At 28.3% G+C, this 57,671-nt stretch carries 53 protein-coding genes and 9 tRNA genes (1 of these 62 only partly in view); 18 read left to right on the top strand and 44 right to left on the bottom strand.

The genetic code is table 11. The features are described 5' to 3' along the window. Nucleotides 1-100 precede the first annotated feature (100 nt). From CRU95_RS09985 to CRU95_RS09975, 3 genes are all read left to right on the top strand, one after another. Nucleotides 101-733, top strand: a complete 633-nt coding sequence (locus tag CRU95_RS09985; protein ID WP_129100989.1) for a hypothetical protein — start codon at nt 101-103, stop codon at nt 731-733. A 65-nt stretch (nt 734-798) separates the two neighbouring features. Beyond that, nucleotides 799-883, top strand: a tRNA-Tyr gene (locus CRU95_RS09980). 5 nt (nt 884-888) lie between these two features. Continuing rightward, a tRNA-Phe gene (locus tag CRU95_RS09975) sits at nt 889-964 on the top strand. Nucleotides 965-1,043: 79 nt separating this feature from the next. Here CRU95_RS09975 and CRU95_RS09970 read toward each other — a convergent pair. After that, nucleotides 1,044-1,120, bottom strand: a tRNA-Arg gene (locus tag CRU95_RS09970). A gap of 170 nt (nt 1,121-1,290) precedes the next feature. Between CRU95_RS09970 and CRU95_RS09965 the strand changes: the two genes are divergently transcribed. After that, on the top strand, nt 1,291-1,647 hold the full coding sequence (locus CRU95_RS09965; protein WP_129100988.1) for a sirohydrochlorin chelatase: 357 nt from the start codon (nt 1,291-1,293) through the stop codon (nt 1,645-1,647). A gap of 33 nt (nt 1,648-1,680) precedes the next feature. Here CRU95_RS09965 and CRU95_RS09960 read toward each other — a convergent pair whose 3' ends face one another. Further along, nucleotides 1,681-4,236, bottom strand: a complete 2,556-nt coding sequence (locus tag CRU95_RS09960; RefSeq protein WP_129100987.1) for a methyl-accepting chemotaxis protein — start codon at nt 4,234-4,236, stop codon at nt 1,681-1,683. A 177-nt stretch (nt 4,237-4,413) separates the two neighbouring features. Between CRU95_RS09960 and thiD the strand changes: the two genes are divergently transcribed. From thiD to CRU95_RS09945, 3 genes are all read left to right on the top strand, one after another. Then, nucleotides 4,414-5,187: a bifunctional hydroxymethylpyrimidine kinase/phosphomethylpyrimidine kinase gene (gene thiD / locus CRU95_RS09955; protein ID WP_129100986.1), complete on the top strand. Its 774-nt coding sequence runs from the start codon at nt 4,414-4,416 to the stop codon at nt 5,185-5,187. Between the two features lie 94 nt (nt 5,188-5,281). Beyond that, the gene (locus tag CRU95_RS09950; protein ID WP_129100985.1) at nt 5,282-5,545 is read left to right on the top strand and encodes a hypothetical protein; all 264 of its coding nucleotides are present in this window, start codon (nt 5,282-5,284) and stop codon (nt 5,543-5,545) included. After that, the gene (locus CRU95_RS09945) at nt 5,542-7,077 is read left to right on the top strand and encodes an AarF/ABC1/UbiB kinase family protein (protein ID WP_129100984.1); all 1,536 of its coding nucleotides are present in this window, start codon (nt 5,542-5,544) and stop codon (nt 7,075-7,077) included. The genes CRU95_RS09950 and CRU95_RS09945 overlap by 4 nt, the downstream gene beginning before the upstream one ends. Nucleotide 7,078: 1 nt before the next feature. Here CRU95_RS09945 and hemH read toward each other — a convergent pair whose 3' ends face one another. The 16 genes from hemH to CRU95_RS09865 all read right to left on the bottom strand — a co-directional run bounded on the left by hemH (nt 7,079) and on the right by CRU95_RS09865 (nt 23,535). After that, nucleotides 7,079-8,011 (bottom strand): ferrochelatase, encoded by a 933-nt coding sequence (gene hemH, locus CRU95_RS09940; RefSeq protein ID WP_129100983.1) that lies wholly within the window; start codon nt 8,009-8,011, stop codon nt 7,079-7,081. Continuing rightward, nucleotides 8,008-8,463, bottom strand: coding sequence for an SRPBCC family protein (locus CRU95_RS09935; RefSeq protein ID WP_129100982.1), 456 nt, complete (start codon nt 8,461-8,463; stop codon nt 8,008-8,010). Before CRU95_RS09935 ends, hemH begins: the two co-directional genes overlap by 4 nt. Then, a complete protein-coding gene (locus CRU95_RS09930; RefSeq protein ID WP_309109218.1) occupies nt 8,460-8,993 on the bottom strand; it encodes a glutathione peroxidase in 534 nt (177 codons plus the stop codon). Before CRU95_RS09930 ends, CRU95_RS09935 begins: the two co-directional genes overlap by 4 nt. Nucleotides 8,994-9,059: 66 nt before the next feature. Next, on the bottom strand, nt 9,060-9,770 hold the full coding sequence (locus tag CRU95_RS09925; protein ID WP_129100981.1) for a LytTR family DNA-binding domain-containing protein: 711 nt from the start codon (nt 9,768-9,770) through the stop codon (nt 9,060-9,062). Beyond that, nucleotides 9,767-10,756: a sensor histidine kinase gene (locus CRU95_RS09920; protein ID WP_129100980.1), complete on the bottom strand. Its 990-nt coding sequence runs from the start codon at nt 10,754-10,756 to the stop codon at nt 9,767-9,769. The genes CRU95_RS09925 and CRU95_RS09920 overlap by 4 nt, the downstream gene beginning before the upstream one ends. Beyond that, nucleotides 10,743-12,161: an NAD(P)-binding protein gene (locus tag CRU95_RS09915; RefSeq protein ID WP_129100979.1), complete on the bottom strand. Its 1,419-nt coding sequence runs from the start codon at nt 12,159-12,161 to the stop codon at nt 10,743-10,745. Before CRU95_RS09915 ends, CRU95_RS09920 begins: the two co-directional genes overlap by 14 nt. Continuing rightward, entirely contained in the window at nt 12,148-13,479 is a 1,332-nt protein-coding gene (locus tag CRU95_RS09910) for a deoxyribodipyrimidine photo-lyase (protein ID WP_129100978.1), read from the bottom strand. Before CRU95_RS09910 ends, CRU95_RS09915 begins: the two co-directional genes overlap by 14 nt. 46 nt (nt 13,480-13,525) lie before the next feature. Further along, nucleotides 13,526-14,677, bottom strand: coding sequence for a PepSY domain-containing protein (locus tag CRU95_RS09905; protein ID WP_129100977.1), 1,152 nt, complete (start codon nt 14,675-14,677; stop codon nt 13,526-13,528). Between the two features lie 14 nt (nt 14,678-14,691). Further along, on the bottom strand, nt 14,692-15,789 hold the full coding sequence (locus tag CRU95_RS09900; RefSeq protein ID WP_258238676.1) for an alpha-hydroxy acid oxidase: 1,098 nt from the start codon (nt 15,787-15,789) through the stop codon (nt 14,692-14,694). 1 nt (nt 15,790) lies between these two features. Continuing rightward, nucleotides 15,791-16,471, bottom strand: coding sequence for a Fe2+-dependent dioxygenase (locus tag CRU95_RS09895; protein WP_129100976.1), 681 nt, complete (start codon nt 16,469-16,471; stop codon nt 15,791-15,793). Nucleotides 16,472-16,518: 47 nt separating this feature from the next. After that, entirely contained in the window at nt 16,519-18,798 is a 2,280-nt protein-coding gene (locus tag CRU95_RS09890; RefSeq protein ID WP_129100975.1) for a TonB-dependent siderophore receptor, read from the bottom strand. Nucleotides 18,799-18,917: 119 nt separating this feature from the next. Then, on the bottom strand, nt 18,918-19,052 hold the full coding sequence (hemP, locus tag CRU95_RS09885) for a hemin uptake protein HemP (protein ID WP_129100974.1): 135 nt from the start codon (nt 19,050-19,052) through the stop codon (nt 18,918-18,920). A gap of 123 nt (nt 19,053-19,175) precedes the next feature. Further along, nucleotides 19,176-20,387, bottom strand: a complete 1,212-nt coding sequence (locus CRU95_RS09880) for an ABC transporter permease (RefSeq protein WP_129100973.1) — start codon at nt 20,385-20,387, stop codon at nt 19,176-19,178. Next, nucleotides 20,387-21,091 (bottom strand): ABC transporter ATP-binding protein, encoded by a 705-nt coding sequence (locus CRU95_RS09875; protein WP_258238675.1) that lies wholly within the window; start codon nt 21,089-21,091, stop codon nt 20,387-20,389. The genes CRU95_RS09880 and CRU95_RS09875 overlap by 1 nt, the downstream gene beginning before the upstream one ends. Then, nucleotides 21,084-22,343, bottom strand: a complete 1,260-nt coding sequence (locus CRU95_RS09870) for an efflux RND transporter periplasmic adaptor subunit (protein ID WP_129100971.1) — start codon at nt 22,341-22,343, stop codon at nt 21,084-21,086. Before CRU95_RS09870 ends, CRU95_RS09875 begins: the two co-directional genes overlap by 8 nt. 4 nt (nt 22,344-22,347) lie before the next feature. Continuing rightward, nucleotides 22,348-23,535, bottom strand: a complete 1,188-nt coding sequence (locus CRU95_RS09865; protein WP_129100970.1) for a TolC family protein — start codon at nt 23,533-23,535, stop codon at nt 22,348-22,350. Between the two features lie 217 nt (nt 23,536-23,752). On the opposite strand from CRU95_RS09865, the gene CRU95_RS16615 reads away from it, so the two are divergent. From CRU95_RS16615 to CRU95_RS09840, 6 genes are all read left to right on the top strand, one after another. Then, nucleotides 23,753-23,917, top strand: a complete 165-nt coding sequence (locus CRU95_RS16615; RefSeq protein WP_164969764.1) for a hypothetical protein — start codon at nt 23,753-23,755, stop codon at nt 23,915-23,917. A 149-nt stretch (nt 23,918-24,066) separates the two neighbouring features. After that, complete coding sequence (locus CRU95_RS09860; RefSeq protein ID WP_129100969.1) at nt 24,067-25,416, top strand: imelysin family protein; 1,350 nt, start codon at nt 24,067-24,069, stop codon at nt 25,414-25,416. Continuing rightward, nucleotides 25,400-26,686 (top strand): di-heme oxidoredictase family protein, encoded by a 1,287-nt coding sequence (locus tag CRU95_RS09855; RefSeq protein ID WP_129100968.1) that lies wholly within the window; start codon nt 25,400-25,402, stop codon nt 26,684-26,686. The genes CRU95_RS09860 and CRU95_RS09855 overlap by 17 nt, the downstream gene beginning before the upstream one ends. Further along, complete coding sequence (locus CRU95_RS09850) at nt 26,686-27,573, top strand: imelysin family protein (protein ID WP_129100967.1); 888 nt, start codon at nt 26,686-26,688, stop codon at nt 27,571-27,573. The genes CRU95_RS09855 and CRU95_RS09850 overlap by 1 nt, the downstream gene beginning before the upstream one ends. Nucleotide 27,574: 1 nt before the next feature. Further along, nucleotides 27,575-28,480: a sterol desaturase family protein gene (locus tag CRU95_RS09845; RefSeq protein WP_258238674.1), complete on the top strand. Its 906-nt coding sequence runs from the start codon at nt 27,575-27,577 to the stop codon at nt 28,478-28,480. After that, nucleotides 28,477-29,589, top strand: coding sequence for a cytochrome-c peroxidase (locus CRU95_RS09840; protein ID WP_129100965.1), 1,113 nt, complete (start codon nt 28,477-28,479; stop codon nt 29,587-29,589). The genes CRU95_RS09845 and CRU95_RS09840 overlap by 4 nt, the downstream gene beginning before the upstream one ends. A 21-nt stretch (nt 29,590-29,610) precedes the next feature. On the opposite strand, the gene CRU95_RS09835 is transcribed toward CRU95_RS09840, so the two are convergent. The 7 genes from CRU95_RS09835 to CRU95_RS09805 form a co-directional block, all read right to left on the bottom strand. After that, nucleotides 29,611-32,388, bottom strand: coding sequence for a DEAD/DEAH box helicase (locus CRU95_RS09835; protein ID WP_129100964.1), 2,778 nt, complete (start codon nt 32,386-32,388; stop codon nt 29,611-29,613). Between the two features lies 1 nt (nt 32,389). Next, the gene (locus tag CRU95_RS09830; RefSeq protein ID WP_129100963.1) at nt 32,390-33,586 is read right to left on the bottom strand and encodes a glucose-6-phosphate isomerase; all 1,197 of its coding nucleotides are present in this window, start codon (nt 33,584-33,586) and stop codon (nt 32,390-32,392) included. Between the two features lies 1 nt (nt 33,587). Beyond that, nucleotides 33,588-34,421, bottom strand: a complete 834-nt coding sequence (gene galU, locus CRU95_RS09825; protein ID WP_129100962.1) for a UTP--glucose-1-phosphate uridylyltransferase GalU — start codon at nt 34,419-34,421, stop codon at nt 33,588-33,590. Between the two features lie 130 nt (nt 34,422-34,551). Next, a complete protein-coding gene (locus CRU95_RS09820) occupies nt 34,552-36,465 on the bottom strand; it encodes a methyl-accepting chemotaxis protein (RefSeq protein WP_129100961.1) in 1,914 nt (637 codons plus the stop codon). Nucleotides 36,466-36,474: 9 nt separating this feature from the next. Continuing rightward, on the bottom strand, nt 36,475-37,263 hold the full coding sequence (locus CRU95_RS09815; protein WP_129100960.1) for a carbonic anhydrase: 789 nt from the start codon (nt 37,261-37,263) through the stop codon (nt 36,475-36,477). Nucleotides 37,264-37,337: 74 nt separating this feature from the next. Then, nucleotides 37,338-38,018: a response regulator transcription factor gene (locus CRU95_RS09810; protein WP_129100959.1), complete on the bottom strand. Its 681-nt coding sequence runs from the start codon at nt 38,016-38,018 to the stop codon at nt 37,338-37,340. A gap of 2 nt (nt 38,019-38,020) precedes the next feature. Beyond that, nucleotides 38,021-42,286 (bottom strand): PAS domain-containing hybrid sensor histidine kinase/response regulator, encoded by a 4,266-nt coding sequence (locus CRU95_RS09805; RefSeq protein WP_129100958.1) that lies wholly within the window; start codon nt 42,284-42,286, stop codon nt 38,021-38,023. Between the two features lie 122 nt (nt 42,287-42,408). Here CRU95_RS09805 and CRU95_RS09800 point away from each other — a divergent pair, with 122 nt between their 5' ends. After that, entirely contained in the window at nt 42,409-42,678 is a 270-nt protein-coding gene (locus CRU95_RS09800) for an acylphosphatase (RefSeq protein ID WP_129100957.1), read from the top strand. Between the two features lie 7 nt (nt 42,679-42,685). On the opposite strand, the gene CRU95_RS09795 is transcribed toward CRU95_RS09800, so the two are convergent. From CRU95_RS09795 to proV, 10 genes are all read right to left on the bottom strand, one after another. Next, entirely contained in the window at nt 42,686-43,972 is a 1,287-nt protein-coding gene (locus tag CRU95_RS09795; RefSeq protein WP_129100956.1) for an aminotransferase class V-fold PLP-dependent enzyme, read from the bottom strand. 26 nt (nt 43,973-43,998) lie between these two features. Continuing rightward, complete coding sequence (locus tag CRU95_RS09790) at nt 43,999-44,634, bottom strand: RraA family protein (RefSeq protein ID WP_129100955.1); 636 nt, start codon at nt 44,632-44,634, stop codon at nt 43,999-44,001. 3 nt (nt 44,635-44,637) lie between these two features. Continuing rightward, nucleotides 44,638-46,140: a tripartite tricarboxylate transporter permease gene (locus tag CRU95_RS09785; RefSeq protein ID WP_129100954.1), complete on the bottom strand. Its 1,503-nt coding sequence runs from the start codon at nt 46,138-46,140 to the stop codon at nt 44,638-44,640. Further along, on the bottom strand, nt 46,140-46,613 hold the full coding sequence (locus CRU95_RS09780) for a tripartite tricarboxylate transporter TctB family protein (protein ID WP_129100953.1): 474 nt from the start codon (nt 46,611-46,613) through the stop codon (nt 46,140-46,142). Before CRU95_RS09780 ends, CRU95_RS09785 begins: the two co-directional genes overlap by 1 nt. A gap of 62 nt (nt 46,614-46,675) precedes the next feature. Continuing rightward, nucleotides 46,676-47,647: a tripartite tricarboxylate transporter substrate binding protein gene (locus tag CRU95_RS09775; RefSeq protein ID WP_129100952.1), complete on the bottom strand. Its 972-nt coding sequence runs from the start codon at nt 47,645-47,647 to the stop codon at nt 46,676-46,678. 242 nt (nt 47,648-47,889) lie between these two features. Further along, on the bottom strand, nt 47,890-48,666 hold the full coding sequence (locus CRU95_RS09770; RefSeq protein WP_164969763.1) for an IclR family transcriptional regulator C-terminal domain-containing protein: 777 nt from the start codon (nt 48,664-48,666) through the stop codon (nt 47,890-47,892). A 111-nt stretch (nt 48,667-48,777) separates the two neighbouring features. After that, nucleotides 48,778-48,854: transfer RNA gene (locus tag CRU95_RS09765), tRNA-Met, on the bottom strand. 121 nt (nt 48,855-48,975) lie between these two features. Further along, entirely contained in the window at nt 48,976-49,944 is a 969-nt protein-coding gene (proX, locus tag CRU95_RS09760; protein WP_129100950.1) for a glycine betaine/L-proline ABC transporter substrate-binding protein ProX, read from the bottom strand. After that, on the bottom strand, nt 49,941-50,966 hold the full coding sequence (gene proW / locus CRU95_RS09755; protein WP_129100949.1) for a glycine betaine/L-proline ABC transporter permease ProW: 1,026 nt from the start codon (nt 50,964-50,966) through the stop codon (nt 49,941-49,943). Before proW ends, proX begins: the two co-directional genes overlap by 4 nt. Next, entirely contained in the window at nt 50,959-52,083 is a 1,125-nt protein-coding gene (gene proV, locus CRU95_RS09750; protein WP_258238673.1) for a glycine betaine/L-proline ABC transporter ATP-binding protein ProV, read from the bottom strand. The genes proW and proV overlap by 8 nt, the downstream gene beginning before the upstream one ends. Nucleotides 52,084-52,417: 334 nt before the next feature. Between proV and CRU95_RS09745 the strand changes: the two genes are divergently transcribed. Continuing rightward, complete coding sequence (locus CRU95_RS09745; RefSeq protein ID WP_129100947.1) at nt 52,418-52,777, top strand: hypothetical protein; 360 nt, start codon at nt 52,418-52,420, stop codon at nt 52,775-52,777. Between the two features lie 90 nt (nt 52,778-52,867). On the opposite strand, the gene CRU95_RS16610 is transcribed toward CRU95_RS09745, so the two are convergent. The 6 genes from CRU95_RS16610 to CRU95_RS09720 all read right to left on the bottom strand — a co-directional run bounded on the left by CRU95_RS16610 (nt 52,868) and on the right by CRU95_RS09720 (nt 53,653). Next, nucleotides 52,868-53,008 (bottom strand): hypothetical protein, encoded by a 141-nt coding sequence (locus CRU95_RS16610; protein WP_164969762.1) that lies wholly within the window; start codon nt 53,006-53,008, stop codon nt 52,868-52,870. 69 nt (nt 53,009-53,077) lie between these two features. Further along, nucleotides 53,078-53,154: transfer RNA gene (locus tag CRU95_RS09740), tRNA-Met, on the bottom strand. Nucleotides 53,155-53,251: 97 nt separating this feature from the next. Next, a tRNA-Leu gene (locus tag CRU95_RS09735) sits at nt 53,252-53,336 on the bottom strand. A 59-nt stretch (nt 53,337-53,395) separates the two neighbouring features. Further along, nucleotides 53,396-53,472: transfer RNA gene (locus CRU95_RS09730), tRNA-Arg, on the bottom strand. A gap of 14 nt (nt 53,473-53,486) precedes the next feature. Then, a tRNA-His gene (locus tag CRU95_RS09725) sits at nt 53,487-53,563 on the bottom strand. A gap of 12 nt (nt 53,564-53,575) precedes the next feature. Continuing rightward, nucleotides 53,576-53,653, bottom strand: a tRNA-Pro gene (locus CRU95_RS09720). Nucleotides 53,654-53,807: 154 nt separating this feature from the next. On the opposite strand from CRU95_RS09720, the gene CRU95_RS09715 reads away from it, so the two are divergent. The 3 genes from CRU95_RS09715 to CRU95_RS09705 are packed head-to-tail and all read left to right on the top strand — an operon-like array spanning nt 53,808 to nt 55,663. After that, the gene (locus CRU95_RS09715; RefSeq protein ID WP_129100946.1) at nt 53,808-54,635 is read left to right on the top strand and encodes a helix-turn-helix domain-containing protein; all 828 of its coding nucleotides are present in this window, start codon (nt 53,808-53,810) and stop codon (nt 54,633-54,635) included. Nucleotides 54,636-54,681: 46 nt separating this feature from the next. Beyond that, complete coding sequence (locus CRU95_RS09710; RefSeq protein ID WP_129100945.1) at nt 54,682-55,365, top strand: AzlC family ABC transporter permease; 684 nt, start codon at nt 54,682-54,684, stop codon at nt 55,363-55,365. Beyond that, nucleotides 55,358-55,663, top strand: coding sequence for an AzlD domain-containing protein (locus CRU95_RS09705; RefSeq protein ID WP_129100944.1), 306 nt, complete (start codon nt 55,358-55,360; stop codon nt 55,661-55,663). The genes CRU95_RS09710 and CRU95_RS09705 overlap by 8 nt, the downstream gene beginning before the upstream one ends. An 11-nt stretch (nt 55,664-55,674) precedes the next feature. On the opposite strand, the gene CRU95_RS09700 is transcribed toward CRU95_RS09705, so the two are convergent. The 3 genes from CRU95_RS09700 to CRU95_RS09690 form a co-directional block, all read right to left on the bottom strand. After that, a complete protein-coding gene (locus CRU95_RS09700; RefSeq protein ID WP_129100943.1) occupies nt 55,675-56,454 on the bottom strand; it encodes a thiazole synthase in 780 nt (259 codons plus the stop codon). Nucleotides 56,455-56,525: 71 nt separating this feature from the next. Continuing rightward, nucleotides 56,526-56,837: a divalent-cation tolerance protein CutA gene (gene cutA, locus CRU95_RS09695; protein ID WP_129100942.1), complete on the bottom strand. Its 312-nt coding sequence runs from the start codon at nt 56,835-56,837 to the stop codon at nt 56,526-56,528. After that, nucleotides 56,834-57,671: the 3' portion of an NAD(P)H-hydrate dehydratase gene (locus CRU95_RS09690; RefSeq protein ID WP_129100941.1), read on the bottom strand. Its footprint extends 548 nt past the window's final position; the window shows 838 of its 1,386 coding nt (coding positions 549-1,386); its start codon lies beyond the right edge, outside the window; its stop codon occupies nt 56,834-56,836. Before CRU95_RS09690 ends, cutA begins: the two co-directional genes overlap by 4 nt.

The raw sequence follows: 57,671 nt of genomic DNA, 5'->3' as shown, positions 1-57,671 counted from the left end.
TTCCCCTTTTCTAATCACATAAAAGGATTTTATTATTTATCTAATAGATGAGGAAATAATTTCCAATGAACAAATATTAAGAAATCATATTTATCCAAATATGAAAGAGAATTACTATGCCTGTGAGCACTTTTCTCCTTCTTTATATATAAAGTTAGCCCAAGCAGGTTTTATTAGCACTACTGCTACTTTAGCAAACAATAAAAGCTATTTACTTCCAGAACTTCAGTTTGAATATGCCGTTTTGTACTTTGAAAATCTTCATATAAGTAAAAAAATAAAAAAGTTATTAAAAAAGAATACTTATTTATTTGTCAAAAATAAAGATATAAATCAAATTATAGAAAAAATAAATCAATTTCACAAAGATTCATGGATAAATGAAGATTATAAAAATATGCTTTTAGATATATTTTCTAATAAGCATGAGAATTTTGAATTATTGACTTTTGAATTATATGATAGCAAGAATGATACATTAATTGCAGGTGAAATCGGGTATAAAGTTGGCAAAGTGTATACAAGTCTAAGTGGGTTTTCAAGTAGAGATAAAAAGTACAATAATTATGGTAAACTGCAATTAGTTCTTTTAGGACAACTACTTGAAAAAGAGAACTATGAGTTTTGGAATTTAGGTCATGCATGTTTGCAATATAAGCTTGATTTAGGCTCTATTATACTAAAAAGAGATGATTTTTTGAACCAATGGTTAAAATTTACGAAAAAAGACTGAACTTATACTCAAATTTCATATAACTTTAATCTTTTTTTGAATATTATTACGCTCTTCAAACAAAAGGTGAGGTTGGAGAGTGGTCAAATCCTGCGGATTGTAAATCCGCCGCCTACGGCTTCGAAGGTTCAAATCCTTCCCTCACCACCACTAGTGGCTCGGTAGCTCAGTCGGTAGAGCAAAGGACTGAAAATCCTTGTGTCGGCAGTTCGATTCTGCCCCGCGCCACCACTAGTTCAATCTACATTTTAATACAATCAAATTAAACAATTATCAACAATATATTTTATAAGTTTTCGGAATCTAAAAGTGGTACTCCCTAATGGATTCGAACCATTGGCCTACGCCTTAGAAGGGCGTTGCTCTATCCAGCTGAGCTAAGGAAGCATTTAAAGGTACAAATTATATCAAATATCTCTTATAATGTAATTAATGAAATTAAACAAGCCTATTAATTTAACACTAAGCTTTAATACATATTATATGAATTTATTTTATCATATTTAGCAAATAAATAAAAGTTGCTACAAAACATCTATTATTAAAAAAGGAAAACAATGAGAGCATTATTATTAGTAGCGCATGGCAGTAAAAAAGACAAATCAAATGAAGAGTTTAGACATTTAGTAAAAGAAATAAAAGTACTTAATTCAAACAAGTATGAAAAAATAAAAAATGCTTTTTTAGAATTTGCAGAACCTTCTATTGAAGAAGTTGTAAAAGAACTCTCTATAGAAAATGTTATTGAAATTAGTATTTATCCTTATTTTTTAAATTCTGGAAAACATGTGGTAAGTGATATTCCAAATATATTAATAGCCTTAGAAAATAAATATCCAAATATAAAATTCAAACTATTTCCACACTTTGGTTCATCACAAAAAATAAGCACAATAATATCAGAAGAGATATAGATCTATTTTATATCTCTTCGTAATTATTAGTTATTAAAAACTTTCCCATTCATCATCAGAACTACTCTGACTTTTGATTACTTCAACTTTTGGTTTAGATTCTTTTAAAGTAGTAGTCTCTTTTTTTACTTCTTTATTTTTATCAGAAGATTTTTCTACTTTTTTTACTTCTATTTTTTTTACAGGCACAGTAACTTTTGGTGTCTCATAATTAGAAATTTTTGCTTTTAAATCATTTTTCCCTCTAAACTCTTTTTCATTTGTAACTGTAACAATAAGTTTAGCTAACTCATCAGTTTCAACAGCAATTGAGTGAGTTGTATTAGATATAGCAACATTTTCTTGTGTTTGTTGGTCTAATCTGTTAACAGCATCATTTATTTGCTCAATACCAGCTCTTTGCTCTTTTGATGACTCTTCAATTGATTGTATTGTTTCTGATGTTTTTTTGATATTAAGATGTAAGATTTCATAACCTTTAATCATCTTATCAGTTCCTTCTTTACCAGCATTAGTTTTTTGTGTTGCATTTTCAACTAAGGCTTTTATCTCTTTAGCTGCATCTGCACTTCTTGATGCTAGGTTTCGAACTTCTGCTGCAACAACTGCAAATCCTTTTCCAGCTTCTCCTGCTGTTGCCGCTTCAACTGCAGCATTTAGTGATAAAATATTTGTTTGGAAAGCTATTTGGTCAATTAAAACAATAGCATCAGCAATTGCTTCTGTTTGAGTATTGATTTCATCCATTGCAATAACAGTTGATTCAGCTAAAGTTTTACCTACATTAATTGATTCAACCAATTCATTAGAATATGTTGCCATTGTAGAAATATTATTTGTATTGCTAACAATTGCAGAAGTTATCTCTTCTAAAGCTGCTGCTGTTTCTTCAAGTGATGCAGCTGTTGAAGTAGAATTTCTGTTTAATATATCAACATTTTTGAGTAGAACATCAGAACTTGCATCTAATGTTAAACCATTTTGTTTATTCTCTTTTAGCATATTATTAATAATATCTGACAACTCATTTATAGCTACTTCAACTTTTCCTTGAGCATTTTTTATATTATCTCTAAAGTCAAGTTTTCCATAATTTGCTAGACAATCTAATATAATATTTGTATCTTTCCCAATATTAGTCTCAAGATTATCTAACATTTCATTTAGTTTATTTTGAAGTTTTTGTAAAGACTCATTTTCTGTTCTTTTTTCAACTCTATTGAATAAATACCCTTTTTCAATCTCTCCAACTACTCTTGTAACATCTTGAATTAACTCATCATCTTGTCTTATTAAAGATTTTGTTTTATCTAAATTTTGGTTTATTATCTTAGCCATTGCACCAATCTCATCATTTGCTGAGTCATCAAGATTATCAACATCAGGTTGTTCTTTATTTAAATATTTAAAGAATCCTAATAATCCATCTTGAAATTTATTTAAAGGTACAAAAATAGATCTATTAGATAGCATTCCCATAATTATCGCTAAAATAACCATAATAATAAAGATTATTATACAATTTCTAATAATTACTGCTTTGATTTGAGCTTCAGTTTCATCGTGCATTTGTAAAATTTTATCTTCGATATCATCTACATAGGCACCTGTTCCTATAATCCAATCCCAAGGTCCAAACTTTTGTACATAAGAGAACTTAGGTTGAGCACCTTTTTTACCTGGTTTTGGCCATGTATATTTAACTAATCCACCCTCTTCTTTTGCATTAGCAGCTTTTACAATTTCTCGATATAAATACTTACCATCTGAATCTTTAAGATCATACATATTTTTACCCTCTAAACTCGGTTTTATAGGGTGTAATATAACAACATGATTTGAGTCATTAATCCAATAATAACCATCTTTACCATATTTCATTTGACCGATTGCTTTTAAAGCCTCTTTTTTTAATTTATCAGTAACATTATCAACATATTCACCTGTTCCTATAACCCATCCAAATGGTTCAAAAAGTTTTACAAAAGATACTTTTTCTTGTGGTTCTTCAAACCCTGGCTTTGGCCAAACATAATCAACAAAGCCAGAACCTGATTTTTTTGCAACTTGGGCAAATTCATAAAAAATTCTTTTTCCACCTTTATCTTTGTATTCAGACATATCTTTGCCATCTAAGGCTGGTTTTATTGGATGCATAATAATTTTTGCATCTAAATCATTTATCCAAAAATAACCAGTATTACCATATCTTGCTTTTTCTACTGAAGTTCTAATGATATTTTTCAACTCATCATCTGGAACTGTCCCTTTATATTTATCATACTCCCCTTGCATGATAGATAGCATAAATTCAGTTTGTTCTTTTAATTTAGCTTGAACTTCAACTTTTATTTTTTCAGGAGCTGTTCTTGCATGATAAGATTCTACTGTTTTCATGACCAAAGAGACATAGTTTTTTAACTCTTCATTTTTTGTAGCATAAGCATTCTCTTTAAATTTTTCTATTACTGTAGCAGATGTTTCTTGTAAAGAAATAACTGATTGCACAAGCATAACAGCAGAAACAATAACTATTGAACTTATAACTATAAGTAAAAGTCTTGCTTTTATAGATAATGATTTTAACATTAAATCCCCTTTTATTCTTTCTTCATAATTTGTAGCCAAATTGTAGCATAAAAACCTTTCCTTTTATTAAAATAACTTTAATGATTATTCTTACTATATTTTCTTTATTTTTTGTACTTAATTATCCTAACATAATGATAAATCCAATAGAATTAGGAACTAAATAAAGGAATTAAATTGAAAGTAGTATTAACCATAGCAGGAAGTGATTGTAGTGCAGGAGCTGGAATTCAAGCTGACTTAAAAACATTTGAAGCATTTGGAGTTTTTGGATGTAGTGTAATCACAGTTTTGACTTCACAAAATACAAAAGGTGTGACAAATGTTCAAGAAGTAAGTCCATCTTTTATAAAAGACCAAATTGATGCAGTTTTGGATGATTTTGATGTAACTTGCATAAAAATTGGTATGCTTTTTTCAAATGATATTATTGATGTTGTCAGAGATTCTATAAAAGATTTCAACATTCCTATAGTTTTTGATCCTGTTTTTATATCAAAAGCTGGTTCAAAACTTTTAAATGAGGATGCAATTGAAAATTTAAAAACTCTATTTCCATATTCAAAAGTTACTACTCCAAATTTATATGAAGCAAAAGAACTTTTTGGAAAGGATGCTTTAAAAAAGATTTCTAATATACCTTGTGAAGTTTTAATAAAAAATCATACAGAACAAATTGATAATAAAAAAGTCTCTATAGATATATTATTTTATAAAAATGAGCAAAAAAAGATTTTTCAATCTGATTTTATAGATACCTCAAATACCCATGGTACAGGTTGTAGTTTTTCAAGTGCAATTGCAGCAAATTTAGCTCTTGGAAAAACACTTGAGGAATCAATTAGTATCTCGAAAGAATTTATTTTCCATGCAATAAAAAATGCACCAAATTTAGGTGCAGGGAAAGGTCCAATTGCCCATAAGTTAGCAGGTGAAATTATTAGTATTTAGTTAACTTTAAAATACTAATTAACATTTTTTTACTACCAAGGTATATATTATTATTTTATAATATACAATAATAAAAATCTAAAAGGATATCAAAATGCTAAAAGAGTTATTAAATACAGGCTTTGGAGCAGCAGCCATTATCAGAGAAAAAGTTGAAGAAGAGATAAAAGCCTTAGAAGAAAAAGGTAAATTAAAAAAAGATGATGCAAAAAGCTTTTTAGAATCCCTTGAACAAAAAGGTAAAGATGAAGAACAAAAAGCAAAAGATGAAATGAAAAGAATATTAAAAGAAGTAATTGATGAACTAGGACTTGCGACAAAACAAGACTTAGAAAAACTAAAAGAGGATTTAAAATAAATAATTATTCACCAAAAAGAATACTAAGTGTATTTCTTTTTTTATTAACTATTTATTTAGTTATAAAAAGAAAAGATAGCTTTTTATTTTTAAAACCCCTTAAACCAAAAAAATTAAAAAATACTATTGTTGATTTGGGAGCTAGTTTTATAAAATTAGCTCAAGTATTGGCTACTAGATCTGATTTTTTCTCACAAGACTATCTTGATGAATTAAAAAATCTTCATGATCAAATCCCACCAATGAATGAAAAAAGTTATGAAAAGATTTATAATAAAGCCTTTAAAAATCTTACTTTCAAGAGCTTTGATAAAAATGCCATAGCTTCTGCCTCTATTGGACAAGTTCATGTGGCATATTTAAATAGTGGAGAAAAAGTTGCTGTAAAATTAAGAAGAGATGGCATAAAAAAACAAATTTTAGCTGATATAAAAATCATAAGCTTTTTTAATTTTTTATTTAAACCCCTATTTTCACACTATACTAAAAACTCTATAGAAGCTGTTATTGTAGAATTTTCAAAAATGATTAAAGAAGAAGTTTCACTAAATAAAGAGTTATCAAATCTAAAAAAATTTTCCCATGTATATGAAAATAGTGGTATAAAATTTCCTAAACCATATGAAGAGTATTGTAGTGATGATGCTATTGTTATGAGTTATGAAGAAGGATTTAGATTTGATGATAAAGAAAATATCTTTAAACATAAAATTGATTTTAAAAAAATAATTGCCAATTTGGTTGATTTTTATACTACTCAAATGCTTATAAATGGATACTTTCATGCAGACCCCCACCCTGGGAATTTACTTGTAAATAAAAAGGGTGAACTTATTTTACTTGATTTTGGTATGGTAAAAACTGTACCAAACGATAAAAGAATCGCAATAATTGAGTTAATTAAAGCAGCCAATGAACAAAATTATGAACTCTATATTGCTGCGAGTAAAAAACTTGGAACCATATCATATGAAGCCCCTACTTCCGAACTTGCAGAATTTACTTCAAATATGTTTGATATATTTTCAAATGATAATTTAAGTAGTGAATCTATGCAAAAACTTGCCTTTGAGATTTTAGAAACAACTAGAAATATGCCTTTTAAACTACCAAGTGATGCGATTTATATCTTAAGAGTTAGTGCTATTGTAGAAGGTTTAGGAACTACTTATATAGAAAATTTCAATGGAATAAAAGATATTCTACCAATCTTGCAAAATAATCTTCCTAAAGCTCTTGGGGCAAAAGATACAATTACAGAGACAATTATTGATGAAGTAAAAGATTTGCCATTTTTTGTAAAAGAGTTAAAAAATGTAGTAAAAAAAGCTAGTGAGGGAACTTTACAAATTGAAGTTTCAAATAATCAAATTGAGTATTTAGCAAAAGAGTTAAAAAGTTATGTAAAAGGAATCACAAACTCTTTAATTCTAATTCTATCTAGCTTTTTTATTCTTTTGTATGATAAAGATTTAAAAAGCTTTGCCTTAGTATTATTTTTAGCAGGTATTATAAAACTTTTTTACAAATAGTTTATACTGCCTGCTCAAAAAGCTCACTTAAAGCTTCCATAAAAAGTGGATGATGATTTGGAGCTTTTGCAACTCTATAATCTTTTATTCCTACCTCATCCGCTATCTCTTTATACTCCATTACAAGTTCAAATTCTGTCTCTGAATTATCTACTGTAAATGAGATAGGATAGACTAAAACTTTATCTCCAAGTTCTCTTAACTTATCATCCATATAAGGTCTTAACCACTCCATAGGACCAAGTCTTGATTGATAAGCTACATGGATATCTTTGAATTTTATCCCTTGTTTTTCTAACTCTTTTTTTGCACACTCAACATTTGCTAAAATGTGTTTTTGATATAAATCACCTTTGTCAATAACTCTTTGAGTAAGTCCATGGGCAGAAAAGACCAATTCAAACTCTTCTGAGTTATCTCCAGCTAATCTCTCTTTTATTCTTTCAACTATTACTTTATTGTATTTTTCATTGTCATAATAACTATTTATAGTCTTAACAGGAGTATTTATCTTTGCCTTTTTTAAAGCCTTTTGAAAGTCTTCAATTGAAGACTTTGTCGTTGTACTAGAGTAATGTGGATACATAGGAAAAGCAATAATTTCATCATACTCTCTTAGTTGTTTTACTACTTCTTTTGAAAAAGGAGGAGTATATCTCATGGCATAAAAGATATCTTTATCTTCCATTCTTTCATTTAATCTTCTAACAAGTCTTTTTGTATGTCCAACTATTGGTGATATTCCACCAAGCAAAGCATAGTTTTTTTGTGATTCTTTTGTTCTTAAACTTGTAATTAAAAATCCAATCATTGCTCTTATTGGTTGAGGAGCGCCTATTATATATTTGTCATTAAACATATTTGTCAAAAAAACTTTTACTTCATCTAAATTATTTGGTCCACCCATATTCATCAATACAACTGCTTTTTTCAAGCTTTATCCTTCTTTTCTAATATTATTTTAGTTTGTTTATGTCTGTATGAGAACATACTATCAAGTTGTTTTTCCATAAAAGAAGAAAAAATATTACCTATAAAGCCAAATGGCATTTCATATTCAATTACATCTTTTAATTCACAAACATTACCTTTTTTTGTAAAAATATGAGAGTGTCTCCAAAATTCAAAAGGTGACTTAACAGCAGTATCTACTAGCATATTTGGTTTTTTAATCAAACTAATTTCAACTTCCCATAAAGTTGGTACAAAAAATTTTGTAGTTTTTATTTTCAAAACTTTGCCTTCTGTTGGTACAAAATCTTTACTTAGAAGTTCTACTTTTGTATCTTTTGGGGTAATTTTCTTTATATTATTTGAGTCTAAATGAAACTCAAATAGCTCATCTATACTACATGAGATAAGTGATGTTTTTTCGTATCTTTTCATAATAACTCTTTTATGTCATTTTCTATTTCACTTGGATTAGTGGAAGGTGAGTATCTTTTTATTACTTTACCATTTCTATCAACTAAAAACTTTGTAAAATTCCATTTTATAATACCTGTACCAAATAAACCTGATTGAGATGATTTTAAATATTTATATAAAGGTGAAGTATCATCACCATTTACATCTATTTTTGAGAACATGTCAAATTTTACTTGATAAGTCAAGGAACAAAACTCTTTTATATCTTCATTTGTTCCTGGTTCTTGATTCATAAATTGGTTACAAGGAAAACCCAAAATACTTAAACCTTTTGAAGAATATTTTTCATGTAATTTTTCTAAGCCTTCATATTGATAAGTAAAGCCACATTTACTAGCAACATTTACTATTAACATAACTCTATTTTTATATTTTGATAAAGATATTTCTTCATTATCTATAGTTTTTACTTTAATGTCATAAATTGATGTTTGAGATATTCCTAACATAGGAATAAAAAAAAGTAAAGTTGATAGTAATCTTTTCATATTAATCCTTCTATTTTCAAAATTTTATCATCAAAATAAAAGGATTAGTAGTAGTTTTTTGTCAGTTTAAAGACTTCTTCTTTCTAAATATTCTCTAAATTCTTTTGCTCCATCTTTAGAACTTGTCACAACTGAATCAATATTTTCAAAGCTAATAGTAAGTTTTGATTGTTCAACACTTTCCATTGATTTTATTTTATCAACATTTACAATGATTGAACGATGTATTCTAAAAAATTTCTTTTTATCTAAAAGCTTTTCTAAATCTCCAATTTTCCTTTTCACATATACATCTGCATCTTTTATACGAACCAGTACCTCATCCAAATCTGCTTTTATAAAATATATATCATCAAGTTTGATTAGATATATTTTATTTCCTCTTTTTCCTAGAAGTTTTTCATCACTTGATTGGCTTGATTGTTTAAAACTCTTTATTTTTTCTAGTACTCTTTTTATATCATCGCTTTCTATTGGTTTCATTAAATAATCTATTCCACCAATTTTAAAAGCCTCTATTGCATACTCACTATATGCTGTTTGAAATACAATAAAAGTCTTTGGTTCAAGAGATAAAATAGTATTTGCAAGTTCTAGGCCATTCATTTGAGGCATTGAGATGTCTAGAAAAACTACATCGAATTTTTGCTTTGTAGCTTCTACCAATGCAAGACTTGGAGAATCAAAACTTACAATATCCTCTATTCCCTCTTCATTTAAAAGTCTTGTTAATCTACTTAGAGCTAATTTTTCATCATCGACTATCATTATTTTCATCTATTACTCCTATATATTGTAAACTTCATTTTATCATTTTCTATTGAACTTTTTAAATACCCAATTTTAAGAATTTGTAATCTTTTTTGCAAATTGTTTAATCCTACTCCAAAAATAACTTTTGAAGTAATCTTTCCGCTATTTGTTACTTCTATTTTTTTATCATTTACATTTACATCAATAATTAAACTTTTTCCTGTAAAACCGTGTTTTATTGCATTTTCTACCAAGAGTTGTATTGAAAATTTCGGTAAAAGCATATCATAGTATTTTTCATCACAATTTAAATTAAAAACTATTTTTTCATCAAATCTTATATTTTCTATATGCAAATATGTATTTAACATATCAATTTCACTTTTTAAATCAATCAAACCTTTTTTTGTAATCGCATTTCTTAAAAACTTTGATAATTTTAAAACTGATTCTTCTGCTTTTTTCTGGTCTTGATAAATTAGTTCAGAAATAGAATTTAAAGCATTAAATAAAAAGTGAGGATTTAACTCACTTTCTAAAGCTTCTAATTTCGTCTGTAAAACTTCACTATGGGCTATTTCATTTTTATATTTCATTGAGATGAACTGATGCAATATTAAACCAATCAAAAAAGTCAATAGTCCAATAGTAAAACTTATATCTAACCAATAAAAAGATATGAGTTTTACTATTGGGTATGTATCATCAAATAGAAAAAATGTTAAAGAAAAACCACACCAACCAGCTAAAAAAGAGAAAATGAAACTAATAAAATACCAATACTTTTTTTGAATATTTGGCAAAATATAAAAGTTTGAAATAGAGATAAATAAAAAGGAAAAAAAAGAGATAAAAAAAGCACATGAAGTACTAAAAGCTATAGTTGAAAAATATCTAATCTCTTCATTTATATAATAAAAAACTAAAGAAATCAAAAAACCAAAGAATATTCCTATAATAATTATATAAAGCCAATCTTTATAAGAAATTTGTAATTCAAAGCTTTTCATTTAGCTCCTTATTTAATATACTAGCACCTAAAGCAACACCTGGCCAACCTTGACCAGCAAATATGGTATCTCCTACATTGTATAAGCCCTTAAAAGGAGTTCTACAAGAAGGAATTTGTAAAGCTGATTTTACATTTATAGCTTTTCCTCCACAATTTGCTCTTCCTATAAATCTTTGAAAAGTCAAACAAGTAGCAGAGAATATTTTTGTTATTTGTTCTATATTTATATTATCAAAATAATCTAAAAAATGCTCTAATATAAAGTTTTGTGTCAACTCTTTTTGTTTTTTATAATCATCTTTTGATAAAATTTTCCAAGTAGTGACTTTTGTATGAGTTGAAATAGTTACACTATATCCATTTTGACTCATTTTCTCATCACTTAGTTTTGAAAAAGAGATAAAAAATGAGTTGGAAATACAATTTGGGATATCAGGCTTTAATATGATTTGATAGTGTTCTAAAAACTCTTCTTTACTATTAATTGTAAGGTATGTCGTAAAAGCACTTTGATCACTAAAATCAAACTTTTCATAATAGTTCTTTATTTTTTTATCAAAAAGATTTTTACTATCATATATAGTTGTATTTAACACAATATTTTTTGCTTTATATTCACCTTTTGAGGAATTAATTATATAAGAATCTTTTGATTTTCTGATTTTAATTATCTCTTCATTTTTGTGAACATTTACATCTTTTAATAAATCTTCAATTATAGTTCCCATGCCATTATTTACATAAAATACTTTATGAAAAGGGTAAGATAATCCTAAAGACATAGATAATAAAGAAACATCTTTTGATTTACTCTGTACCGTAATAAGAAGTTGAGCATCTATAAAACTTTGATATTCTTGGCTTATCTCACCCAAAGTCTCTTTTATAAAAGAGTTTGCACTTTTAAATAAATCCATTTCAAAAGTCCCAATCAAATCTTTAAAAGTAAGCAAGGATTTCAAATAAGACTTTAGACTATATTTTGCAAAATGTATATTTTTTATTTGCCAAAATTTTTCATCAATACTTTTAATTTTTTCCCAAAAAATCCTATTATTTTTATTGGGATAGTTTTCTTGTATTTGAGATAAAAAAATTTCAAAATCTCTTATTCTATCTACTACTTTTTTATTTTGAATTGTTCTTATTGCTATTTTTGATTCAACTATATCAGGTACATAGCCAATTTGTTTAAATATATTCTTTATAAGATGATTATCTTCATATCCTACAAAAGTAGTAGCTCCTGCGTTATAATAATTTCCAAATCTTTTAAAAGTACTAGCACATCCCCCAAGATTAGAATCCTTTTCAAAAAGAATATGACTTTTATCTTTATTCAATGCTCCAATTAACGATCCCCCAATACCAGAACCAATTATTGCTAAATCATACTTTTGCATTTTTTGCCTCTTTAAACGCTCTTATTGCTCTATCTCTTGAATACTTCATATTTACTATTGAACTTATATATTTATCTTTTAAAGCACCTTCTACATGTATTAGTTTCGCATCTACATCTTTAAGTTCAGGAATTACACTTTTTATAAATATAGCTTCTTTATCAAATTTTGCTGATTGCAAGTATGGATTAAAAATTCTAAAATAAGGAACACTATCAGCCCCTGTACTTGCAGCCCATTGCCAAGAGCCTATATTTGAACTAGCATCATAATCAAGCAGTCTTTTTGCAAAATATTGCTCACCTTTTTTCCAGTCTATTAGTAAATTTTTACATAAAAAAGAAGAGACAATCATTCTAAGTCGATTGTGCATCATTCCTGTTTTATTAAAGTGTCTCATTGCTGCATCTATTATGGGAACTCCCGTTTTTCCTTCGCACCACTTTTGAAAATCTTCTTCATCTTCACTCCAAGATATTTCTATGTTCTTCCAGTTTTCATTTTCACTTTTTGGAAAATGAAATAAAATATAGTTATAAAACTCTCTCCAAAAAAGCTGTCTTATAAATATTTCACTGTTTTTTTTATTTAGTTCTTTTATTTCATTAAAAATCATTCTGGGTGATAAAGTTCCAAATCTTAAATCAACTCCTAAATTTGAAGTTCCATCTTTATAAAATATATCTCTGTTTTTTCCATACTCTTCTACTTTTTCTCTAAAATCATTTAGTCTATCTTCTGGTGTTTTTTTTAAAAACTCTGGTAAATCAGCTCTTTTAAATCCTAACTCTTCTAAAGAAGGAGTTTTATTTTCATATTTATATAGTTTTTGATTTTGATTTATTTGGGCTTCTCCTATTTTATCTGAGGAACTCAACCAAGATAATGATTTGTAAAAAGGAGTAAATACCTTATAAGGTATTCCATCTTTTTTTAGGTTTTTTCTGGGATTGATTAAAAATGAGTCTAAATATCTTTTTAAAGGTATTATTTCATTTATCTGTTTATCTCTTTTTATAGCATATGAATCAAAATCACTTGAACATAAAACTTCATCAAAACCTAACTTCTCAAGTTCAATAAATACATTTTTAGGAATATCATAAAATATATATAAATCTAAACCAAGACTTTGAAGTGATTTTCTTAAAGCTAATACTGCATCATAAATAAAAGTGACTCTTTTATCCTCAATATCAAGTTTCTCTAAAATATTTTTATCAAAAATAAATATGGGCATTACTTCATTAGATGCTTTTTCTAAGATTTTATTATCTCTTATTCTTAAATCACGTCTAAACCAAAGAATTTGTTTCACAAGCTTTTTCCTAGTTTTTATTTATATTACTAGGAAAAATAGCCAATTAGTAGGTGTTTTTTGTTAGATTATATTTTTTTGTAGCTTTTTTCTTTTTTCTTTTAAAGTACATCATAAAACCAGTTATTGTAAATAGTACCATCATTAAAGATGATAGTCCTAATATTCCTTGAACTATAAGACCAAAGTATTCTCCTGTATGAAGAGGAACAAGACTTTTCATCAATCTATCACTTAATGCTTTATCTTCAAATTTATCATTTTTTATTACTTTATTTGTTTTTGTATTTAGTGTTATTTCACTTCTTGCTCTATCATGTATGGCATTTTTTGCAAAATAACTTATTTTTATTACATCACTTTTTTTACCAATTTGTAAATTAGCATTTTCATACTCTTTGACATTTTTATTAAATAATTGAACTATTTTTTCTATCTTCTCATTTGATATAGAAACTGTAACTTCATCTTTTTTATTTTTTGGTGTTGGCATTCTTTTTTGTCGTATAGGTTTTTCAACCCCTGATACTTTATATAATCCATCTTTCACCCAATCATAAGACAAGGCAAGTCCAGTAAAAGACAAAAACAAATAAAAAGGTATGACCCACATTCCAATTGCAAAGTGCATATTAGACAAAAATGCTCTTTTTTTATCCTTAAAACTAAAAATAAAACTTTTGAAAAATGAGTTTTTTATTCTTTTCCAATAAACATATATTCCACTAAACATAAGTATTAAAAGGGCAAAGGTACAGATTCCAGTTATCTGTTTTCCAATATTCCCAATGATTAGTCCTCTATGAACTATTTCAATAAATTTAAAGAATTCATAACCCTTTGTATTTGGTAATATTTCAGCCGTATAGGGATTAATATAATAATTTATTCCTCTTCTTGCTTGTTTGCCCTCACCATTAGCTTTTATATTAATAACTACAGATCTATTTGCACTACTAGAAAAAATAAATGAATTTATTTTAGCATCAGGAAATTTTTGTTCAAATTTTTCTAATATCGCTTTTGAAGATAGTCTTTTTGTACTTGGAACTTCTATTATATAACTATCTTTATTTATATATTTTAATATCTCTTTTTGATAAGATAACATTGCACCAGTTATTCCCATAATTAGTAAAATAACTCCAGCTGTTAACCCTAAAATCATATGCACTTTAAATAAAAACTTTTTATGCATTTAAATCCTTCTTTTCAAAATAAAATTTCTTTTGTAACATCTTCAAGGGTTTTACATCCCGTAAGTGCCATAGAGATTTCTAACTCATCCCTTAATATTTTTATAATATGTGCCACACCTAAAGCTCCTGATGTAGCAAGTGCAAACATAAGTGGTCTGCCAACTAAAACAGCACTTGCTCCAAAAGCAAGAGCTTTTAAAATATCAGTTCCTCTTCTAATTCCACCATCTAGTAAAACTGGGATTTTTCCACCAACTGCCTCAACAATCTTTGGTAAAATATCAATTGTTGGAACAAGGGTATCTAAAGTTCTTCCTCCATGATTTGAGACAATAATACCATCAATCCCAAGTTCAAGTGCTTTTCTTGCATAAGAGGGGTGAGTAATACCTTTTAAAATAACTGGTAGTTTCGTATTTTCTTTTATAAATTTTATATCTGCCCAAGTAGGAGAATGTGCCATAACCCCATCGAAAATGCTACTTTGAGTTGAGTTTAAATCTAAAGTTAATTGTTTCATTCCTCGTAAATTTATAGCTTCTATATGAGAAGGTAAACAAAAGCCTGCTTTTTGTTCTTTATTTCTAATTCCTGCAATTGGAGCATCTATTGTAATTACTAGTGCTTTATATCCTAAGTTTTCAGCTTTTTTTATTAAAAACAAATTGTCATTCATATCAATTTGCATATATAATTGAAACCATAAGGGTGAATTAGTATAATCAGATATATCTTTTAAAGAAGTACTTGAAAAACCACTTACTATCATACAAGATTCCATGGCGCTTGCAGCTTGCACTGTTGCAATTTCTCCATCATCATGGACTAATTTTTGATAAGCAACAGGAGCCAAAAAAATAGGATGGGCATACTCTTGCCCAAATAGATTTAACTTTGTATTCCCACCTTTTACATCTTCTAAAGTTCTACTTAGAAGATGTATTCTATCAAAGGCTTTCTTATTTGTCCTATAAGTGATTTCATCTGCTGATGCAGATGAAATATAAGCCCAAGCATTTGTATCTACCCTAGATTTTGCAAAGCTTTCATAATCATCAACACAAACAATCTCATTTGGAATATAATCCAGTTTTGCTTCTATAGTATTCAATCTAAAGTTCCGCCCATTCTTGAATTAGTTTATGATAATGAATTGATAAATCTACAGCTTCTTTAGTCTCTCCATATTTTGACCTTAAACTTTGAATTGTATTATCAAGTTCAAATAAAATACTTCTTTTCCACGCACTTCTAATCATACTTTGAGTCCACATAAAACTTACCATTCTTACACCGCTGACAACTGGTTCAACTCTGTGTAAACTAGTAGAAGGATAGAGTATCAGATCACCTGCTGGAAGTTTCACTTCATGGGTTCCAAAAGTATCTTCTATAATCATTTCCCCACCTTCATACTCTTCAGGTTCTGTAAAAAACAAAGAGCAAGAGATATCAGTACGAAAGTTTTTACCAACTGTTGTATCATATAAAATTGAGTTATCAACATGATTTCCATAAGCACCACTATTTTCGTATCTATTTATAAAAGGTGAAATTATATGATTTGGCAAGGCAGCTGAGACAAAAAGAGGATTTGATTTTAAAGTAGAAGTAATAATATCTCTTAAATGTTTTAACAAAGGATCATTTTCGGCTAGTTGTAGATTACTTTTTACATTAATAGCTTGACTTCCAGCTGTTAGTTTTCCATCAATCCAAGTAGCTTCATCTAAGAGTTTTCTACACTCTTTTATTTGTTCCTTTGTTAATACATTTGGTATGTGTAAAAGCATTTTATTCCTTTTTATAAACTAGTCCCAAAAAGGGGGACTAATTTTGATTAAAATTTATAACTATAAGTTAATAAAGCTGACCTTGCAGCTCCTGGTGTATATCTAAATCCATCTTTATTGGTATTTGCGACATACTCTTCATCTGCAATGTTGTAAACATTTAACTGCAAAGATGAATGTTTATCTATTTTATATGAAGCCATAGCATCAAATACTAAGAAGTCTTCTATTACTGTCATTCTTCCATTTACAGGAGTATCTTGTCCTGATTTTGATGATGAAACTTTTTGTTCACCCATATATGTGGCACCTAACCCAACAGTAAAGGCTGGCGTAAAGTTATAAGTACTCCATAAAGTTGCACTCCAATCAGGTGTAAATCTTAAAGCTGCACCATCATCACTTCTACCTTTTGCTTTAGATTTTGTTTTATCTTTAGCAAACCCTGCACTAATTGAAAATTTATCAGTAACTTGACCAACAATTCCAATTTCGATACCTTTTACCTCTTTTTCACCTTCTTGTGTATATGTTCCATCATCTTCTTCTGTTATTTGATTCTTTGCCAAAGTTTTATATATGGCTGCTGTTAAAGATAATCGATTATCTAAGAAATTCCATTTTGTACCTATCTCAGTCGTTGTTGATTCCTCAGGGTCTTTATTTGGATTATCTAAACTAGTATCAGAAGTTGATAAAGGTGATAATTTTCCTCCTGGTTGTAACTGAGAAGTGGCATGAGAAATGTATATGCTTCCATTTTCTAGTGGTTTATAAACAAAACCTAATTTCCAACTTTTTAAAGTACCACTATCTTCAATATCAACAGGACGATATAATGTAGGTCCTCTTCTTACTTCAGTATAACTTTCAATACCTGATTCTTTTAATTTATATTTATCAAGTCTTCCTCCCCCTATAAACATAAATTTATCAGTTAAGGAAATAGAATCAAATAAATATACACCTGCAGTTTCAACCTCAACTTTAAGATTTTTAGGAGTAAATGATAAATCTCTTCCTGTAAGTGAATCACTTGGATTTGGATTATATAAATTTGCAGCTGACATAGCTCCTACATTTTTATAAGATTTTGATGTCTTTTTCTCTTTTATAAACTCTAATCCTGTACTCAAACTATGTGAAATACTCCCTGTTTCAAAGCTTGACGAAAGATTTGTTTTATTTACAATTATTTCATTTTCTTCCCACTTTTGATTAGAAAACCTATTAACAGTCCAAGAATTAGGATTATTTACATCTGTTACATCAGCAGAGGCTAATCCTCTTGTTATCATTCTTTGTTTCGTTTTTGAATATTTCGTAATATTACTTATTGTTGTAGAATCAGAGAAATCATGTTCAAATAATAAACCAAATGTATCTGAAGTAGCTTTTTCAAAATCAGATTTACTACCATAAAAGTCTTCTCTATCAGCTTTTTTAGGACTTATACCTGCAGCTTCTAATGCAAAATAAGGTACACTATTAAGCCCAATAGTAGGTACTCCTGCATCAGGGATATCATCTTGCTTAAATCTTTCATAATTGATTGTAGTTCTAGTGTTTGTTCCTATTCCAAACCCCAATGAAGCAGCTATTCCTGTTCTATCTATCTCTAGAACATCTCTTCCTGCTACATCGCCTTTATGTTTTAGTAAATTTATTCTTAAACCAGTTGTTTCATTTAATTTTTTATTTAAATCAGCTGTTACCCTTCCATTTTCACCTGTACTATAACCCAAACTAATCTCAGCAGCATCTTTATTTTTAGGTGATTTTGTTACTTGATTTATATATCCAGATGAAACACCTCTTCCATTATCAGCTCCAACTGCACCTTTTGTAATTTCTACAGCTTCAGTATTATACATATCTTTTACAGAGTTTGAACTATCTCTTACCCCATCTTTATAAATACTAGATTGAGTATCAAAACCTCTCATCATGATATTATTTTTATCATTTGTACTACCATTTTCACCTAAGTTTAAAGTAATACCAGGAGTATTTCTCAAAGCTTCTTGTAGAGTTGTTGCTTGTTGTTCTTTTAATACTTTTTCAGTTACTACAGAAATTGTTTGGGGAGTATCAATTAAATCTTGTGTGATTTTTGATGAAGAAGATTTATTTACTTTATAACTATTTGTATAGTTTTGTTCTTTTTCTTTTGTCTCTACTACATTTATGGGTAAAACTGTAGGATTCGACATAGTTGTATCCGCATTTAGAATAACTGGACTTGATAATAATACACTAGCTGTTACAACTGATGCACCTAAATAGTTTGTAGTTTTATGTTTTTTACTTACGATATATTTTTCCACTCATTTCCTCCAAGAAATAAAAGTTTTAAATAGAAAATAATTTGACTATTTAAAAAGATTTGATTTGATTTTTTGGCTGGCTATATGTAGAAAAATTACTTTTGCTGGCTAGACTTTGTTTATTTGGTAAGTATTAGTTTATTTGATTTTGTTATTTTTAGATAATAAGCTTGTCCATCATGGATGATTTGAATAGAGTTTCCTTTTTGAAATATCTCTTTTGATTCAATCTTTCTATCTTTGTTTCCATTCATGCTAATACTCCATTTTCATTTAGTTAACACAGAGTTAATGAGGTTAACTAAAAGTTAATGGGATATTAACAAAGAGAAGCTTAAGTTTCAATTAAAATTGATAATCGTTATTATAATTATAATCTATTCATATCTTAATGCATCAATTGGGTTAAGTCTTGCAGCTTTTCTTGCAGGGAAATATCCAAAAACAACACCTATAAGAGTAGAAAAGAAAAATGCTATTAAAATTATTTTTTCATTTATTATAAATGGTAAATCAAAAGATGAAACACCGATATAACCTATACTAATACCTAATATTATTCCAATAATTCCACCAAGTGTAGATAAAACTATAGCTTCAACTAAGAATTGAAGCAAAACTTCACTCTCCATTGCACCAATAGCAAGTCTTATTCCTATCTCTTTTGTTCTCTCAGTTACAGATACAAGCATAATATTCATAATACCAATACCTCCCACAAGTAAACTAATTGCTGCAATTGAACCTAATAAATAAGTTAACATTTGTGTTGTAGAAGTCATAGAAGAAAGTAAATCTTCCATATCCCTTATATAGAAGTTATCACTTTCCCCTACTTTTATACTTCTTCTATCTTGCATCAAAAGTGTAATATCTTTTTTGGCTTTTTTGATGTTTTTATTTGAATTTACAGAAATAATTATAGATTTTACATCTTTATTTCCTTGAATCTTTCTTTGTAACATTCGTAAAGGAACAACTACTATCTCATCTTGATCTTGTCCAAAAGTTGAAGCTCCCTTTGACTCTAATACTCCAATGACATTACAGGAAAAGTTTTTTAGTCTTATTTTAGCTCCCACTGGATTTTCACTTCCAAATAGTTGTTTGACAATTGTGGTACCTAAAATACAAGATGATTTTCCACTATTTAATTCACTTTCATCAAAATATCTTCCCTCTTTTAGTTTCCAATCTTTTATTACAAAATAATCATTGTTTGTACCAACAACACTTGAGGTATAACTCTTATTTAAATAGATTAAATTGACTCCTGTACTATTATCAGGTGCTACTGCTTTCATATTATCAATTTGATTCTTTATTGCAGTAACATCATCAATCTTGAAAGCTTTTGCACTGTTATCAGTTCTAGGCCCTCCTCTTCTTTCTTGTCCAACACGAAGGATTAACATATTTGTTCCAAGTTTTTCAATATTTTCTTTTACACTAGCGGTTGTTCCATCACCTAGCATAACCATTCCTATAACAGAAGCAACTCCAATTACTATTCCCAAAACTGTTAAAATAGAGCGTAAGATATTTCTTCTTATCTCTTTTATGGCAATTAAAAAGGCTTTTAATAACATTATTTAAATCCTTTTTTCAAACTATCATCGATATGTCCATCTCTAAAATAAATTATCCTATTTGAATAAGCTGCCATCTCCTCTTCATGGGTTATCATAATAATTGTGATATTTAACTCTTCATTTAACTGTTTTAATAAATTCAATATTTCAACACTTTTTATACTGTCTAAATTTCCAGTTGGCTCATCTGCTAAAAGTATTAAAGGATCGGTTACTAATGCTCTTGCAATTGCAACACGCTGTTGTTGTCCACCTGAAAGTTGAGAAGGTGCATTATTTGCAACACTTTCTAAACCAACTTTTTTTAAAGCTTCCATTGCTAAGATTTTTCTTTGTTTTGTTGGAACCTTTCTATAAATTAATGGTAATTCCACATTTTCTAAAGCGCTTGTTCTGCCTAAAAGATTGAAGCCTTGAAAAACAAAACCAATATAATTCTTTCTTATTACTGCTAATTGGTTTCTATTTAGTTTTTCTACATTTATGTTATTAAACAGATATTCTCCACTACTTGGAGAATCTAAACAACCTATTATATTCATAGAAGTTGATTTACCACTTCCACTTGCTCCCATTATAGATATGAATTCTCCTCTTCTTATAGAAAAATCTATACCATTTAAGGCATGAGTTATAGCTTCCCCTTTTCCATAGGTCTTAACTATATTTTTAAACTCAATTACTACTTCATTATCATTCATCATCACTACTTTGAGAAATAATTACTTCATCATCTACTTTTAAGTCTTTTGATTCAACACTTGTAACCGTACCGTTTGTATCCAAAATTTTTATTCTTATTCTTTGTGGTTTATTGTCTTTTAATATCCAAACATTCCCAAATTCTATTTTCCCTACACTTTTTGCTTCTCTTTTTACCATTGGTCTCTTAGGACCAACTATTCCAGCCCCATTTTTGTTCTCTTTATTTTTCAAAGTAGGCTTAAATCTTAAAGCACTATTTGGTACAAGTAATTTATCTTTTGATTCTTTTGTAATAATCTCTGCACTAGCAGTCATTCCTGGTCTTAAAAATAGTTTTTCATTGTCTACTAAAACTACAGTTTCATATGTAACTACCCCATTTACTTCTACAGGATTTAGTCTTACTTGTTTTATCTTTCCTTTAAATGTCTCTTTTGGATAAGCATCAACTGTAAAGGTGACATTTAACCCTTTTTTTATATCTGCAACATCTGCTTCATCTATACTTACTACTAAATCCATTTTTGATAAATCTTTTGCTAAAGTGAATAATACAGGTGTTGACATAGATGCAGCAACTGTTTGTCCTACTTCTACTGCTCTATTTAAAACTATTCCATTAATAGATGATTTTACAACTGCTTTATCAAGATTTTGTTCATCAGTTTTTAGATTAAACTCTGCTTGTTTTACTTTTGCTTCCATTGAATCAAAGCTTGAAAGAGCACTTTCATAATCAAATTTTGATTCATCAAGTATATTTTGAGAAGGATATTTTCCACCTGACTGTTCATACATTCTTAATGTTCTAGTATAAGTTAATTTTTTACTTTTTACATTTACTTCATTTTCTTTTAAATTTGCTTTTGCAATAGTTAATGAAGCTTTTGAACTATCTACTTGTGATTGTAATTTTGTAGTATCAAGTTTTGCTAATATTTGCCCTACTTTAACTTCATCATTAAAATCTACATATATATCTTTTATTGTTCCTGAAACTTCAATTCCAATATCTACACTATTTGTTGGTTTTAAATTTCCTGTAGCTGAAACTACTACTTCTAAATCACCTTTCTTGATTTTGGAAGTATCATAATGAAACTCTTTTTGTTCATTTTGATTAAACATAAAAAAATAAAAACAAAGTCCAACAATAATCAATAATAAAAATATTCCTATAAAAAGATTACTTTTCTTTCCTTTTTTACTTTTATATTTATCTAAATCATTTTGTAAAGTTTCATTCATCTTTTTATACCTTTGTTTTAAAATATAATTTAGAATATTGAAGTTTTATATCAATATTATTTATTGTCAAATCATATTCATTAATTTTTTTTGTGTTTTCCAATATCTCTAAATCATAATCAGAACTCATTCCTGATTCATTTGAATTCCGATTAGCATTTATTAATTCATCATATAAATTTAAATTTTCTTTTATAATTTTACTTTGTTGTTCATATGTATCTATTTGAGTTAATATTTGTTCATACTCATACAAAGTTTCATCTTTTATATCATTAAGTGCAATTTTTTGTTTAAGAAGTTCTAATCTTGATTTTTCTACTGTACTAGATTTATTTATATCATAAATAGGCATAGATAAATTCAAAGAAATAGAACCATTTTTTGAAGTTGATTGCGTATCACTTTGAAGATTTTCATTTCTTGAATATGAATAATTTGTTCCCACTGAAAGTTGAGGAAGATACGAGCTCTTTAACTTTTTATAAGAACTATCTAAAACTTTCACTTTAGAATTTTCATATTTAATATTCAAATTATTTTTCAAAAATTCATTTTTGTCTATTATTTTAAAGTCAATCAAATCTATTTGGTTATATTTTAAATTTGTATATTTAGACAATTCATATTCTTTATCTTTTAGTGAATTTTTTAAAGATATATTCTCTTTGTATTGAGTATTTTTTGACATAATTGCATCATTTAATTCTGTAATATCTGCATTTCCAGCTTCATATTGAATTTTTTTTAAGATTAACTCTATTTCTTTATTTTTTAAAGAGTATTCACTTTGTTCAATTTGCAGTTTTACCTTTTTAATTTCTAATAAAGTCTCGTAAATTGTCTCTAAAATTGCTTTATTTTCAATCTCCCAAGCTATTAGATCAGAGTTTAGCACATCTTTTGCATTCTTGATTGTAAACTCTATTCCTCCTGATTTATATATTGATTGAGAAAATCCAATTGAAACACTTTTTGTTAAACTATCACTTTCAGAATTAAAAGAATGACTTCTGTTTAATCCTGAGCTAATAGTAATTGGAGATATCCAATCATTTTTTGAAGATTCATAGTTCTTTTGGATTATCTTCTTTTCTGTTTGTCTTAGTACTTTTTTGCTATCTTTTAACACTTCTAATTCATTTGCATTAAGTAATGAACAGAGAACTAGCATAATAATTAGTTTATACAAAAATTACCTTTTTTTATTTGTATTATATAAGTAATTAATTAATAGTTTATTAACATAATCAATTTAGATAATCATTATTAATATTATAAGATATTTTACCTTTTAGCAAAAAAAACATAAAATATCTTAAATTTTAATGATAATAATTATCATTTTATCATAAATTAAGTTTTCTTTTTGTAGGATTATGAGAATTATTATCATAAAGGATTAATTCATGTCTGATTTACTTTTGAAAAGAGAAATTAGAAAAGTACTTAGAGAATCTGGTCTTGAAAAGAGTTCAAGAATGGTATGTTCAATAGTTAAAGTTTTGAATATGAAACATAAGAATATTGATTCAACTAAAGCACATTTATTTGCAAAAGAGTTGCTTGCTTAATCTAAAGAAAGGAATAAATGAAAAAGATACAGAATCATGAGATATTGCGTTTTTCTCTGACATCTGACTTATGTTGATTATGATGGTATAACAATTATAATAAAATCTAAACCAAGCGTAACTTACGCATTTTAAAAGGAAAATAAAATATGAATAACACAAAAAAACTACTAATCTCACTTTCAGTTGTAACTGCAATTGCACTAACTGGTTGCGTTACGGAATCAAATACTGGCACTAAACAAGAAGTTGTTAAATCAAAAACAATATTAGAAGCTTATGCTAATATTGCAATTGATAATTATACAGATGCATTAAATGATGCAAAAGCTTTGGTAACAGCAATTGATAAATTTGCTTCTAATCCTACAGAAGAAAGTTTACAAAATGCAAAAAATGCTTGGTTAACTTCAAGAGAAAGTTATGGTCAAACTGAAGCATTTAGATTATCAAATGGTCCAATTGATGCAGAAGATGGATGGGTTGCAAAAAGTTATGATGCCTTAGAAGGACAAATTAATGCTTGGCCATTAGATGAAAATATGATTGATTATACAATTGATGCAAATGGTAAAAAAACAGCAGGTAATATTATTGATACTGTTGGAGTATTTAATCCAGGAGGAGAAGATGCAAAACCAGTTGATGTAACAAAAATTACTGCTAATGCTATTTCAGAATTAAATGAAAATGGTGGAGAGGCAAATGTTGCAAGTGGATACCATGCCGTAGAATTTTTATTATGGGGACAAGATCAAGATTATTCAAATTTCTTAAAAGATTCAATTACTAATGGACCAATGACAGCAGGTCAAAGACCACTTAGTGACTTTACAAGTGATGTAGATGCTCCAAGAAGATTAGAGTATTTAAAAGCTGCTTCACAAAAAATAGTAAGTGACTTAGAAGTTGTAACTTCTGCTTGGGCAAAAAATGTTGATGGAACTAAAGGATTATATAGAGCTGCTATTTTAGATCAATTAAAAGGTGATAATGCATCAAAAAACATATCTCAAAATGATGCTTTAAAACAAATCATTGCAGGTATGGGTGTATTTATGAAATCAGAATTAGCAAATGAAAGAATTGCAGTTGCGGTATTAACACCATCTGAAGAAGATGAACACTCTTGTTTTTCTGATAACACGCATAGAGATATCGCTATGAATTATCAAGGTTTCAAAAACATTTTAACTTCAACTTATAATGGGAAAAAATATGGCCCATCTCTTTTAGATAAAGTGGATGGAGATTCTAAAGCAAAAATTGAAAAACTTATGAAATCAATTGAAGAAAAAATTGCCTTAGTAGACGAAACTGCAAAAACAAAAGAACATTTTGATTATCAAATAAGACCAACAAGTCCTATGTCAAAAGTGATTGTAAAACTTAAAAATGAAATGAGAAAACTTGGTGATACTATGGTTGATGTTGCTAGTGCAAATGGAATAAGCTTAACAAAAGATGATGTAACAGACGCAGATGAAACTAAACTTTAATCTCTTAGCATTTTTACTATTATTTACAACAACTCTATATTCATCTCAACAAGAGATGAATAATGAAGATTATGATAAATATATATTAGGAAGAAGTTTTTTTACTATTCCTTGGGTTGAGGCACCTAGTGCCACAACTGCAAGGGATGGTCTTGGACCTTTGTTTAATGCAAATGCTTGCATAGCATGTCACCCAAACACTGCAAGAGGTGTTTTATACAATAAAAAAAATGAAGCTTCAAAGTCTTTAATTCCAAAACTTTCAATTGACTCAGATAATTCAAAATTGCATAAAAATATTTTAAAAAGAGATGGTTTTATTCCTGATTCAGTTTATGGTGCTCAAATATCTATAAGTGGGGTACAAGGTGTTCCATATGAAGCAAATGTAAATATTGACTTTGAGAAAATAAAACTTTTTTTTGACAATAAAGAACACTATATTTATAAACCAAAATATACTTTAAAAAATCTAAATTATGGTCATCTTACTAATTCAACAAATATATCATACAGAATTGCTCCAACGCTTTATGGAATGGGTTTGCTTTCAAAAATAGATGAAAAATCAATTCTTGCAAATGTGGATGAAAATGATTCAAATCATGATGGAATAAGTGGAAGAGCAAATTATGTTTACTCAAAAATTACAAAAAAAGAAGAGTTAGGGAGATTTACATATAAAGCAAGTGTTGCTTTTGTAAAAGAACAAATAGCAAATGCAGCATTTAATGATATGGGATTGACAACAAGTCTTTTAAAAGGTGAGAATTGTACTAAATCTCAAACTGCTTGTTTAAAAGCTCCAAAAGCTAGAGATGAGATAGATATTACAGATGAAAGATTAGATGCAATTACTTATTATTTAGAAAATCTTCCAACTTATACTCCAACAAAAAGTAAAAACTTTGAAAAAGGTATAGAAGTATTTTCTAAGATTGGATGTACTTCTTGTCATGTGCCCTCATTAAAAGCAAATGACGGTACAGATATTTATACTTTTTCGGATCTTTTATTACATGATATGGGAGAGGGTTTAAGTGATGGAAGAAGTGAGTTTCAAGCTTCAAAAAATGAATTTAGAACAACTCCATTGTGGGGATATACTGTTGAAAGAAAAGCTTATAGATTATTACATGATGGACGAGCGAATACATTTCAAGAGGCTATTTTATGGCATGGAGGAGAAGCAACAAAGGCAAAAGAAAATTATGTTGCTTTAAATAAAAAAGAAAAGAAACTTTTAATTGAGTTTCTAAAAGGATTATAATGAAAAAAATATTTTTGATACTTATTATAAGTTTCATGTCATTATTTGCAAAAGATACTATGCTTGATTCTATTTTAAAAAATGTTTCAATAGTAAATGTTGACAATACTATAAAAAATGCACAAATTCTAAAAAAAGATTATTCTGCACAAAACTTTACTACTTTCATAAAATCATGGAAAAAAGTTGAAGCATTTTATTTTGCAGGAGATATTGATGATAATTATATTGATACTCCAAGATATATTGATGTATTTCATAATCTAAAAGAAGATCTTAGTGTTCAAATGCAAAGAGTTATTGACTCAAAAGATGAACCACAAATTGCACTTTTTAAAAACTCATTTAAAACGGTAAATGCTTTAGAGTATATTTTATTTAATGATAAAACAATTACAAAAAGAGAAAAAGCAATAGCAGATGTTATTGTTGATTCTATTATCTCTAAGTTAGATGATATAAAAGAAGTTTATGAGGGTTATTTAACTAGAACTAAAAAAGATGACCTATGGGAAAATAGTTTAGTTATGAATACTTTAATTGCTAGTACTTATAAACTAAAAGAGTGGAGAATAAAGGTTCCCCATAAAGAAAAAGAGTATATTTTAAGTAATAATACAAATGCAGCAATTGTAGCTATATTAGAAGCAAATGAAGAGATTATAGGTGAACAAAAATATTACAATTTTGCAAATATGGCGAAAGAAAATGGAGCAAAAAAAGAGACTATAGAAGCACAAGCTTTATTAAACAAAGCTCTTAAAAGCGCAAAAAATAATTCAAAAGATTTGTATGATGCAGTAAATGAACTTCATGTATCTTACTTTTTATCTTTGATTGAACAACTTAGTATCACAGCTAAAATTTTAGAGGCTGATGGAGATTGATTTGAACGATCTAATCGTATTTGAATACCTTATAAATCCAAATAAAAGAATATTTTGGGTTTATATTATTTCATCAATTTTAATAACATTTATATATTTTATCTATACAAAAAAAAGTAATAAAGTAATATTGTCATCAAAGTTATGGTTACATCCAAGTGCAAAACTTGATTACTCTTACTTTTTTTTGGGATACTTTATAAATGTTTTTTTATTAATACCATTTATTTTAAGTGCAAAATCAGTGGCTTTTGCTGTTTCAAGATTTTTATATCTAAATTTTGGAATGGTTCAAAACACTTTTTTTTCATATAAAGAAACCCTACTTTTATATACCTTAGCTCTTTTTGTTTGTAGTGACTTTACAAGGTATATATTACATAGACTTTTACATGAAGTAAAATTCTTATGGGAATTTCACAAAGTTCATCATAGTGCAAAAGTTCTAAACCCACTTACTTTTTACAGAGTTCATCCAGTTGAAAATATACTTTTTGGACTAAGATATAGTTTAAGTGTTGGTTTTGTAACTGGTATATTTGTATATTTTTTTGGAGCTATGATTGATATTTATATGATATTTGGTGCAAATGTATTTATTGTTATTTTTTCCCTTTTAGGGTCAAACTTAAGACATACACATGTACCAATCTCATATGGTAAATATTTAGAAAAAATATTTATTTCCCCAAAGCAGCACCAAATACACCATAGTAATAAACACTTTGATAAAAACTATGGAGGATATTTGGCTATTTGGGATTATATGTTTGGAAGTTTAAAACTCTCAAAAGATGTAAAAGTTTTAAAATTCGGACTTAGAAAAGAACAAATGAAAGAATACACAACTATTAGAGGTATTTTATTTTTTCCTTTCAGAAACTTATTTAATAGGAGACAATTATGACAAAATCGATTTTAATTGCAAGTTTACTTTTTGTAAGCATGTACAGTAGTGAATTAACCCCACAAGAAACCTTAGGTAAAAGCCTATTTTTTGATAAAAACCTATCAAAAAATAAAACTATGTCTTGTGCAACATGTCACAATCCTGATATGGGATTTAGTGACCATAGAGGAAATGGTGTTTCAAATATGGCATCATTGGGAGATAATGGTAAATCAGTTGGTGGAAGAAATGCACCAACAGCATCATATGCGAATCAAACACCAAGCTTTCATTATGACAAAAAAGAAAAAGCTTATGTTGGTGGACAATTTTGGGATGGGAGAGCTAGTACTTTAGAAGACCAAGCAGGAGGACCACCTTTAAATCCAGTAGAAATGGAAATGCCAAATGAAAATGAGGTTATGAAAAGAGTACTAGAAAATCCATATTATGTAAGTGCTTTCAAAGATATTTATGGAAAAGACATATTCAAAGATCCTAAAAAAGCTTTTGTAGCTTTGACAAAAAGTATCGCAAGCTTTGAAAGAACAACAGAATTTTCACCATTTGATTCTAAATATGATAGATATTTAAGAGATGAATATGACTTAACTCCACTTGAAGATTTAGGGAAAGCTCTATTTTTCTCAAATAATAATAACTCTTGTTCAACTTGTCATGTTTTAAAAGGTGAAGATAAAGAAGGTGAGACATTTACAAACTTCCAATATCACAATATTGGAGTACCTGTAAATCATGCTTTAAATAAAAAAAGTGGTACAAAAAGTGCTGATGAAGGATTATTAGCAAATCCAACAGTTACAGATGTAAATCAAAAAGGGAAATTTAAAGTTCCAACACTAAGAAATGTAGCAGTTACAGGTCCATATATGCATAATGGTGTATTTAAAGAGTTAAGAACTGTTATTGAGTTTTATGATAAATATAATAATCAAGAACGAACAATAAATCCAGAAACTGGTAAAAAATGGGCTGATCCAGAAGTTGAAGAAACTATTGCGAAAGAAGAATTAAAAGCACAAAAATTAACTGATAGAAAAGTTGATGCACTTGTGGCATTTCTAAAACTACTTACTGATAAAAAGTATGAGCACTTATTAAAATAGTTTTATTTAGAAGAGTATAATCTACTCTTCTAAAACCTTCGTAAACTCTTCATAAAGTCCATTTTGAACTTCTCTTTCAAGCTCTAAAGTTATATTTATAGGTTTATTACCATCATAAGATTTACTATTACAACGTCCCAGATAAATAAAGGGTTGAACCTTTTTATCTTCATGGGAGATCTTTCTTACAAACAGATGCAACCTTGTTTTGTATTTTATATTTTGAGTTAGCCTTAATCCATCACTTTTATCACTACTCATATTTGGTTTACTAACATAAGTAATCAAATTTTTATCTAAAAAATTGTTTTTATACTTTGAGGACTTAGACATCTTATCTTTTTGTAAAGTTATAAATAAAAAGAAATCGTCCTTATGCTTTAGAAAACCACTTCCTCTAAAGGAAGTATGTATTTTGTCAAGATTACATACTAAAGCTATATTTAGCATGTTGTAATTTTCATGAAGTTTTAAAAATGGTAAACCATAATTCTTTTCTTTGAAAGTTTGTTTGTAAGTTATAATTCCATAATTTAAACTATGTTCCACAAAAGTTTTTGCTTCATTTTTTTCTAATATCTTTTCAAACTCTTTTGTAATAAATAGTTTTTCATCTTTTAAATCTACAAGTTTTAGATATCTTTGCACTTGTAATTTATCAAAGAACTCTTGATTTAGATATCTAAAAGAGTGCTTTATTGTATCCTTAGAAACAAAATCTAACTCTTTATTTAGTAAATCAAAAATCTGTTTTTCATCACAGGATTTATGAGTCAATAAATACTTCAAAATAACAAACTCATAAACTCTTTTTATGGGTAATAAAAACTCAAAAAATCTTATTGCTTTTATAAAATTTTCATCTTGGCATAAAGCTTTTATCTCATCTTTATCTTCAACTTTTTGTAAAAACTCGATATATGATTTTGACTCGGAAATAAAATCAAGTGGAGTAATGTGGTCACTAAAAGCAATATAATCTTCTAGCATAGGAATTTTATTTGAAAGTAGAGATTTAAACTCATAGTACTTTTGTTTTAAATACCTCATAGAATAGAAATTCTCTTTTTCAATTTGTTCCAATACTCTTTTTTTAGATATCTCATCCATGCTAATAAAAGCACGAGCAATATTTGCAAAATCATTTGAAAGTGCAATTTTCAAACTCTCTTTATCTATAATCTTATCACCTAATAATCCAAAGGCTACCATATAAGCTCTATTGTGATTACCAATAAAATCTAAAATAGTCACGAACTCTTTGTTTTTATGTTTTCGTAAACCTCGACCAAGTTGTTGCACAAAGACTATTGAAGAGTTTGTTGGTCGCAAAAAAAGTACACTATTGATTGAGGGAATATCAATTCCTTCATTAAAAATATCCACGCTACAAATCACTTCTAAGTCATGAGTATCATCTTCCAAGTTTTTTATATACTCTTCTCTTTTTTCTATGGAGTCACCACTTGTTAAGCCAATAGACATGATTCCTTTTTTGCTAAACTCTTCAGCCATAAAGTTTGCATGCTCTTTTGAAGCACAAAAAGCTAAAGCTTTTCTTTTCTTACCATCAAAGGAATAAAAATCCATCTTTTCAATAATATAATCGACCCTTTTATTTACCATCAAAGCTTTAGATAACTGTGATATATTTAAAATATCAATATTTTCATAATCAATTGATTCAATATCGCATATTCCATAATAATGAAAAGGTGAGATTAAACTATGCTCCAAAGCATCACTAAGCCTTATATCACAAGCAATATTTTCATCAAAGACTTCATAAATATTTCCCTCATCACTTCTATTTGGAGTAGCTGTAAGTCCTAATAAAAACTTAGGCTCAAAATAATCACAAACTTTTTCATAACTAGGACTTGTGATATGGTGAGCTTCATCAATAATTATATAATCAAACTCCTCTTTTAAAAAGTTCTCATAATTTGAACTAAGCGTTTGAATAGTTGTAAATAAATACTCTTTATCAATCTCTTTTTTATTTCCTGTATATAGACCCATAGTTTTATTTGAAATAATCTTCTCAAAACTATTTTTTGCTTTTATTAAAATATTTTCCCGATGAACTATAAATAAAACTCTTTTAGGCTTATATGCTTTTACATCAAAAGCTGCAAGATAAGTTTTCCCTGTACCAGTTGCTGCAAGCACTAAGGCTTTTGTTTGTTTTTTATCTCTTAGATGTTGTAAGTTATATAAAGTCTCTTCTTGCATACGATTTAGTGTAAAACTGCTTTTATAAGAAAACTCTTCTATTTTGTTTTTATGATAAAAGTTTTCATAATCATTTAGAAATCCACTATCAACTTCAAAACTTTGTTTAAATAAAATATCAAATTCCCTTAATATCTCATTTGCAAAAATATCATCTTTTTTTGAGACTGTTTTTATATTCCATTCCACATTACTTTTAAAAGCACTTGCAGTTATATTTGAAGACCCAAGCAGTATCTTGTAATTATCTGCAAACTCAAAAATATATGCCTTTGTATGGAAACCTTTTTGGAAATGACTTGTATCATATATTTTAAGCTCAATATTTTCATATTCAAGTAGTTTTTCTAAAGCTTTTGGTTGGGTAAAGTTTAGATAAGTGGAAGTTAGGATTTTACCTTTTATTCCATTTTTTTGACAAAACTCTAGACTATCAAGTAAAAGTTGAACTCCAGAGAAGTTTATAAAAGCTACAGAAAAATAGTAGCTTTTACATTCTCTTAAAAGTTTTGTTAAATGGGTATAAAAATTACTATTAGACCCATTTGTAATAAGAGAGTTCACTTTATTTTAGTTTTTCTTTTAAGATGATTTTACCTGTTTCAACACCTGGTTGGTCATAGGTATTTATTTGTACAAATTTTCCTACAATTGAAGTTAATAACTCATATGAAAACATTAGTTTCCCAATATTAAATTCATCTTGTGATTGGATAGTTATCACATCACAAGGGATATCATCTAATGTACCTATTGCTTCAATTGTTGCATCAGCTTGTTTATTTATCAAATCTTTAAATTTAATATCATTTAAATAATCTAACTCTTCCAATCCCTCCAAAGATAAATCAGGAATGGTCATCTCATCTTGAAAATCTTCTATTTTTATAAAGGTAACCGTCTTATCCCTTTTACCCTCAACTATTAGTTGTAAAAAAGAGTGTTGGTCAATTGGTCCCACTAAGCCAATAGGTGTTAAGGCTTGTTTTGTTCCATTTATATTTATCTTTCCTAAACTCTCTCCCCAAAGTTGAACATACCATTTATTAAAACCCTCAAGCAAAAGTGAATAAGAAAATACAACATTTATATTAAATCTATTTTTATTTTCAACCAAAAATCTAGCTTTTTCCATAAGTAAAGAATAATATTCATCTTTAGAAAAAAAGCTATCACTTACTTCTTTACAACCACTTAATAACTCATCTATATCCAAACCCATAATTGCTAATGGTACAAGTCCCACAGTTGAAAATACAGAAAACCTACCACCCACATCTTTTGGGATTTCAAAGGTTTTAATATCCCTAGAGTTTGCAAAAGTTTTTAGCTTACTATCATTTTCTGTTATGCATATGGTATTTTTAGAATCTATATTTATAAGTGTATGTAAATACTTTAAGATACTAACTGTTTCAACTGTTGTTCCTGACTTACTTATTATTATAAAAAGTGCATCATTTAGATTTATTTTACTAATTCTTCTTTGTAAATCTAAAGGGTCAGTAGATTCTAAAAAGTGAAGCTTTTTATCATTTTCTTTGTGTTGTAAAAACTTATGAATAGCAAAAGTTCCTAAAGAACTTCCACCAATTCCTACAACTACTATATCTTTTTGAGTTACACTTTTAGCAAACTCTTTTATATCACTTGTATCTTGATAAGGAAGATTATAATAACCAATATAACCCTTCTCTTTTTCTATTTTTTCAAATATTTCTTTATTTGATTTTATTTGATAAAAGTTTTTATTATATTTCATCTTATTTCGCTTTATTATAAAAATGATTTGTAGCTTCTACAAAACCATCTATACTTCCACAATCAAACCTTTTACCTTTGAACTTATATCCTATTACCATATTCTCTTTTGCTTGTATCATAAGAGAATCAGTGATTTGAAGTTCTCCATTTTTACCTGGTTTTGTATTTTTTATTATTTCATAAATATCAGGTGTTAAAATATATCTTCCAATAATTGCAAGATTTGATGGAGCATCTTTAGGATCTGGTTTTTCTACCATATTGCTTATCATAAAAATACCATCTTCTATCTCTTTACCCTCTATTACTCCATACTTATATGTTTCATCTCTTGGCACTTCTTCAATGGCTACGATTGAGCATTTGTACTTTTCATAAAGCTCTACCATTTGCGCTAAAACTCCACTTCCTTCATGGTCACATAAATCATCTGCAAGTATTACAGCAAAAGGTTCATTGCCTATTAAAGTTTCCCCACCTGTTAAAATAGCATGACCTAAACCTTTCATCTCTATTTGTCTTGTATATGAAAATGTACACTTTTCTATTACACTTCTTATTTCAGTTAAGTAGTGTTCTTTGCTTGTACCTTTTATTTGATGTTCTAACTCATAAGAAATATCAAAATGATCTTCGATAGCTCTTTTACCTCGTCCTGTTACTATTGCCATGGTATCCATACCAGCAGCAATTGCTTCTTCTACTCCATATTGAATAAGTGGTTTAGTAAGTATTGGTAACATCTCTTTAGGTGTTGCTTTTGTAGCAGGTAAAAATCTAGTCCCATATCCAGCAGCTGGAAAAAGACACTTTCTAATAAGTTTTTGTTTCATCTTTTATCTCATTTGTTTATTTATTTTTAAGATTGTAACAAAAAAGGATTTATAAGATACTTGTAATAGGTGTTTCTAGAAAGTTTTAAGATAAATAAGAGAAGTAAAAACTCTCTTATTTATTGTATTTTTAGATGTCTTCTTTTCCAATGAACTCTTTTTCATTGGCATCTTCAATTATTTTGTTAGCAATTGTAGATGTATTATTTGCAACTTCTTGTGCTTCTGCTGCGGCACTTGCATTTGCTTGAGTTTGTTGGTCAAGCTGATTTACCGCATCATTTATTTGTACAATTCCCGTTTGTTGCTCTTTTGATGCTAACTCAATATCTTTTATAATAGCTAATGTTTTATCAACATTTTCATTTAAGCCAGAGTATCCATTTATCATTCTTGTTGCTATTTCTTTACCTTCAGATGCTTTTAATGTAGCATTTTCAACTAAAGATTTTATCTCTTTAGCAGCTTCTGCACTTCTTGATGCTAGATTTCTCACTTCTCCAGCAACAACAGCAAATCCTTTCCCAGCTTCTCCAGCAGTTGCTGCTTCCACTGCTGCATTAAGTGAAAGAATATTTGTTTGAAAAGCAATTTGATCAATTACACTAATTGCATCATTTATTGCACTTACTTGTGCATTTATCTCATCCATCGATGTTGTTGTTTGAGTAGCTAATGATTGACCTTCATTTGCAGAAACTGACAACTCATTTGCATAGTTTGACATCTTAACTACATTTTCAGTATTACTAACAATTGTACTTGTAATCTCTTCCAAAGCAGCAGCTGTTTCTTCTAGTGAAGCTGCAGCTTGATTTGAAGAACTATTTAATGTTGTAATATTACCTAATAGGGCTTGTGCAGAAATATTTAATGATACTCCTGATTTTTTGTTTTCCACTAACATTGTATTTATTATTTCAGCTAATTTTGTCAATCCCACGCTTGTTTTTCCACTACAACCTTCAATTCTATATCTAAAGTCTAACTGTTGGTAGTGATCAAGAGCTACTTGAATCTTATTTAAATCTTCAGAAACATTAGCCGTCAAAACTTTTAACATCTCATTTAAAAGAGATTTCAATTCATTTAAACTCTCATTTGATGTATTTTTTGTTATTTCTTGTTTAAATATTCCACTATTTACTTTTGTAACTATTTTTTTAACTTCCTCAATTAGTTCTCTATCTTCTTCTAATAAATCTCTTGTTCTATTGATATTCTCATTTACTACTTTTGACATAAGACCTATTTCATCATTTGAATTAATTGTTATAGGTTTTACCTCATCACTTTCACGATTAAGATAAGAAAAAAATCCTAATAATCCAGTTTGGAAAGTGTTAATCAAGTTTTTAATATTATTTGCTAAATAAATTCCAAATGTAATCGAAATAATAAATGCTAAAATAGAGATTATCTCTATAGTTAGAGTTACACTATGTTCGTCATCTTTAGCTTTTGCTGTTGCTTTTTTAACTAAATCTTGGATTTGTTTTGTCAAATTTATTACAAACTTGTCCAAGCCAAGAAGCAATTTGTGTAGTTCTTCTTTCTCTTTTTCTATATCTTGAATATTTCCAGATTCTAAGTCATGCACTAATTTTGATATACCGATTTCAAACATTTTTTGTCTTTTCTCAAGTTCTATACACTCTTTTAAAAACTCTTCATATCTTTTTTTGATTTCATCATCACTACTTTTATTTATAGCTTTTGCTGCTATTTCTTCACACTCTTTTATATTTTTTACTGAAACCTTTTCAATTTTTTCTATTTCACCTTTAACTTTTTGGAATTTTTCACTAAATACATCTTCTGAAGCAATTATTAACGCATATGTTAAAACCTCTTCTTTTAAAATACTAGCTTCAATATTTGTAATTACTTTATTTAAAGGAATATGAGATTCTGCTAACTCTTCAATCTCATGTCCCACAGAACTTATCCCAACATATGAACTTACTGAAACTATTAATAAAGAGCTTAATGTTATTGTTATTAATAAAAATATTTTTATTTTTATTTTCATATTCTTAATCATTGTTTTTCCTTACTTTTCTAATACTATTCTCTTATTAAGAGGATAAGTTGGTCTAAAATTTCCATTATATAAATTTTGAAATTGTTCCAATTGTTTTTGTGATAAAGTTATTGGATTTTTCATCACATACCATTCTACGATTTGTGTACAAGGAGGTGTTGTAAGAGAACCTAAATAATGATAATAACCTCTATCTTTTGGTAAAAAGTCATTTGGATTAAGAGTAAACTTATCACTCTCATTTTTAGCTCCAGCATCTTTAGGCATAAATTTTAATACTTTTTGTAGGGAACTATTATATTCACCTAATTTAAAAAATACTCCAATAACCCCTAACTCACCATCTTCTGCTTGATGAACTAAATGTAACTCTAAAGGATAGTATTCTCCATTTACTGTGTGCTCACTTTTTGAGTGAAAATGAAATTGTAAAAGTTTGAATTTTTTACCTTGAAATAATGCAAAACTTTGATTATCAGAATTTACTTGTATAGTATGTCCATTATTTACTATACTAATATCTGTGTCTTTATAATCAAAGAAAAGATTTCCTAAAGAATTTGTAGCAACAGTTGATTCTTTTGTTATATTTATAGGAGATTGTCTTTCACCATTTTCACATCTTTGAAAAGAAGGATTAATTGTCCCCCAAAATTTTGGACCATTCGTACCCTCATAACTCCAATGTGAATCATGTTTTTTATGTGTTTCATTAGAAGCTTTTACTTCACCATTTTCGCTAGCATTTACTGTTAACAAAATCCCACTTACAAGTAGACTAATTACATACTTTTTCATTATAAATCCTTATTTTAAGAATTTGTATTTCTCATAGGAAATACAAGTTATAATGAAAGTATAAAATTAAATAGTCAGGAAGTAGTCAAGATTTTATAGCCTATGCCATAAATATTGTGAATTATATTTTCGGGGATTTTTTTTCTAAGATTTGTTATCATTGTTTTTAGTGTTTGTTTGCTTGGCATGTCATAATCTTCCCAGGCTTCATAAAGAATATCATCATAAGTAACCATAGAACCAACATTTGAAAAAAGATAATTTAATATTTTTCTCTCCGTGGGTGTTAAAGAGATAGCTTGGTCTGATTTCATTAAATTTAAAGTTTTAAAATCCCAGACATACTCTTTATCTAACTGTAAAATATGACTTGAGACTATTTTATATTTTTGCAACTCTTCAACTGCTATGTTTACAGCTTCAAGTAACTCTTCTCTTTTTATTGGCTTTAAAATATATTTTATGAGTTTTAATGAACTTGATTGAAGTAAATAATCTAAGTCTGAATGGGATGTTGTAAATATCACTTTTGTATTTTGATCTTTTTGTCTAATCTTTGAAACCATTTCAATTCCATTCAGAATAGGCATATTTATGTCTGAGATTATTAAAGCAGGAGAATATTTTTCATAGGCTTCATATCCACTTTCCCCATTTTTAGCGATTTTTATATTATACACATCAGTTAATATTTCAGATATTATTTGAATATTTATAGACTCATCATCTACAACTAAAATAGTTAATTTTTCCATCTTTAACCTTTCTTGAGTATATTTTGAATACTTTTTAAATCTTCTATCAAATTTTCATATTCATAATTAGAAAAACTATTATCAACTTTTTCTAATAGATTCTCTTCTATCTTATCTCTTAGAGAATTAATTAGTTCTTCTACTATCGAGTTTTTAATAAAATTATCTTCATTAACATCTTTTATTAACTCTTCTATCATTTTATCAATCTGTTTATTGCTGTGATTTGGTTTATCTTCATTTTTCTTTTTTAAGATATTGACTTCTATAGATTCAAATATTTTTTTCATTTCATTTTTTAAGTTACTTATCAATTCAGATACTTTTGTTGCATCACTTACTTTTTCTATTTCAAAACAAATATCATAAACTTTCATTGCTTGTATATTTCCACTTACCCCTTTTAATTTATGTATAAAGCTATTAAAATCATCACTTTTTAGACTGAAGATTTCAAGTTGTGATTCTATATTACTGTAGTTTTTGTAATATTTTTTTATTAAAGACAAAGCCTCTTTATCATCAAATGACAATATCTCCATCAATTTTCTAAAATTTATTCCATCTATATTATGTAATTTATTGTTATGTATCTTTTTTATATGTGCATCTTTATAAGTTACTTCAAAAAATTCTGTTACTACACCCTCTAATTCTTCTTCTACGATTGGTTTAGGGATATGAGCATTCATACCAGCTTCTTTAGTTAACATCTTATCCTTTTGCATTACAGCTGCACTTAATGCGATAATAGGTATTTTTTTGTCAAACTCTCTAATTCTTTGTGTGGCTTCAAAACCATCAATATTTGGCATTTGCAAGTCCATAAAGATAATATCATAAGAAAAATCTTTAGCACTTTTTATAGCCTCTACTCCATCATTTGCAATATCTATAATAAACCCCAATTTTTCTAAAATTGCTTTTGAAACTATTTGATTAGTCTCATTATCTTCGACCAATAAGGCTCTTTTTTTATTTACCAATACAACTTGTGTTGAGCTTTCTCTATTTTTAATATCTTTATTATTTTTATCAAAAATTGTATTATATAAAGTTGATGGAGTAAAAGGTTTTTCCAGTAATTTTGTAACTTTAAATTCTTGTTTTTCAAAAAGATCTAAAATAAGCTTTTTATTATATGGCGTCACCAAAACAATATAATCTATTTCTTTATTGATATTTTTTAATTTTTCTAAAAATATCAATCGACGAGTAGTTGAAGTATTCCAATTAATAATCAAACAATCTATTTTTTCATTATTGATTATTTCTAAAGCATTCACTTCATTTGACTCAATAATAGAGTCTAATTTCCAGGAATTTAATATATTTTTTATATACTCACTTTCCATTTTATTATCATCAATAATCAAAAATTTGTCATTATTGACAGTTCTATTTTTCTTCTTTTTGTAAAACTCCTTGATATAGTTAAACTTTATCTCAAAATAAAACTTACTTCCAATGCTTTCTTCACTTTCAACCCAAATTTTTCCATGCATAAGCTCAATTAATTGTTTAGTAATAGAAAGTCCCAATCCTGAACCACTATATTTTCTTTTATTTGAAGTATCAAGTTGTTCAAAGGTATTAAAAAGCTTTTTTTGACCTTCTTTATTTATCCCAATACCTGTATCTTCAATACAAAATTTTAAAATAACCTCATCTTCATTTATCTCTTTTATTTCACTTTTTAATGCAACATATCCATTTTCAGTAAACTTTATTGCATTTCCCACAAGATTATTTAATATTTGTGTTAATCGAAGTGAATCTCCAATTATCAATGAAGGGATATTTCCATCTAATACAAAAGTAAATTCTAGTTGTTTTTTATATGTTTCATATCCAAAAAGATTGGAGATATTTTTAAAAATATCTTCTAAATTGAAATCTTGCTCAATAATATCTAGTTTTCCAGCTTCAATTTTTGAATAATCTAAAATATCATTAATAATACTCAATAAGGCATTTGAAGATTTTTTCGCTTTATTTAAATAGTCTCTTTGTAGTGGTTCTAATGGCATATCTAATATAAGAGATATAAGCCCAGTTACTCCACTTATAGGAGTTCTTATTTCGTGGGACATATTTGCCAAAAATTCAGATTTTACTACATTTGCTTTTTCTGCATTTTTTTTAGCGCCTTTTAATTCTTCTAATAATTTATTATTTTCTGTTACATCTATTCCTATAGTAGCAATATAATCCATGCTTCCATCAGCTTTTTGAACAAGCATATTTGACCACTCAAATACTTTTTCTTCGCCATCTTTAGAAATCCAACTATTTTTAAAGTTTTTTACTATCTCACCTTTATTTGCTTTTTTTACTATTTCTAAAACTTTTTGTTCTTTTTCTTTTGTCAAAAATCTTGACCAAAAATATGGCTCGCTAGCTATTTCTTCTTCTGTATATCCAACAAAGTCTTGGGCATATTTATTTATCTTAATCATTCTTCCCTTACTATCAATTACTGCAATAATTGCATTTGCATTATCAATAATAGTTGAAATAAAATCTTTCTCACTAAGAATCTCTTTTTCTAGTTTTTTTTGTTTTGTTATATCCCTTTGGGAAGCATAAAGGTATTCTTCTCCATTTATTTCTATTCCTTTTGCATTGATTTGAACATCAATAATCGAGCCATCTTTTCTTTTATGTTTTGCTTCAAAAGAAGTTGGAAAATCTATTAGCTCTTTTATTCTATTTTTTACCTCTACTTCTAAAATAAAGATATCCCAATCTACAATATTTAATTCCCACATCTCTTCATTTGTATAACCAAGTGATTGGACAAATGATTGACTAAACTCTACAAGATTCCCCTGTTTATCTAAAATATGAATTCCATCTGAGGCATATTCCAATAGTGTTTTATACTTTTTTTCAGATAAATATTGTTCTGTTATATCATAACTACTTCCAACAGATTTTATAAGCTCTGAGTTATGATTAAAATAGTGTTTACCTCTTCTTTGAAGATATTTTATATTACCCTTTTCGGTAATAATTGATTGAGTGATAAAGTATTCCCTTTTTTCATTTATAGAATTTTCTATCTCCTGTTTATATTCGTTTAACATATTTGTAGGAAAATATGTAAAAAGTTTTTCTAAAGTAATAACAGTACTTTTATCTTCTATTTCAAAAATATTATAAAGTTCATCACTAAAAGTAATTTTATTTGTTTTCCAATCAACTTCCCAAAAGCCTACCTTTGCAATATTTGATACTGTTTGTAAATTATTATTAAGTTGTGAGATTTCTTTTAGATTAAATAATCTATCCCCAAATAATTTAATTAAAATTAATGTTAAAAGAAATGTAAGAATAGCTATAGAAGTAGAAATAATAGTATATTTATATGCTAAATTTTTATTTTGTTCTTCTATATACTTTTGTTTTAATTTTAATACTAAGAATAAATTATCAGATATAGATGTCTCTATCTTTTTTGAAACATAAGTGTTAGTTACAATGATTTCATTGCCTAAAATTCTTTTATAATCTTTTGGGTACTCTTGTGAAATATTATACATCCCAGAACTATAAAAACCCCAACTTTTATCTTTTTCATAATGTACTAAAGGAAAGCCTTTTCCATCAAAAAGAATCATATCATATAAGGAAGTATTCATAAAATCATTTAGAAATTCGTTAAAAAAATAGTTTATAATTATAATACCATCAAATTTATTTTTATATTTTACAGGTAAAATTACTCTTAGAGTGGGATTAAATGGAATTTCAATTTCATTATTTTCTATATTTAGATCAATCTTTGGAAACCAGACTTCTTCCAAAGGTTTTGTTTTTGAAGTAATAAAATAATCTCTATTGGCTTTATTTTGGAGTTTTTCATTTGAAACTTTATAAGAAATACTGTTCTGATTATCTCTTTGTACTCTTATTCTTTCTAAACCATTTTTATCAATATATCGAACTTGCATAAACCTTTTGTGGCTTTGAATATATTTTAAAAATATCTCTTCTACTTCATTTTTTGAATTACTATTTTCCAAAAAATCATTGAAGGCTTTTATTTTTCTAAGAAATATTATTAAATGTTTTGATTCATTTAAAAATTCCTGTAAAGTGTGTTCTCTCTCTTTTACTTTTTTTAAAGCAACTCCCATAGCTATTTTTTGAACATTATCTAAAAAAAAGAATTTTTCTACAATAATATTTACAAAAGCTAATATAAAGGAGAATAATATAAATATAAAAAAGAATTCTTTTAATTTATTTGATATTTTTTTCATAACTTAATTTTACCTGATTTTTTTGTAATTTTAAACTCAAGGTTATCTTTATAAGTTAAATAGAAAATATCAATAATAAGGTTATACTCTAAAAACAAAATTCTTGAATAAAGTAAATACTAATGAAAAGCTACAAATTTATAATAAGTGGAAAAGTACAAGGTGTATTTTATAGAAAAAGTGTAACAACTAATGCTAATAGAGCTAAATTTAGTGGTTACATTAAAAACTTAGCCAATGGAGATGTTGAAGCTGCTGTAACTTGTAAAGAGAATAGATTAAATGAATTTATTACAATTTTAAAAAGTGGTAGTCAACATAGTAAAATAAGCCATATAAAGCAAACCTCAATTGGTGCTTTATATACTAATGAATTTCAAATCAAATATTAAGTACCTATTATGATAGTTGAGAAATTTTTCTTGTGATTTTTAAGAACTTTTCTATATCTTTTAAACTATGGCAATGAAGAGGAGAAACTCTTATACTTCCTTTTAAATCAAAGGATTCGAGCATACGAGAAGAAAAAGGACTAGAAATAACTCTTTCAAATGTAATCACCCCTTGTTTTTCATACTCTTTTACTGCTTTTTTAAATCTCAACTTATCAAAACCAATTGCCATGATAAAATCTTTTTTTCTTAAATCTTCACAGTCTAAATAAACTTTTACTCCATTAAGACTTCTTAATCCTTGTGTTTTTGAAGTTCCCTCTAACATAAAATACATTAATGCTCTTTCATGTAGTTTTATACGAGTCATTCCTTCTTCAAAAAGTTCTCTTTTATTTTTACTTTTTAGATAATGTTTACCTATCCAACAAACATAATTAAGTACTTCTGTTAAAGCTGCAAAATGCGATGGAGCAGGACTTCCCAATTCCCAAAAGTCTTCTGGCTTTGCTATTAATTTATCATGTGAGAGTTTTGCTAATCTTTTAGAAGCATATCCCACTCCAAAACCCCTTGGACCAAAAAACTTATAAGGTGCAAAATTTAGACCATCTACAGGTACTTTTTTTATATCAATAATCCCATGTGGTGCATGTTGAACAGCATCTGCTATGATAAAAAGGTCTGGCTTTATTTTTCTACACTCTTTTACTATTTTTTGGGCATCTAATAGGGCTCCTGATATATTTGAAGCATACATAAATACTAAAAGAGAAGTATTCTTATCAATGAGTTTCACTATCTCTTGGACATCTACTCCACCTGTTTTGGGGTTTGTTTTAGCAACTCTTACTTCTTTATTATTTTTATTTGCATAACTTACTACAGCATCATAAGAAGAAGGATGTTCTAAAGCAGTTGTAACAATATTTTTTCCTGCAACATTTTCAATCACTGCTCTTATCATATTAAACATAACAGTTGATGCAGTATATGAGGTAATAATACTTCCTGAATCAAAATTTAACATAGTTTTAATTGACTCATATCCTTTTTCTTGTATTTCCATCAACCATTTTGCAGTTTTATTTCCATGCTCTGGACAATCTGGGTACTCATCGATATATTTAAATACTTTACTGGCAGCTTTTAATCTAAAAGCTCCGCCAGAATTATCAAAGAAAAGTCTTTTTTCTTTTGATTTAGGATCAATATTTATATGTGAAAACTTTTTTCTTATTTTTTTCAATAATTCAATATCAAATAGTTCTCCATTTTTCAAATTATCATTCATAATTATTTACTCCTAAGATTTAACTTTTATTTACTAGTACTTTTTGCTACATTTATAATATCTTGAATCCATGCCATTGAATGAGGTGTTGTATTTATTTCATCCATGACTTTTTCTTCTATTTTTATTCTCTCTTGGACTGCTAATAAAACTGCCTCTAATTCTTCTTGGGGAAAAGTAACAATTCCATCATCATCGGCCACAACAATATCTCCAGGATTTACTATTTGTCCACAAATACTTACTGGAACATTTAAAAAACCAGGTCCAGTTTTAAATGGTCCTTTGTGTGATATTCCTCTAGCATAACATGCCAAAGTTGTAGAAGCATGTAGTTTGTCATAATCTCTGATTGCCCCATCAAGAATAATTCCCACACCACCTAATTTTTCTAATTGTAAAGTTATTAATTCTCCAACAAGAGCATTAGTACAATTATCACCAGATTCTACTACTAAAAAATCACCAGGCTTTACCTTTGTAAGAGCTTCATAAATAGCAAGATTATCAGAGGGTCGCGTCTTTATTGTAAAAGCACGCCCCACAGTTCTAAAACCACTATCTATTCTTTTTAATCCAACAATTCCTGACATTCTCGAACGAGTATCACTAATTAAGGTTGTTGCTATATTTTCTAGTTTTTTTAACTTATCATTATTCATTTATTACTCTTCATTAATTATAGTTTTTTTAGATCTATTTCTAAAATATTTCAATATAGGAGTAATGAGTGTAACAGCAATCATTGCAATAATAATCCATGAAATATAACTTTGAAATAAATACCCGACTGAATCTCTTGATATTAACATCGCTCTTCTCAATGACTCTTCAGCCATTGGTCCAAGAATTACTGCAAGTACAGCAGGTGCAGTTGGTATTGATAATTTTTCCATTATAAATCCAATTAATCCAAAACACAACATTAATCCTACTTCAAACATACTGTTATGTACCGCATATACTCCAATTAAAGTTAATGATAATATCATTGGTGCTAAAAGAGCTGAGGGTAGTTTTAAGACATGAATATAAGCTTTTGCCCCGATTCTACCTATAACAAACATTAAAATAGCCGTTATAAACATAGTAAGCATAAAGCCATATACAATATCACCATTTTCAGTAAATAAATCAGGGCCAGGTCTTAATCCATGAACCAATAAAGCTCCAAGAATAACTGCTGCAACTGCATTTCCTGGAATTCCAAGTGTAATTGCAGGAATTAGTGTAGCTGCTGTATCTGCATTATTTGCACATTCAGCTGCGGCAACACCTTCTGGTGCCCCATTCATATATTTTGATTTATCTTTATCTGAGCGTCTTTGTTCATTCCAAGCTAATAAAGCAGCTACATTTCCACCTAATGCTGGAATAATTCCTATTACAATACCAATAGCAGAAGACTTTAACCAAACCATTGTCAGAGAAAGCCAACGAAAGTTCTCTTTCTTTTGTTCAAGTTTAAGTCCATTGGCATCTGCTGAACTAGATTTTATAGCTAATTCTATTGCTGGAGGAATAGCATAAAGACCTGTTAATATAATAATTATATTAACCCCACCTAACAATTCAGTTGTATCAAATACAAACCTTTGGTCTCCTGTTGTAAAATCAATCCCTACCATACCTACAACTAATCCAAAACAAGCACTTAACAAGCCTTTAACTGGATTATTACTCATCAACACTGAAATAGTTGTCAGTCCAAATAGCGCCAACCAAAAATAATCAGCAGGGCCAAAATTTATAGCAATAGATGCTAATGGTGGAGCTAAAAGTAATAAAGCAATTGCACTAAATCCACTACCTATGGCAGAAGAAGCCAATGAAATATTTAAAGCCAAAGGTCCTCTTCCTTGTTGCGCCATTGGGTAACCATCAAATACAGTTGCAACACCCGCTGGAGTTCCAGGAATTCTTAACAAAATTGCAGGAATAGAACCACCATACATGGCACCATTATAAATACCTGCAATCATTCCTAATGCAGTCAAAGGATGCATTGTAAATGTAATAGGAATAAGTACCGCAATCCCCATTGTCGCAGAAAGTCCTGGTAATGCCCCTACTGCAATCCCAATAGTTGTACCAACAATCATTGCTATAAAAACTTCTACTGTAAATACTAATGGAATAGCTGCAATAATATGATTTAAAATATCCATTATGAAGCCCCCAATAATTTATTCCAAATCTCAAGAGGAAGAGGAACTTTTAAAAATAAACTAAATACAATAAATATAATTGCAGTAAATAAAACTGTTGTGACAGCAATTCCCACCAAACTTCTATATCCCATACTTATAGATATAATTGGTATGGCAATAATTGTTGCTGTAAAAAATCCAATTAAGGTAATACCAATTACATATATTAAAGTAATACAAAAAAATACAAAAAATCTTTTACTTTCAATACTACCTTCAAATACATCTTTTTCTAATACTTGAGTTTTTCTTAATTCTAAAATTGATTGAATAAACCAAAATAACGAAAGCACACCTGCTATAGTTAATACACCATAAGGCATAATTGATGATGTTCCACTATAAGTACTTACTTCAAATATTAATCCCGCTAAGCATATTCCTACCAAACTTATTGATATAATAATTTCTAAATAAATTTTCTTTATCATTTCCCTTCCCCTAAATTTAAAGTAATAATAGAAGATATTAAATATCTTCTATTGTAAAAAAACTATTTTTTGGCCCAAGGGGTTTCATCCCAAATTTTTTGAAAGTTTTTTTCTGATTTTTCTAAATGCTCTGTAAACTCTTTAGCTGACATATATGTTAAAGGAAGACTTTGTTTTTTTGCTTTCTCTTGAAATTCTGGATCAGCTATTGCTTTAGCAACAGCATCAGAAATTGTTGAAACAATTTTTGGATCTATTCCTGCTGGTGCACCTATACCTCTATCTGAACCCATAATTATGTCAAATCCTTGTTCTTTAAAAGTAGGAATTTGAGGTGCTCCTGACCATCTTTTTTCTGACATTTGTCCAAAGATTGTTATTTTCCCATCTTTAAAGTCATCAATTGACTGGCTTATATTCATACTTGCCATCATGATATGTCCACCTAATAATGCAGCTCTTACTTTGTTATTACCTTTATATGGAATATGAGTCATTACAATTCCATTTTGTCTTTCAAATTGTAAAGCTGCTAAGTGATCATCTGAACCTATTCCTGTAGTTCCATAAGTTACAGCACCTGGATTTTCTTTTGCAAAGGCAATAAGATCTTTTAAAGTCTTAATCTTACTAGTTGCAAGCATAGAAAAAGCACCTGGATCATACACAACATTAGCAACTGGTGCTAAATCTTTTAAAGAATATTTAGTTTTTCTTTGAATTGGGATTGTTAATACATTTGGTGTATTAATAAAACCAATTGTATAACCATCAGGTTTTGAATGAGCAAGTTCTGTAAAACCAATTTGTCCCCCAGCCCCTGCTTTATTTATAACAGTGATTGATGTTCCAATATATTTTTCAATATATGGGGCAAGTGTTCTTGCTGCTATATCAGTACCACCCCCAGCACTATAAGCAACAATCATTGTAATTGGTCTATCTGGATACTTTGCCAGAGCAGCAGTTGCAGTTAATGCTAAAAAAGCAGCTGCACTTATTATTATTTTTAATAAATAATCAAATTTTCTCATTTTCACTCCTTTATTGTGATTAGAAACTATAACATTGGCAAAATAAAAGTTCGCTTAATTTATAAAAGTTCGATAAATGAACATTTTAAAAAAGAAAAATAGATTTTTGTCTCTAAAATCACCTATATATAGTGCTTTATAAATTTATCTAAAAATATAAGAAAAATAGATTTTATAAATATATTAAAATATTTACAAAAGAAAGTAGAATAAAATGTATTAAAAGGATTATAAATTGAATTTTAGTGTTTTAAAAGTACTATTGCTTCAGTAGCATTATTTGCTGCATCAATTAACATAGGTAATACATACTCTTTTAAGTATTTAGCATTTTCCTCACTCATATAAGTACCAATAGTCATACAGCCAAGAATTTTATGGTGAGAGTCATAAATTGGAGCAGCAATAGCTAAAAGGCCATCTTCTAACTCTTCTTCTATTACTTGATAGGGTTGATTTCTTTCTGATTTGATTTTTTCAAAAAGTTTATTAGGATCTGTGATTGTTTTGGAAGTGTATTTTCTTAGAGGAGTTTTTGAAATATACTCATATAGTTCGTTATCATCCATCTCTGCCATAAATAATCTTCCTGTTGCAGTGTATGGTGCAGGTAATTTACCACCTACATGAATACCACCTTTTAAAATTTTAGAAGAATTTACTCTCATAATACAAGTAATATTTTCTCCATCTAAAATAGAAACTGCACAAGACAATTTGCACTCTTTTACGACCATTTTTACATATTTATAGGCTAAGTCTGTCCATGATAATGAAGCAAAATAACTATAACCTAAATTTATGATTTTAGGAGTAAGAGAAAAAAGTTTATCATTTTGAGTTGCATAACCTAAAGATTCAAGAGAAAGTAAAAATCTTCTTGCGCTTGAACGAGTAATATTAACTTTTTTTGCAACATCAGTTAGTGTCATGCTAGGATTTTCGTGGTCAAAGGCTTCAATAACACTAAGTCCTTTTAAGAAGGTTGTAGCTATGTCTTTATTGATTTCATTTTCCAACATAATATCCTATATAATAATATAATTTCTTTGAAATGTTATTATAGTTGAAAAGACCTTTAAAAAATAAGTTAATAGAATTATTAGTTGATATAGATATGTTTAAGTGATTGGTTGCGGAAGCAGGATTTGAACCTACGACCTTCGGGTTATGAGCCCGACGAGCTACCGGACTGCTCTATTCCGCGGTATGTAAATTGAAGTGCTTTTCTAAACTTTTTTCAGTGTATTACAAACAAACCAAATAGGAACTTAACTTTATTATCATTCCTATAATATATTTTTTATAGGAATGATATTTTCTACAAATTATTTAGCTTTTTTAGCTTCTGCTACCCAGCTATTTATTTTGTCAGCATTACTTTTAAGCCACATTTGAGCATGTCTTTTAATATCAGCTTCTTTATTTTGACCTTGTGCCATAAGCATATTCTCACCACTTACATCATTTACATCTAATTTCATTATTTCTAATAATTTAGCAATATCTTTATGTTCTTTAAGTAAAGATGCATTTGCTGCAAATTTTTGAGTATTTACATTAAATCCATAATCAGCACCATTTGGAAGCTTTGTAGATTTTGTTACAGGATGAGCTGAATGAGTTACTTGTAAAAATACAGTATCTTTACCAGGAACTAATTTCCCACTTACCCAATATGGAGTCCAAGTATAATATAAAATTGGTTTTCCACTTTTATATCTTGCTATTGTATCTGTTATGATTGAAGCATATTGCCCTTGATTATGTGTGATTGTATCTCTTAATTTATATGCATCTAATTGGTACTCAATTACTTTTTCACAACCCCAACCAGCATCACACCCTGATAAATCAGCTTTTCCATCACCATTTGAATCAAATAGTTTTGCTATTTTGGGATCTTTTAAATCATTGATATATTTGATATTGTATTTATCTGCTGTTTTTTTATCTATTAAATAACCTTGAGCACAATTTCTAATATATGCTCCAATAACAGCAATTTTTTCACTTCCTCCAGCACCTTTTATTTTTTCATCATGAAGGGGAACCCATGCTGCTGCCATAATATAAGCATCTTTATTTTTTGCATTTTGAGCAATTGTTTGATAAGCAACTTCATAACTAACATCATTTGTAATTTCTACATCATAACCTAATTTTTTTACTGCATCAGCAGCAATATACATTTGAAAACCTTCTTCTGCAATACTTGTCTTTAAAAATGTAACTTTAGCACCAAACAAACTTGATGTTAAAAAAATAGCCATTAAACTAATTAATATTTTCTTCATATCTTTTTCTCCTTATTTATTAAATTATAAACTAAACCAACTGGTCCTTGTTCATACCATTTATTTTTTTTCTTTTTATCTTTTTTACCCATTTCTTGAGTTATTCTATCTAGTATTACTGCTAGGATAACTATTCCTATACCACCAACAGCTGCAAGACCAATATCAAGTCTTCCAATACCTCTTAGAACCATTTGACCTAATCCTCCAACTGCAATCATAGAAGCAATTACAACCATAGATAATGAAAGCATTAAAGTCTGATTAACTCCTGCCATAATAGTAGGCATAGCAACTGGAAGTTGTACTTTAAAAAGCATTTGAGACGAACTTGCCCCAAATGATCTAGAAGCTTCAATCAAATCAGCTGGCACTTGTCTAATTCCTAAATTTGTAAGTCTAATAAGTGGTGGTAAAGCAAAAATAATAGTTACTATTACACCTGGAACATTTCCTATTCCAAATAACATAACAATAGGTATTAAATATACAAAGGCAGGTGTTGTCTGCATACCATCTAAAATAGGTCTTAATATTTTTTCTACCATATCACTTTTTGCACTCCATATTCCAAGTGGTAAGCCAATGAGAACTGAAAATAATACTGAAGTAATAACCAATGCCAAAGTAGTCATACTAGCATCCCAAGCCCCAATAAACCCTATAAATGCAAGTGAAAGAAAAGTTCCAAGTGCCATTTTTTTACTAGATACTTGTAAAGCTAATAAAACAAAAAATCCAATCACTACATAAGGTGAAAGAGATTGTAAAAAAGTTTCTATAAATCTCAAAATCACATCAACGGGTGCTTTTGCAGATAAAAAGAATTCTCTAAAGTTCTCTACTGTCCAATTAATCCCATCATTTACCCAAGAATCAAAAGGAATAATACTATGGTCAAATGGATTTCTTACATCAAAAGATGGAAGGGGAGTTGAGTCAGGGGCAACATGCGACCAATCAACACTCGATGCTTTATCTGCTTGTGCCGTTGAGGCATTTCCCCATGGATCATTAGCCATTTATTGCTCCTTCATCAATTGTTTTTAATAGAGTTCGTTTTGAAATGACCCCTTTATATTTGCCATTCTCAGCAATAACTGCAAGAGGAAAAGCCGATTCTGCAATAATATTTATAAAATCTGAAATAGAATCATTTTCATTTACAACTTCTTGTTTTATCAAAGAGTCTTCAAGATTTCCATTTATTTTTTTCTGTTCTTTTAAAGCTTCAAGAGTAAGTATTCCTAAGTATTTATTATCTTTTGTAAGATAATATGCAAAATCAAAATCATAATCATTTATATATTGAATTGCAGAGTTAATTCCAAAACCATCTTTTTTTATAATTGTAGGATAACTTTTTTTAGCGATATGTGATGCAGTTAAAACTGTTGTCACATCAACGCCTTTAAAGAATGATTTTACATAATCGTTTGCAGGGTTATTAATAATCTCTTCAGGTGTTCCCACTTGAGATATCTCACCATTTTGCATGATTGCAATTCTATCACCGATTCTAATTGCTTCATCTAAATCATGGGAAATAAAGACAATCGTTCTTTGGTGTTCACTTTGTAGCGTTAGAAGTTCATCTTGCATCTCAGTTCTTATAAGTGGGTCAAGGGCTGAAAAAGCTTCATCCATTAGCATAATATCTGGATCATTTGCTAAACCTCTTGCTAAACCAACTCTTTGTTGCATACCACCACTTAACTCATCAGGATAAGATAAAGCATGATGTGATAATCCAACTTGATCTAATGCTGCTTGTGCTTTTTTGTATCTATCTTCTTTACTAATTCCACTTAATTCTAGCCCAAATGACGCATTATCTATAATGTTCATATGTGGCATTAGTGCAAAAGATTGGAATACCATTGATATTTTATTTCGTCGTATATCAATCAATTCTTTGTCATTTAAATTTGTTATGTCAGTTTCATCAATGAATATCTGACCTGAAGTTGGCTCAATAAGTCTATTTAAAAGTCTTACTAGTGTTGATTTTCCTGAACCTGATAGTCCCATGATTACAAATATTTCGCCTTCATTGATTTCAAAACTTGCATCTTGAACACCAATAGTCATATTTGTTTTTTCAAAAATCTCTTCTTTTGAAAGACCATTTTTGAGCATTTCTAGTGCTTTTTTAGGTTTATCTCCAAAAACCTTGAATACATTTTTTATCGTGAGTTTTTTCTTTTTTTCTAAACTAATAACTAGCTCCTTTTAAAAATAATTGTCACCTACCCTAACAAACTAACAAAAACTAGGTTAAGCTACAATAAGACGGGGTTCTGTTAAGAAAATTATTTGTATAGCTAATACCCATGATAAAGGCTATACAGTAAATTTCAAAATTTCTTTTATTTTCTGATAATATATCTTGTATAATTAATAAACAAGTCAATTTGATATAAATAAAAGAATCAAATAGTATAATTCAAAAATCAAATATAAAGGATATTTTATGAATAAAATAGTATTAAAATCAAATGAAAACAAAAAATTTAGTTTATATTGCCCTTTTACAAATGAAAAACTTGATAATGATAATAACTCTTTTGAAATATACGAAGGTGCAGGAAATTATTTATTTTCAATGTGTGAAGATTGTTTATTTTTTGATGCAGGAAATAATGATGAAATAGAAAAATATTGGAAAAACTCAGCAATAGAAGCAGTGGAAAAGTTTGTTGAGAATCACTCTGATGAAAATATCTTAATAATCGAAGTAAGTGATAAAAATGATACTTATTATTATGGCTTTTTAAATGAAGAGAATATAGAACTAAGTTTTGATGAGATTGAAAAAAGATTTATTAAATAACTATACAAAGTAATTAAATACTATTAGTTTAATGATTATTTATCATTGAACCAATGTACATAATTAATTTACATTTGAATTAGTATTTTTTTACTTTGAGGGGTTTAATTTTGAAGCAGTAGATATTTTTATTCCAGCTTTGCTACAAGCATCTTTTATGTTTTCATTATTTTGTATTAATCTAATAAAAACTTCAACTTTATCTGTTAATTTTATGTTCGTTATTGACATGTATTCCTTTCATTTTTTATTTAATTTTAAAAATCTAAATTAGGGTATTAAATCTTTGTATTATTGTTTTGGTTGCGGAAGCAGGATTTGAACCTACGACCTTCGGGTTATGAGCCCGACGAGCTACCGGACTGCTCTATTCCGCGCTAAGTAAATATTATATAAAGTAAAATAAGATTAAAGTCCCAAAGGAGTATTTAAAAATTAAAGAGCTTATAAATATTGAATTTATTTTAAAGTAGATGGTGCGGATGAAAGGACTTGAACCTTCACACCTTGCGGCACCAGATCCTAAGTCTGGCGTGTATACCAATTTCACCACATCCGCGCACATAAGCGTCTAAATAAGACAAAAAAGATTTATGTTAATTTAACAAAAATCAAAAGTGGTACTCCCTAATGGATTCGAACCATTGGCCTACGCCTTAGAAGGGCGTTGCTCTATCCAGCTGAGCTAAGGAAGCACTTAAAAATAAAATGGGGTAAGTAATGGGGCTCGAACCCACGACCCTCTGAACCACAACCAGATGCTCTAACCAACTGAGCTATACCTACCAATTTAAAAAATGGTCGGGGCGAGAGGATTCGAACCTCCGGCCCCCTGGTCCCAAACCAGGTGCGCTAACCAGACTGCGCTACGCCCCGAAACAATACTAATCTTTCGAAAAGTGGACGGAATTATATTAAGTTTTTGAACATTTGTCAAGTCTTTTTTGCCAAAATCTATAAATTTTAAAAAATTCTTTATTTTAGCAATCTCATACAATACATAAAATAGTATAATTGATATAATAATGACATGGATAATATATCAAACTTAGTGCATAATGTAAAGTATACAAAGCCAAATAAAGAAAAAGAAATTTTTCTTTATGAAGGTGATTATAATAACTTCTCTTTTGAGAAACACATTCATGAAGAATATACTATTACCTTAATAGAAAGAGGTAATATGGGTGCATTTTTAAGAGGATTTAACCACAAGTTTGACAAATCATCTATTATTACTATAAACCCAGATGAAGTACACTCTTGTGGCATATTATCAAAAGAGGGATTTAAACACCATTCTTTATATATATCTACTGATATAATGAATAATATATTAAAAGAAAACTTTAATAATAATCTACTCTCATTTAAAAATTTTCAGTTTTCAAATGAAATCATTTATCAAAAGTTACATCCACTAATGAATTATAACTCTTCTTTATTCTCAAAATTATCTTGGGAATGTGAACTAATTGATGCAATAAATTCTATTTTGAAAATAAATACAAAAGTTTCAAATGAAATTATATTACCCAACAACTACAAATTAATACAGTATGCTAAAGAATTTATAAATGACAATTACAATCAAAACTTTACTTTAGATGACTTTGCAAAAGAATTTCATATATCAAAATACCATTTTCTTAGACTCTTTAAAAAACACACCTTTGTCTCTCCTCACACATATTTGATGATTAGAAGAGTTGAAAAGGCAAAACAGTTTTTGAGAAATAATACTAATATAAGTGAAATAGCATATTTGTGTGGCTTTACAGACCAAAGTCATTTAAATAAAAAGTTTAAACTACTAACAGGAACAACCCCCGGAGAGTATAAAAACTTTTTTCTTTAGCAACCTTGTACTATACACTTCTTTTCTTTTTTTATAAAATCCAAAAATGAAAAATAATATGAAAAATGGATTTTTATCAAACCTACCAATTAGTTTGAGTGTATTTAGTTATGGTATTGTATTGGGAATTATTTGTAATACAAAAAGTATAGACTATATACAATTAATGTTAATGAATATTTTTATATTTGCAGGCTCTTCTCAGTTTGTAATTGTAGACATGCTTTCAAATAATTTGAGTTTAACAACAATTGTAGGAACAGCAATCCTTATAAATATGAGATACTTTCTAATAGGTACAACTTTAGACAAGCTCTTTTTAAATAGTACAATTAAACAAAAACTTTTAATAATGCATTTTGTTACTGATGAATCATGGGCAATAACTATGAAAAATATAAAAGATAAAAATATTACTGTTTATTTTCTTTTAGGTGGTGGCTTATGTATTTTTTTATCATGGATTTTAGGAACATCTATTGGATACTTTTTTGCTCAGTTAATAATTGACCCAAAAAATTATGGCCTAGATTTTGCTTTTTATGCAATGTTTATTGCTATTTTAACAACAATGTATAAATCAAAAAAGGATCTTTTTACTTTTTTTTTCACAGCACTTATTGCAATAATACTTGAAAAATTATTAGACAATAGTATATATATTTTAATATCAGCGATTTTAGGTTCTTTCTTCTCTTTGATTATTAATAAAAGGGTAGAAAATGAGTGATTCTAATATACTATTAATTATATTTGCTGTGGCTATTGGAACTTACTTTCTAAGAGTTTCGGGGCTATTATTATCAACAAGATTAAAGAAATTTAAATATGTAGATTCTCTTTTAGAATCAATTCCTGCAACACTGCTTATTGCTCTTATTATTCCACCTATTCTTAAAGAGGGAATTGTAGGAATTATTGCTAGTTTATTCGTAATAGGAGTGATGATTAAATCAAAAAATATCTTTTTATCTATGAGTATTGGAGTTTTTATAATCTATTTAAATAGAAGTAACCTCCTTTTTTAGGAGGTTACAGCTTAAAATTGAATCAATCCATCAATAGGAGAACTAGCTGTTGCATAAGGTTTTTTAGGGATTCTTCCCGCTTTATAACCCATTCTTCCAGCAAGTACTGCATACTTCATAGCTTCTGCCATTGCTATTGGATCATTTGCTCCTGCAATTGCAGTATTTGTTAAAACAGCTTCAGCTCCAAGTTCCATAGCTATGGCTGCATCACTTGCGCAACCAACACCTGCATCAACGATTACAGGAACTTTTACTGCATCTTTGATAAATGCTATGTTATATCTGTTTTGAATCCCTAGACCGCTTCCTATAGGTGCAGCTAATGGCATAATTGCATCAGCCCCTGCTTCTTCTAATCTTTTTGCAATGATTGGGTCATCATTTGTATATGCCATAATTGTAAAACCCTCTTTTTTTAAGATTTCACAAGCTTTGATTGTCTCTATTACATCTGGATATAGAGTTTTTTGTGCATCACCAATTACTTCAAGTTTAATCAAATCTATTCCAGTAGCTTCTCTCATAAGTCTAAATGTTGTGATTGCTTCATCTGCTGTGAAACACCCTGCACTATTTGGTAGAAGTTTTACATTTGTATCTTTAAAATAATCTAATAAATTCTCTTCATTTGGATTCATAATATTAACTCTTCTAATAGCCACAGTAATTAGTTCACTTCCACTTGCTAGTGTTGCATCTTTTGTAGTTTGAAAATCTTTATATTTACCACTTCCTACTATTAATCTACTATTAAATTCATAATTACCAATTTTTAAAATATCACTCATTTTTTTCCTTCAATTTTGTTTTACAATATAATTTACGGTTCCAAGCTTTAAAAAGTGAAGCAGTTCACTTCTTATTTACAGCTTTCACCTATAAAATTTTTATATTCTTTACTAACATTTTCTATATCAATAGATATAATTTCAGGCAAATCATAGCTATGATTTTCTTTTATTTCCCTTTGGATTTTTTTAAAGTTTTTCTTTTTAGTTTTGATTGAAAGAAGCTTCTCTTTATCCTCACAAAGTTCATCTTTCCAAATATATAAAGACTCAATACTGCTTATTTGTATACAAGCTGCAAGTTTTTTGTCAAGTAAAATTTTTGCTATAGTTTTAGCTTCTTGGATATCTTTACATGTTGTTTGAATAATACATATTTTCATAATTTTGTAACCTCATCGATAATATCTTGTGGAGTTAAGGCATAAGAGTTTTTAGCAAAATTACTTGCTGCAAAACTATGTGCCAAGGATGCAGTTATTGTTGCATCTAAAGAGTTATAACCTTGTGCTAAAAGTGAAACTATAAGTCCAGATAAAGCATCTCCACTTCCACCTTTGCTTAAATTTGGTGTGCCATGATTATTTATATATCTTTTTTCAGCTTTTGCGATAATCGTATTTGCACCTTTTAAAAGTAAAGTAACATTTGGATATTTTTTTGTAAACAACTCTATATATTTGAATCTATCCTTTTGTAAAGTATTTACACTAATATCAGCGATATTACAAAGCTTCAAAAGAGAGCAAAACTCTTTTGGATGTGGAGTTAAAACAAGTTCTTTATTTAAATTCTCCACTAATAACTCTTCATAAAATAAATCAGCATCTACAACTTTTGGAATTTTTAAAGTCAAAATATCTTCTATCTCTGCATTTTCATACTTTCCTAATCCCATTCCAATGGCTAAGGCTGTACAATTTTCAGGTATAAAATGACTTTGCATAATATGATAAGGTAAAGTTAACTCCTTGTGACAAACAGCAGTTACTAAACCAGCACCAAATTTAAAAGCAGCATCACAAGCAATTCTTCCTGCCCCACATTTTTCACCCATGATAATACCCACATGACCAAAGGTTCCCTTATGTGAGTTTTTATCTTTTCTAAATGGAAGTTTCATATCAGACTTTTCTAATAAAAAGGTATTAGAACTAGCCTCATAAACTTCCCTTTGAACTCCTAAATTAGCGACAATAATTTCGCCCACATAGTTT

This window comes from Arcobacter sp. F2176 (assembly GCF_004116465.1).
Taxonomy (GTDB): Bacteria; Campylobacterota; Campylobacteria; order Campylobacterales; family Arcobacteraceae; genus Arcobacter; species Arcobacter siniprincipis.
Note: the sequence above shows the minus strand (reverse complement) of the source record. Positions and strands in the feature narration are given on the sequence as shown.

Coding starts and splice junctions, on each gene's coding strand:
- CRU95_RS09800 (WP_129100957.1), top strand. CDS start 42,409: ATGAAAAGCTACAAATTTATAATAAGTGGAAAAGTACAAGGTGTATTT.
- CRU95_RS09880 (WP_129100973.1), bottom strand. CDS start 20,387: ATGTTATTAAAAGCCTTTTTAATTGCCATAAAAGAGATAAGAAGAAAT.
- proX (WP_129100950.1), bottom strand. CDS start 49,944: ATGAAGAAAATATTAATTAGTTTAATGGCTATTTTTTTAACATCAAGT.
- CRU95_RS09875 (WP_258238675.1), bottom strand. CDS start 21,091: ATGAATGATAATGAAGTAGTAATTGAGTTTAAAAATATAGTTAAGACC.
- CRU95_RS09840 (WP_129100965.1), top strand. CDS start 28,477: ATGACAAAATCGATTTTAATTGCAAGTTTACTTTTTGTAAGCATGTAC.
- CRU95_RS09850 (WP_129100967.1), top strand. CDS start 26,686: ATGAAAAAAATATTTTTGATACTTATTATAAGTTTCATGTCATTATTT.
- CRU95_RS09785 (WP_129100954.1), bottom strand. CDS start 46,140: ATGGATATTTTAAATCATATTATTGCAGCTATTCCATTAGTATTTACA.
- CRU95_RS09960 (WP_129100987.1), bottom strand. CDS start 4,236: ATGTTAAAATCATTATCTATAAAAGCAAGACTTTTACTTATAGTTATA.
- CRU95_RS09905 (WP_129100977.1), bottom strand. CDS start 14,677: ATGCATAAAAAGTTTTTATTTAAAGTGCATATGATTTTAGGGTTAACA.
- CRU95_RS09915 (WP_129100979.1), bottom strand. CDS start 12,161: ATGCAAAAGTATGATTTAGCAATAATTGGTTCTGGTATTGGGGGATCG.
- CRU95_RS09715 (WP_129100946.1), top strand. CDS start 53,808: ATGGATAATATATCAAACTTAGTGCATAATGTAAAGTATACAAAGCCA.
- CRU95_RS09930 (WP_309109218.1), bottom strand. CDS start 8,993: ATGAAAAGATTACTATCAACTTTACTTTTTTTTATTCCTATGTTAGGA.
- CRU95_RS09855 (WP_129100968.1), top strand. CDS start 25,400: ATGAAACTAAACTTTAATCTCTTAGCATTTTTACTATTATTTACAACA.
- CRU95_RS09710 (WP_129100945.1), top strand. CDS start 54,682: ATGAAAAATAATATGAAAAATGGATTTTTATCAAACCTACCAATTAGT.
- CRU95_RS09810 (WP_129100959.1), bottom strand. CDS start 38,018: ATGGAAAAATTAACTATTTTAGTTGTAGATGATGAGTCTATAAATATT.
- CRU95_RS16610 (WP_164969762.1), bottom strand. CDS start 53,008: ATGTCAATAACGAACATAAAATTAACAGATAAAGTTGAAGTTTTTATT.
- CRU95_RS09705 (WP_129100944.1), top strand. CDS start 55,358: ATGAGTGATTCTAATATACTATTAATTATATTTGCTGTGGCTATTGGA.
- hemP (WP_129100974.1), bottom strand. CDS start 19,052: ATGAATGGAAACAAAGATAGAAAGATTGAATCAAAAGAGATATTTCAA.
- CRU95_RS16615 (WP_164969764.1), top strand. CDS start 23,753: ATGTCTGATTTACTTTTGAAAAGAGAAATTAGAAAAGTACTTAGAGAA.
- CRU95_RS09950 (WP_129100985.1), top strand. CDS start 5,282: ATGCTAAAAGAGTTATTAAATACAGGCTTTGGAGCAGCAGCCATTATC.
- CRU95_RS09745 (WP_129100947.1), top strand. CDS start 52,418: ATGAATAAAATAGTATTAAAATCAAATGAAAACAAAAAATTTAGTTTA.
- cutA (WP_129100942.1), bottom strand. CDS start 56,837: ATGAAAATATGTATTATTCAAACAACATGTAAAGATATCCAAGAAGCT.
- proV (WP_258238673.1), bottom strand. CDS start 52,083: ATGCTCAAAAATGGTCTTTCAAAAGAAGAGATTTTTGAAAAAACAAAT.
- CRU95_RS09870 (WP_129100971.1), bottom strand. CDS start 22,343: ATGAATGAAACTTTACAAAATGATTTAGATAAATATAAAAGTAAAAAA.
- CRU95_RS09795 (WP_129100956.1), bottom strand. CDS start 43,972: ATGAATGATAATTTGAAAAATGGAGAACTATTTGATATTGAATTATTG.
- CRU95_RS09925 (WP_129100981.1), bottom strand. CDS start 9,770: ATGAAAATAATGATAGTCGATGATGAAAAATTAGCTCTAAGTAGATTA.
- galU (WP_129100962.1), bottom strand. CDS start 34,421: ATGAAACAAAAACTTATTAGAAAGTGTCTTTTTCCAGCTGCTGGATAT.
- CRU95_RS09780 (WP_129100953.1), bottom strand. CDS start 46,613: ATGATAAAGAAAATTTATTTAGAAATTATTATATCAATAAGTTTGGTA.
- CRU95_RS09700 (WP_129100943.1), bottom strand. CDS start 56,454: ATGAGTGATATTTTAAAAATTGGTAATTATGAATTTAATAGTAGATTA.
- CRU95_RS09920 (WP_129100980.1), bottom strand. CDS start 10,756: ATGAAAAGCTTTGAATTACAAATTTCTTATAAAGATTGGCTTTATATA.
- CRU95_RS09965 (WP_129100988.1), top strand. CDS start 1,291: ATGAGAGCATTATTATTAGTAGCGCATGGCAGTAAAAAAGACAAATCA.
- CRU95_RS09895 (WP_129100976.1), bottom strand. CDS start 16,471: ATGCTTTTACACATACCAAATGTATTAACAAAGGAACAAATAAAAGAG.
- CRU95_RS09860 (WP_129100969.1), top strand. CDS start 24,067: ATGAATAACACAAAAAAACTACTAATCTCACTTTCAGTTGTAACTGCA.
- CRU95_RS09820 (WP_129100961.1), bottom strand. CDS start 36,465: ATGATTAAGAATATGAAAATAAAAATAAAAATATTTTTATTAATAACA.
- CRU95_RS09805 (WP_129100958.1), bottom strand. CDS start 42,286: ATGAAAAAAATATCAAATAAATTAAAAGAATTCTTTTTTATATTTATA.
- CRU95_RS09815 (WP_129100960.1), bottom strand. CDS start 37,263: ATGAAAAAGTATGTAATTAGTCTACTTGTAAGTGGGATTTTGTTAACA.
- proW (WP_129100949.1), bottom strand. CDS start 50,966: ATGGCTAATGATCCATGGGGAAATGCCTCAACGGCACAAGCAGATAAA.
- CRU95_RS09775 (WP_129100952.1), bottom strand. CDS start 47,647: ATGAGAAAATTTGATTATTTATTAAAAATAATAATAAGTGCAGCTGCT.
- CRU95_RS09935 (WP_129100982.1), bottom strand. CDS start 8,463: ATGAAAAGATACGAAAAAACATCACTTATCTCATGTAGTATAGATGAG.
- CRU95_RS09790 (WP_129100955.1), bottom strand. CDS start 44,634: ATGAATAATGATAAGTTAAAAAAACTAGAAAATATAGCAACAACCTTA.
- CRU95_RS09985 (WP_129100989.1), top strand. CDS start 101: ATGAAAGAGAATTACTATGCCTGTGAGCACTTTTCTCCTTCTTTATAT.
- CRU95_RS09830 (WP_129100963.1), bottom strand. CDS start 33,586: ATGAAATATAATAAAAACTTTTATCAAATAAAATCAAATAAAGAAATA.